General features: G+C 47.4%; 62 protein-coding genes and 4 pseudogenes (1 of these 66 cut by a window edge). 27 read left to right on the top strand and 39 right to left on the bottom strand.

Annotation, left to right across the window (positions count from 1 at the left end; translation table 11 throughout):
* The 4 genes from H6A12_RS00325 to H6A12_RS00310 all read right to left on the bottom strand — a co-directional run.
* Positions 1-1,200, bottom strand: partial view of a glutamine synthetase III gene (locus tag H6A12_RS00325; protein ID WP_204443527.1) — the 5' portion only. 885 nt of this gene lie to the left of the window's left edge; only the first 1,200 of its 2,085 coding nucleotides appear in the window; it begins with the start codon at positions 1,198-1,200; its stop codon lies off the left edge, out of view.
* A gap of 24 nt (positions 1,201-1,224) precedes the next feature.
* Positions 1,225-2,235 carry an aspartate--ammonia ligase gene (gene asnA / locus H6A12_RS00320; RefSeq protein WP_204443524.1) on the bottom strand — a complete coding sequence of 337 codons (1,011 nt, stop codon included), beginning with the start codon at positions 2,233-2,235 and terminating at the stop codon, positions 1,225-1,227.
* A gap of 90 nt (positions 2,236-2,325) precedes the next feature.
* A complete protein-coding gene (locus H6A12_RS00315; protein ID WP_204443522.1) occupies positions 2,326-3,099 on the bottom strand; it encodes a GNAT family N-acetyltransferase in 774 nt (257 codons plus the stop codon).
* A 27-nt stretch (positions 3,100-3,126) separates the two neighbouring features.
* Positions 3,127-4,677, bottom strand: a complete 1,551-nt coding sequence (locus H6A12_RS00310) for a Mur ligase family protein (RefSeq protein WP_204443520.1) — start codon at positions 4,675-4,677, stop codon at positions 3,127-3,129.
* Between the two features lie 133 nt (positions 4,678-4,810).
* On the opposite strand from H6A12_RS00310, the gene H6A12_RS00305 reads away from it, so the two are divergent.
* The 4 genes from H6A12_RS00305 to hslO all read left to right on the top strand — a co-directional run bounded on the left by H6A12_RS00305 (position 4,811) and on the right by hslO (position 7,095).
* Positions 4,811-5,008 carry a hypothetical protein gene (locus H6A12_RS00305; RefSeq protein ID WP_204443518.1) on the top strand — a complete coding sequence of 66 codons (198 nt, stop codon included), beginning with the start codon at positions 4,811-4,813 and terminating at the stop codon, positions 5,006-5,008.
* 109 nt (positions 5,009-5,117) lie between these two features.
* Positions 5,118-5,408: a YerC/YecD family TrpR-related protein gene (locus H6A12_RS00300; protein WP_204443516.1), complete on the top strand. Its 291-nt coding sequence runs from the start codon at positions 5,118-5,120 to the stop codon at positions 5,406-5,408.
* On the top strand, positions 5,405-6,157 hold the full coding sequence (locus H6A12_RS00295; protein ID WP_204443514.1) for a class I SAM-dependent DNA methyltransferase: 753 nt from the start codon (positions 5,405-5,407) through the stop codon (positions 6,155-6,157). Before H6A12_RS00300 ends, H6A12_RS00295 begins: the two co-directional genes overlap by 4 nt.
* A gap of 8 nt (positions 6,158-6,165) precedes the next feature.
* Positions 6,166-7,095 carry an Hsp33 family molecular chaperone HslO gene (hslO, locus tag H6A12_RS00290; protein ID WP_204443512.1) on the top strand — a complete coding sequence of 310 codons (930 nt, stop codon included), beginning with the start codon at positions 6,166-6,168 and terminating at the stop codon, positions 7,093-7,095.
* A 68-nt stretch (positions 7,096-7,163) separates the two neighbouring features.
* On the opposite strand, the gene H6A12_RS00285 is transcribed toward hslO, so the two are convergent.
* Entirely contained in the window at positions 7,164-8,609 is a 1,446-nt protein-coding gene (locus H6A12_RS00285; RefSeq protein ID WP_204443510.1) for an ADP-ribosylglycohydrolase family protein, read from the bottom strand.
* Positions 8,610-8,670: 61 nt separating this feature from the next.
* Positions 8,671-10,209, bottom strand: coding sequence for a DUF4368 domain-containing protein (locus H6A12_RS00280; RefSeq protein ID WP_241146444.1), 1,539 nt, complete (start codon positions 10,207-10,209; stop codon positions 8,671-8,673).
* 77 nt (positions 10,210-10,286) lie between these two features.
* Here H6A12_RS00280 and H6A12_RS00275 point away from each other — a divergent pair, with 77 nt between their 5' ends.
* From H6A12_RS00275 to H6A12_RS00215, 13 genes and pseudogenes are all read left to right on the top strand, one after another.
* Positions 10,287-10,505 carry a hypothetical protein gene (locus H6A12_RS00275; protein WP_002604486.1) on the top strand — a complete coding sequence of 73 codons (219 nt, stop codon included), beginning with the start codon at positions 10,287-10,289 and terminating at the stop codon, positions 10,503-10,505.
* Positions 10,506-10,633: 128 nt separating this feature from the next.
* Entirely contained in the window at positions 10,634-11,578 is a 945-nt protein-coding gene (locus H6A12_RS00270; RefSeq protein WP_002604485.1) for a DUF6017 domain-containing protein, read from the top strand.
* A gap of 36 nt (positions 11,579-11,614) precedes the next feature.
* Positions 11,615-12,088, top strand: coding sequence for a PcfB family protein (locus H6A12_RS00265; RefSeq protein ID WP_002604484.1), 474 nt, complete (start codon positions 11,615-11,617; stop codon positions 12,086-12,088).
* Positions 12,085-12,384: pseudogene (locus H6A12_RS00260) on the top strand (hypothetical protein); the annotation flags it as partial. The gene H6A12_RS00265 and the pseudogene H6A12_RS00260, both read left to right, overlap by 4 nt.
* 32 nt (positions 12,385-12,416) lie before the next feature.
* Positions 12,417-14,291: a recombinase family protein gene (locus H6A12_RS00255; RefSeq protein ID WP_087284487.1), complete on the top strand. Its 1,875-nt coding sequence runs from the start codon at positions 12,417-12,419 to the stop codon at positions 14,289-14,291.
* 78 nt (positions 14,292-14,369) lie between these two features.
* The gene (locus tag H6A12_RS00250; protein WP_022030172.1) at positions 14,370-14,564 is read left to right on the top strand and encodes a transposon-encoded TnpW family protein; all 195 of its coding nucleotides are present in this window, start codon (positions 14,370-14,372) and stop codon (positions 14,562-14,564) included.
* Positions 14,565-14,697: 133 nt separating this feature from the next.
* A complete protein-coding gene (locus tag H6A12_RS00245; protein ID WP_070087571.1) occupies positions 14,698-14,994 on the top strand; it encodes a hypothetical protein in 297 nt (98 codons plus the stop codon).
* A gap of 185 nt (positions 14,995-15,179) precedes the next feature.
* Positions 15,180-16,013, top strand: coding sequence for a methyltransferase domain-containing protein (locus H6A12_RS00240; protein WP_002584969.1), 834 nt, complete (start codon positions 15,180-15,182; stop codon positions 16,011-16,013).
* Positions 16,014-16,134: 121 nt separating this feature from the next.
* Positions 16,135-16,440: a DUF3847 domain-containing protein gene (locus H6A12_RS00235; protein ID WP_002584968.1), complete on the top strand. Its 306-nt coding sequence runs from the start codon at positions 16,135-16,137 to the stop codon at positions 16,438-16,440.
* 248 nt (positions 16,441-16,688) lie between these two features.
* Positions 16,689-16,913, top strand: a pseudogene (locus H6A12_RS00230) (MobA/MobL family protein); the annotation flags it as partial.
* A 7-nt stretch (positions 16,914-16,920) separates the two neighbouring features.
* Positions 16,921-17,565: pseudogene (locus tag H6A12_RS00225) on the top strand (VirB6/TrbL-like conjugal transfer protein, CD1112 family); the annotation flags it as partial.
* Between the two features lie 10 nt (positions 17,566-17,575).
* Positions 17,576-18,124: an MT-A70 family methyltransferase gene (locus tag H6A12_RS00220; RefSeq protein ID WP_002604480.1), complete on the top strand. Its 549-nt coding sequence runs from the start codon at positions 17,576-17,578 to the stop codon at positions 18,122-18,124.
* 1 nt (position 18,125) lies between these two features.
* Positions 18,126-18,416, top strand: a pseudogene (locus tag H6A12_RS00215) (PrgI family protein); the annotation flags it as partial.
* Here H6A12_RS00215 and H6A12_RS00210 read toward each other — a convergent pair.
* Complete coding sequence (locus tag H6A12_RS00210; protein WP_204443508.1) at positions 18,361-18,693, bottom strand: helix-turn-helix domain-containing protein; 333 nt, start codon at positions 18,691-18,693, stop codon at positions 18,361-18,363. The pseudogene H6A12_RS00215 and the gene H6A12_RS00210 sit on opposite strands and share 56 nt — an antisense overlap.
* A 398-nt stretch (positions 18,694-19,091) precedes the next feature.
* On the opposite strand from H6A12_RS00210, the gene H6A12_RS00205 reads away from it, so the two are divergent.
* The 6 genes from H6A12_RS00205 (at position 19,092) to H6A12_RS00180 (ending at position 23,795) form a co-directional block, all read left to right on the top strand.
* Positions 19,092-19,277: a cysteine-rich KTR domain-containing protein gene (locus H6A12_RS00205; RefSeq protein WP_003431289.1), complete on the top strand. Its 186-nt coding sequence runs from the start codon at positions 19,092-19,094 to the stop codon at positions 19,275-19,277.
* Positions 19,278-19,293: 16 nt separating this feature from the next.
* Positions 19,294-20,277, top strand: coding sequence for a 23S rRNA (adenine(2503)-C(2))-methyltransferase RlmN (rlmN, locus tag H6A12_RS00200; protein WP_002584956.1), 984 nt, complete (start codon positions 19,294-19,296; stop codon positions 20,275-20,277).
* Between the two features lie 473 nt (positions 20,278-20,750).
* Positions 20,751-21,188 (top strand): sigma-70 family RNA polymerase sigma factor, encoded by a 438-nt coding sequence (locus H6A12_RS00195; protein ID WP_003502131.1) that lies wholly within the window; start codon positions 20,751-20,753, stop codon positions 21,186-21,188.
* Entirely contained in the window at positions 21,172-21,414 is a 243-nt protein-coding gene (locus tag H6A12_RS00190) for a helix-turn-helix domain-containing protein (protein ID WP_002604473.1), read from the top strand. The genes H6A12_RS00195 and H6A12_RS00190 overlap by 17 nt, the downstream gene beginning before the upstream one ends.
* Positions 21,415-21,870: 456 nt before the next feature.
* Positions 21,871-22,044: a transposon-encoded TnpW family protein gene (locus H6A12_RS00185; RefSeq protein WP_002604472.1), complete on the top strand. Its 174-nt coding sequence runs from the start codon at positions 21,871-21,873 to the stop codon at positions 22,042-22,044.
* Between the two features lie 77 nt (positions 22,045-22,121).
* Positions 22,122-23,795, top strand: a complete 1,674-nt coding sequence (locus H6A12_RS00180; RefSeq protein WP_002604471.1) for a recombinase family protein — start codon at positions 22,122-22,124, stop codon at positions 23,793-23,795.
* Here the strand turns inward: H6A12_RS00180 and H6A12_RS00175 are convergent.
* The 5 genes from H6A12_RS00175 to H6A12_RS00155 all read right to left on the bottom strand — a co-directional run bounded on the left by H6A12_RS00175 (position 23,788) and on the right by H6A12_RS00155 (position 26,406).
* On the bottom strand, positions 23,788-23,991 hold the full coding sequence (locus H6A12_RS00175; protein ID WP_087251790.1) for a recombinase family protein: 204 nt from the start codon (positions 23,989-23,991) through the stop codon (positions 23,788-23,790). The genes H6A12_RS00180 and H6A12_RS00175 overlap by 8 nt on opposite strands.
* A 99-nt stretch (positions 23,992-24,090) precedes the next feature.
* A complete protein-coding gene (locus H6A12_RS00170) occupies positions 24,091-24,285 on the bottom strand; it encodes a hypothetical protein (protein WP_002334813.1) in 195 nt (64 codons plus the stop codon).
* 72 nt (positions 24,286-24,357) lie between these two features.
* On the bottom strand, positions 24,358-25,302 hold the full coding sequence (gene mobV, locus H6A12_RS00165; RefSeq protein WP_008395975.1) for a MobV family relaxase: 945 nt from the start codon (positions 25,300-25,302) through the stop codon (positions 24,358-24,360).
* 183 nt (positions 25,303-25,485) lie between these two features.
* Entirely contained in the window at positions 25,486-25,881 is a 396-nt protein-coding gene (locus H6A12_RS00160; protein ID WP_008395976.1) for a replication initiator protein A, read from the bottom strand.
* A 111-nt stretch (positions 25,882-25,992) separates the two neighbouring features.
* Positions 25,993-26,406 (bottom strand): cysteine-rich VLP domain-containing protein, encoded by a 414-nt coding sequence (locus tag H6A12_RS00155; RefSeq protein ID WP_044930679.1) that lies wholly within the window; start codon positions 26,404-26,406, stop codon positions 25,993-25,995.
* 335 nt (positions 26,407-26,741) lie between these two features.
* Between H6A12_RS00155 and H6A12_RS00150 the strand changes: the two genes are divergently transcribed.
* The 3 genes from H6A12_RS00150 to H6A12_RS00140 all read left to right on the top strand — a co-directional run bounded on the left by H6A12_RS00150 (position 26,742) and on the right by H6A12_RS00140 (position 29,161).
* Positions 26,742-27,545, top strand: a complete 804-nt coding sequence (locus H6A12_RS00150) for a helix-turn-helix domain-containing protein (RefSeq protein ID WP_204443505.1) — start codon at positions 26,742-26,744, stop codon at positions 27,543-27,545.
* A gap of 28 nt (positions 27,546-27,573) precedes the next feature.
* On the top strand, positions 27,574-28,119 hold the full coding sequence (locus H6A12_RS00145; protein ID WP_001071501.1) for an AAA family ATPase: 546 nt from the start codon (positions 27,574-27,576) through the stop codon (positions 28,117-28,119).
* 175 nt (positions 28,120-28,294) lie between these two features.
* Positions 28,295-29,161, top strand: a complete 867-nt coding sequence (locus H6A12_RS00140) for an aminoglycoside 6-adenylyltransferase AadE (RefSeq protein ID WP_001255868.1) — start codon at positions 28,295-28,297, stop codon at positions 29,159-29,161.
* Here H6A12_RS00140 and H6A12_RS00135 read toward each other — a convergent pair.
* The 4 genes from H6A12_RS00135 to H6A12_RS00120 form a co-directional block, all read right to left on the bottom strand.
* Entirely contained in the window at positions 29,110-29,520 is a 411-nt protein-coding gene (locus H6A12_RS00135; RefSeq protein ID WP_002334817.1) for a hypothetical protein, read from the bottom strand. The genes H6A12_RS00140 and H6A12_RS00135 overlap by 52 nt on opposite strands.
* 239 nt (positions 29,521-29,759) lie before the next feature.
* Positions 29,760-29,888, bottom strand: coding sequence for a helix-turn-helix domain-containing protein (locus H6A12_RS13740; RefSeq protein WP_204443503.1), 129 nt, complete (start codon positions 29,886-29,888; stop codon positions 29,760-29,762).
* Positions 29,889-29,982: 94 nt separating this feature from the next.
* Positions 29,983-30,837 (bottom strand): YitT family protein, encoded by an 855-nt coding sequence (locus H6A12_RS00125; protein WP_204443500.1) that lies wholly within the window; start codon positions 30,835-30,837, stop codon positions 29,983-29,985.
* A gap of 139 nt (positions 30,838-30,976) precedes the next feature.
* On the bottom strand, positions 30,977-32,332 hold the full coding sequence (locus tag H6A12_RS00120; protein WP_204443498.1) for a citrate synthase: 1,356 nt from the start codon (positions 32,330-32,332) through the stop codon (positions 30,977-30,979).
* 202 nt (positions 32,333-32,534) lie between these two features.
* On the opposite strand from H6A12_RS00120, the gene spoIID reads away from it, so the two are divergent.
* Entirely contained in the window at positions 32,535-33,485 is a 951-nt protein-coding gene (gene spoIID, locus H6A12_RS00115) for a stage II sporulation protein D (RefSeq protein ID WP_204443495.1), read from the top strand.
* Here spoIID and H6A12_RS00110 read toward each other — a convergent pair.
* The 23 genes from H6A12_RS00110 to H6A12_RS13540 form a co-directional block, all read right to left on the bottom strand.
* On the bottom strand, positions 33,477-36,059 hold the full coding sequence (locus H6A12_RS00110) for a transglutaminase-like domain-containing protein (RefSeq protein WP_204443493.1): 2,583 nt from the start codon (positions 36,057-36,059) through the stop codon (positions 33,477-33,479). The genes spoIID and H6A12_RS00110 overlap by 9 nt on opposite strands.
* Positions 36,056-37,213, bottom strand: a complete 1,158-nt coding sequence (locus H6A12_RS00105; RefSeq protein ID WP_204443491.1) for a DUF58 domain-containing protein — start codon at positions 37,211-37,213, stop codon at positions 36,056-36,058. Before H6A12_RS00105 ends, H6A12_RS00110 begins: the two co-directional genes overlap by 4 nt.
* Positions 37,210-38,178, bottom strand: coding sequence for an AAA family ATPase (locus H6A12_RS00100; RefSeq protein WP_204443489.1), 969 nt, complete (start codon positions 38,176-38,178; stop codon positions 37,210-37,212). Before H6A12_RS00100 ends, H6A12_RS00105 begins: the two co-directional genes overlap by 4 nt.
* An 89-nt stretch (positions 38,179-38,267) precedes the next feature.
* Entirely contained in the window at positions 38,268-39,404 is a 1,137-nt protein-coding gene (locus tag H6A12_RS00095; protein WP_204443487.1) for a D-alanyl-D-alanine carboxypeptidase family protein, read from the bottom strand.
* Between the two features lie 80 nt (positions 39,405-39,484).
* The gene (ytfJ, locus tag H6A12_RS00090; RefSeq protein WP_204443484.1) at positions 39,485-39,883 is read right to left on the bottom strand and encodes a GerW family sporulation protein; all 399 of its coding nucleotides are present in this window, start codon (positions 39,881-39,883) and stop codon (positions 39,485-39,487) included.
* Positions 39,798-40,553: a hypothetical protein gene (locus tag H6A12_RS00085; RefSeq protein WP_204443476.1), complete on the bottom strand. Its 756-nt coding sequence runs from the start codon at positions 40,551-40,553 to the stop codon at positions 39,798-39,800. The genes ytfJ and H6A12_RS00085 overlap by 86 nt, the downstream gene beginning before the upstream one ends.
* An 18-nt stretch (positions 40,554-40,571) precedes the next feature.
* Positions 40,572-41,138, bottom strand: coding sequence for an SMC-Scp complex subunit ScpB (gene scpB, locus H6A12_RS00080; protein WP_204443474.1), 567 nt, complete (start codon positions 41,136-41,138; stop codon positions 40,572-40,574).
* Positions 41,128-41,865 (bottom strand): segregation and condensation protein A, encoded by a 738-nt coding sequence (locus tag H6A12_RS00075; protein WP_204443471.1) that lies wholly within the window; start codon positions 41,863-41,865, stop codon positions 41,128-41,130. The genes scpB and H6A12_RS00075 overlap by 11 nt, the downstream gene beginning before the upstream one ends.
* The gene (locus tag H6A12_RS00070; protein ID WP_204443462.1) at positions 41,865-42,590 is read right to left on the bottom strand and encodes a site-2 protease family protein; all 726 of its coding nucleotides are present in this window, start codon (positions 42,588-42,590) and stop codon (positions 41,865-41,867) included. Before H6A12_RS00070 ends, H6A12_RS00075 begins: the two co-directional genes overlap by 1 nt.
* Positions 42,591-42,691: 101 nt before the next feature.
* A complete protein-coding gene (locus tag H6A12_RS00065) occupies positions 42,692-45,328 on the bottom strand; it encodes a translation factor GTPase family protein (protein WP_204443460.1) in 2,637 nt (878 codons plus the stop codon).
* Between the two features lie 153 nt (positions 45,329-45,481).
* Positions 45,482-46,300 carry a hypothetical protein gene (locus tag H6A12_RS00060; RefSeq protein ID WP_204443458.1) on the bottom strand — a complete coding sequence of 273 codons (819 nt, stop codon included), beginning with the start codon at positions 46,298-46,300 and terminating at the stop codon, positions 45,482-45,484.
* 135 nt (positions 46,301-46,435) lie between these two features.
* Positions 46,436-47,338, bottom strand: a complete 903-nt coding sequence (locus tag H6A12_RS00055; protein ID WP_204443456.1) for a bifunctional riboflavin kinase/FAD synthetase — start codon at positions 47,336-47,338, stop codon at positions 46,436-46,438.
* A 14-nt stretch (positions 47,339-47,352) separates the two neighbouring features.
* A complete protein-coding gene (gene truB / locus H6A12_RS00050) occupies positions 47,353-48,249 on the bottom strand; it encodes a tRNA pseudouridine(55) synthase TruB (protein WP_204443454.1) in 897 nt (298 codons plus the stop codon).
* Between the two features lie 22 nt (positions 48,250-48,271).
* Positions 48,272-49,213, bottom strand: coding sequence for a DHH family phosphoesterase (locus H6A12_RS00045; protein WP_204443451.1), 942 nt, complete (start codon positions 49,211-49,213; stop codon positions 48,272-48,274).
* A 12-nt stretch (positions 49,214-49,225) separates the two neighbouring features.
* Entirely contained in the window at positions 49,226-49,606 is a 381-nt protein-coding gene (rbfA, locus tag H6A12_RS00040; RefSeq protein ID WP_204443449.1) for a 30S ribosome-binding factor RbfA, read from the bottom strand.
* 29 nt (positions 49,607-49,635) lie between these two features.
* Complete coding sequence (gene infB, locus H6A12_RS00035; RefSeq protein ID WP_204443447.1) at positions 49,636-52,065, bottom strand: translation initiation factor IF-2; 2,430 nt, start codon at positions 52,063-52,065, stop codon at positions 49,636-49,638.
* A gap of 12 nt (positions 52,066-52,077) precedes the next feature.
* Positions 52,078-52,383 carry a L7Ae/L30e/S12e/Gadd45 family ribosomal protein gene (locus H6A12_RS00030; RefSeq protein WP_204443445.1) on the bottom strand — a complete coding sequence of 102 codons (306 nt, stop codon included), beginning with the start codon at positions 52,381-52,383 and terminating at the stop codon, positions 52,078-52,080.
* A complete protein-coding gene (rnpM, locus tag H6A12_RS00025; protein WP_204443442.1) occupies positions 52,376-52,645 on the bottom strand; it encodes an RNase P modulator RnpM in 270 nt (89 codons plus the stop codon). The genes H6A12_RS00030 and rnpM overlap by 8 nt, the downstream gene beginning before the upstream one ends.
* Before the next feature lie 76 nt (positions 52,646-52,721).
* Positions 52,722-53,846: a transcription termination factor NusA gene (gene nusA, locus H6A12_RS00020; RefSeq protein ID WP_243415239.1), complete on the bottom strand. Its 1,125-nt coding sequence runs from the start codon at positions 53,844-53,846 to the stop codon at positions 52,722-52,724.
* A gap of 54 nt (positions 53,847-53,900) precedes the next feature.
* The gene (locus tag H6A12_RS00015) at positions 53,901-54,368 is read right to left on the bottom strand and encodes a ribosome maturation factor RimP (protein ID WP_204443440.1); all 468 of its coding nucleotides are present in this window, start codon (positions 54,366-54,368) and stop codon (positions 53,901-53,903) included.
* Between the two features lie 118 nt (positions 54,369-54,486).
* Positions 54,487-55,413: a stage V sporulation T C-terminal domain-containing protein gene (locus H6A12_RS13315; protein WP_243415238.1), complete on the bottom strand. Its 927-nt coding sequence runs from the start codon at positions 55,411-55,413 to the stop codon at positions 54,487-54,489.
* Between the two features lie 189 nt (positions 55,414-55,602).
* Positions 55,603-55,953 carry a hypothetical protein gene (locus H6A12_RS00005; protein WP_204443438.1) on the bottom strand — a complete coding sequence of 117 codons (351 nt, stop codon included), beginning with the start codon at positions 55,951-55,953 and terminating at the stop codon, positions 55,603-55,605.
* Positions 55,954-55,996: 43 nt separating this feature from the next.
* Positions 55,997-56,131, bottom strand: coding sequence for a hypothetical protein (locus tag H6A12_RS13540; protein WP_275955269.1), 135 nt, complete (start codon positions 56,129-56,131; stop codon positions 55,997-55,999).
* Between the last annotated feature and the right edge of the window lie 612 nt (positions 56,132-56,743).

The raw sequence follows: 56,743 nt of genomic DNA, 5'->3' as shown, positions 1-56,743 counted from the left end.
CGTGAGCACGGACGTCAGCTGTTCACCAAGGAATATCGAAATAATCGCCGGAGGCGCCTCGTGCCCGCCCAAACGCTCATCGTTTCCTGCCACAGCAGCCGACATCCGAAGCAGCGCCGCATGACGGTCCACTGCGGTGATCACCGCACAAAGCATGACCAAAAACTGCATATTTTCATATGGGTTTTTGCCCGGATCGAGCAGGTTTGTTCCATCGTTTGCGGACAGCGACCAGTTATTGTGCTTGCCAGAACCGTTTACGCCTGCAAATGGTTTTTCATGCAGCAGGCAGGCAAGTCCGTTTCGTTTTGCGACAATGCGCATCATTTCCATGGTAAGCTGGTTATGGTCGCCTGCAATATTGACGGTATCAAAAATCGGTGCCAACTCATGCTGTGCAGGTGCCACCTCATTGTGTTTCGTTTTTGCAGAAACACCAAGCCGCCACAACTCTTCGTCCAGCTCTTTCATGAATGCTGCAACACGCAGACGGATTCTGCCAAGATAGTGATCCTCCATTTCCTGGCCTTTGGACGGACGCGCACCGAACAATGTACGGCCGCAGAGTTTTAAGTCCAAACGTTTTTCATACAGTGCACGGTCAATCAGGAAATACTCCTGTTCTGCACCGACAGTTGCAGAAACTCGTGTTGCTTTTTTGTTGCCGAACAAACGCAGAAAACGCAGCGCCTGCTCAGAGATGACAGACATCGAACGAAGCAGCGGCGTTTTGGTATCGAGTGCTTCGCCGGTATATGCACAAAATGCGGTCGGAATGTAGAGCGTACCATCACGGACAAATGCCGGAGAAGTGCAGTCCCACGCCGTATAGCCGCGCGCTTCAAATGTATTACGCAAACCGCCGTTTGGAAAACTCGATGCATCCGGTTCGCCTTTGATCAGTTCTTTTCCGGAAAAATGAAGCGCCATTTTTCCGTTTTTCTCTACCGAAAGAAAACTGTCGTGTTTGCCGGCAGTGATATTTGTCATCGGCTGGAACCAGTGCGTATAGTGCGTTGCACCATGTTCAATTGCCCAATGCATCATCGCATTCGCAACAACATCTGCAATTTTCGGATCAATCGACCGATTCTCTTCAATCGATGATTTGAGCGACTCATAGATATCTTTCGGCAGACGGGATTTCATCTCCTCATCGCCAAATACCATACATCCAAATGTATTAAAATCAAATGCCATTACGCAGACCTTTCCTTTCCCTTATCAAAGCAAACGAATTCCCTGTGCAGCACACTCTTTCCGAACCTCTGCAGGCCAAACAGACGCCTGCACTTCGCCGATATGTGCTTTTTGCAAAAGCAGCATACAAATACGCGACTGTCCGATACCGCCGCCCATCGTCTGCGGCAAAGCGCCGTTTAACAGCGCCTGATGGAACGGAAGCGCTTCTCTGTGCAGGCATCCCGCCTCCTCAAGCTGACGATGCATCGTTGGCGCATCCACGCGCACACCCATGGAGCTGACTTCAACCGCACGGTTAAGCACCGGATACCACAGCAAAAGGTCTCCGTTTTTCTCCCAGTCGTCATAGTCCGGTGCACGCAGATCATGAATCGTTCCGTCCGACAATTTGCCGCCGATTCCGGTTAAAAACACTGCTTTTTTCTCCTTGCAGATTGCATCTTCACGCTCTTTCGGCGAAAGATTCGGATACATACGGCGCAGTTCTTCGGTTGAAACAATTTCCAAAGAACTCGGCAAAAACGGACGAATTTCCGGGAAGCGACTGCAAAGCGACGATTCACTCTCGCACAGCGCGTATAAAATCCGTTCTGCAGCTGCCGCGATCGTTTCCACTTTGCGTTCATCTGTGTCAATGATTTTTTCCCAGTCCCACTGGTCTACATACACAGAATGCAGGCAGTCCGGCGCTTCGTCCCGGCGAATTGCATTCATATCCGTATATAATCCGGTATGCACCGGAAAACCGTATGCTGCAAGCGCTTGCCGTTTCCATTTAGCAAGCGAATGAACAATCTGAAATTCGCCGCCGCAGGAAGGAATATCAAATGAAACAGGACGCTCCACACCGGAAAGATCGTCGTTTAATCCGGAATCCGCATTGACAAACAAAGGCGCCGATACACGTGTCAGCGACAAATTTCGTGCAAGACACCGTTCAAATGTATCTTTTACAACTTTTAATGCAACCTGTGTGTCAATCAGTCCCAATAACGGCTGATAATCCGCCGCACTGTGCGTTTGCTGTTCCATAAAAAATACCCCATTTCCTCTTTCTGCAGTCGCAGAAACAATATTATCTTTTAATCATACCATCTAAAACGCGTTTTTTCAAGAAAAACCTTATTCACCGCTGTTTATTTCCTGCACAAATGCAATCGGTTTTGCGGTAAGCTGCACCCATGCCGGAAGAAATCCGCTTTTGACCGCATTGCGCACCGATGCAATATTCGACCATGCCGCACAATAAAACGGGACGATCCCGCGTGACAGGATCTCATATGCAAGTGTTTTCGTCAGCGCAGAGGCAATCCCCTGCCGACGATACGCGGGGCTTACATCAATTCCGATCTGCCACATCGATGAACAATCTTCCGATGCACCCGCCATGCCGACAAGTTTTCCGTTATCAAATGCACCAATCGCCAACCTGTCAAGATGGCGGCGTTTTTCGCACAACGCGTTCGACCATTCAGGAAGATAATAAGACGCAAAGCTATCCGGCGTCATCAGCCGCATTTCATAACCGCAGGAACACGGTGCAATCTGTTTTACATCAGGCAAAAAGTATTCCGCCATAAAGCAGACACGATATCCTTGTTTCTCCAGTGCATCGTTGAGCACATGAAGATTCGGTGTTTCAAAGCAGTGCTCCTGTGGATAACGCGAAAGATAATCGCGGACAGCTTCTTCACACAACGGATCTACTGACGCTACAATATTTGTTCCATATGACACAAGATCACAGAAAAACGGCAGAGACAGATATGCTCTTGCCTGTTTGGACGCAGCCGAATGCACAATCCGGTTTTCGGACGCACAAAAATCCTGCGGCGAACAACCGCTGTCGATCGCTGACTGCGCCATAGCAATCCGCAGAATATCTTCGTTTGTCATCGTGATCTCCCCTTTTGTCATATCAGTCTATATCGATCGTACAGACGGCACCTGCTCATCAATCTGACGCATCGGTTCCTTTTCATAAGCCGGATCAAACGCACGTTTTACAAAAAACGCATCGTTCTTGCAGGCAACCCGCCCGTTTCCGATCTTTTGGAAGCCTTCGTTTCCTTTGCCTGTAATCAAAATGACACTGTTTGCCGGCGCCTCCACGATTGCACGATGAATTGCCTCGCCGCGGTCATAGACAACATGACTTTTTTGCGGATGCACAAGATATGACTGAATTTGCGCGCAGATCTCTTCCTCTTTTTCCATTGCCGGATCATCCATCGTCAAATACAGCCGGTCACAATACTGTTCCGCCACAGTGCCAAGCTCTGCGCGGCGGTTATATGCTTTATTTCCCGGACAGCCAAACACTGCAATCAGCGTATATCCGGGATATTCTTCTTTCATCGACGAAAACAGCTTTTCAAAGCTTAATTTGTTGTGCGCATAGTCAACGACCGCCACTTTATCGCCGGAAGCGTTTGTATACGTTTCCATTCTGCCGTCCGTACGTGCTTTCCTTAGTCCTTTTTGAATTGCCGAAAGCGGAATGCCCCATTCGGTGCAGACACAGATTGCTGCAAGCGCATTTTCTACATTGAAAAGACCGGACATCGCAAGCGAAAACGGTGCATCAAATTTCTTGCAGCGCACAAAAAAGCGGATCTCATGTCCTGTTTTTTGAATATCATACACCTGATAATCGGCTTCGACATGCTTTCCGAATAAAACAACACGCTTTGCATGGCGTTGTGCTGTGCTTTGAATCCGGTCAAAATAATCGGACTCCGTGTTGATATACGCCTCTTCCGACTGTGCAAACAGCGCAAGCTTTGAGGAAAAATAATCCTCAAAATCGGTGTGCTCCATCGGAGAAATGTGATCCTCCGAGATGTTCAAAAACACACCTGCTTTAAAATGAACGCCCGTGACACGGTCATATTTGAGTGCCTGGCTCGAAACCTCCATCACAAAATCGGAAAGGCCGCTTTCGACCGCATTGTGAAAATGACGATGCAGTACGAGCGCTTCCGGCGTAGTCAAGCTTGATTTTTGCAGGCTTTTGCCGTCATAGGTATCGATTGTGGAAACAATACCGCACGGCTTTTTCGCGCACGATGCTGCATATTCGTCAAAAATATATTTAAAATAATATGCCGTTGTTGATTTTCCTTTTGTTCCCGTAATGCCGACCAAACGAAGCTTTTGATCTGCGTGATCATAAAAAAAACAAGCCGCAGCTGCCATGGCTTTGCGAATATCCGAAACGATAATGACACTGCCGCTGACCGCTTCATATTCCGTTTCACTGACATAGCCAACCGCACCGCGCACAACCGCTTCTTTCAAATATGCCTCTTTAAATGCAGCGCCTTTGCAGAAAAAAAGCGAACCGTCTTGTGCTTCTTTTGAATCATATGTGACAGAAGAAACAACTGCGTCTTCATCATAGATTGCTGCGCGGACAAGCAGCTGTTCTCTTGCGAACAGGTCAACAAAATCTTTCATTTGATAGTGCGTCATAATAAGATTCCTTTCTTTTATCGCAAACGGGAATTTTCCTTTTGCATTGTAACAGATTTTTCATGAAATTGCAAACAGAACGGATTGTGTTTTTCCTTTAAAACTGATATAGTAAATAGCCGAGGTGTTGCATATGGACAAGCAGTATGTCTGCGCGGACTGCAAATATTTTTATGAGGATACGCGCATCACATCCTATCGGCGCGATCCTATGTTTTTTTGCAGGCGCAAAGGTATATTTGCAAGCCGAAACTATGCGGTTCATGAGAAAAACCGCATTTTAAAAACCGATGCCGCCTGTTCTATGTTCTCCAAAAAACAGGAAAAATGATCTTCCGCATGTTTTTTTCTGTTTGATGTTTACTTTTACACTTTTATATGTTAAAATATAAAAGCAATCGATTCTGTTGAGTAAAAAACAGACCGGAGGAACGTGAATCATGAATAACAAACTAAAAGAAAAAAACTTTGACTTTTTGATGGAAGCCATTCTTGCTCTCAAAACAAAAGAAGAGTGCTATGACTTCTTTGAGGATTTGTGCACAATCCCTGAGTTAAAAGCCATGTCCCAGCGCCTTCAGGTTGCAAAGATGCTGAGCGAAAACCGCGTTTACAGCGATATTGTCAAAGAAACCGGTGCATCCACTGCAACCATCAGCCGTGTGAATCGTTCGCTGATCTACGGAAAAGAAGGATATGAAATTGTATTTAAACGTCTGGAGGAACAATGAGCTACGCTTATTTTTCAAAGTTTTATGATACGCTTACGTCCAATATTCCCTACCGCACGCGTGGGGAATATTTTCATGCGATTTTAAAACAAAATCCGCCGCCCGGCCCGATCCTTTTGGATCTTGCATGCGGTACAGGCTCTCTTTCCGAAGTGATGGCTTCGCTTTCCTATGATGTGATCGGTGTGGACAGTTCAGAGGAAATGCTCATGGAAGCCATGAACAAAAAATACGATTCGGGTCTTGATATCTTATATCTATGTCAGGATATGACGGCGCTTGACTTATATGGCACCGTCGACTGCTGTATTTGTGCACTCGACAGCTTGAATCATCTGCCAAACAGCGAAGCGGTTTTGAAAGCATTTCAAAATGTAAGCCTGTTTTTGGCGCCGGACGGCATTTTCATCTTCGACATGAACACCATCTATAAACACGAAAAGGTGCTTTCGGACAAAGTGTTTGTCTATGATACGGATGACGTGTTTTGTGTGTGGCAGAACAGTCCCTGTCACGACCGCACAATCGACATTACACTCGATTTTTTTGCCGAAGCCCACGCAGGACAATACACACGTGAAACGGAAACATTTTCGGAACGCGCTTATTCCCATGATGAAATCTGCGCGCTCATTGAACAGGCGGGATTATCGCTTTTGACCTGTTACAAAGGTGATACCTTCGATCCGCCTGACGAAACGACCGAACGTGTTGTCTATGTCACCAAAAGCAAAAAACAGAAAGGATGATTGATGATATGGGGACACTCGTCCGCATGATTTCAAATGACGGATCTGTGATGGCATGTGCACTTGACTCCACAGATATCGTCAGCCGCATTGAACAAATCCACAAACCGAGCGCTGTTGTAACTGCGGCGCTTGGCCGTCTCTCGACTGCCGCGTCGATGATTGGCTTTTCATTAAAAGGCGAAAACGACACGCTGACGCTCCGCTTAGACGGAAACGGCCCTGCGGGAAGGGTTTTGGCGGTTTCCGATGCAAACGGCAATGTGAAAGCCTGCGCCGACAATTATATTGTGGAAATCCCGTTAAACGAAGCCGGAAAGCTTGACGTACGCGGCGCTGTAGGCACTGACGGTTTTTTGAGTGTCATCAAAGATCTCGGTTTAAAAGAACCGTATATCGGACAAACACCGATTGTTTCCGGAGAAATTGCCGAAGACATCACCAATTACTATGCAGTGAGTGAGCAGATTCCGACCGTCTGCGGACTTGGCGTGCTCGTAAATCCCGATCTGACCGTTCGTGCGGCCGGCGGATTTTTGGTACAGCTGCTCCCCTTTGCAGACGAATCCTGCATCGACAAACTCGAAGCAAACTTAAAAACACTGCCGCCTGTTTCGACTATGATTGAGCAGGGACTTTCTCCAAAAGAGATTTGTGAACGGCTGCTCGATGGTCTTGCACCGGAACTGCTCGAAGAGGCTTCTCCTGTTTACCACTGCGGATGCAGTGCGGAACGTGCGCGCAAAACGATCAAAAGTCTGCCGGTGGAACAAATCGAGGAGATCTGCAACGAAGACCACGGCGCTGAAATCGTCTGCCATTTCTGCGAAAACCGGTATCAATTCAACGAAGAAGCACTGCGCGAAATGATCCGTGAAAAACAGCAAAAACAAAAAGAAGCAGCAGAAAATGCTGAACAGAAAGAACAAGATCAGTAATTTCTTCCGATACGCAAAAATGATACAACAAAAAAGCCTGCGGCAAAGCCGCAGGCTTTTTTCATTTCTTATGGATTCGAAAGGTTTATATGTTTCATTGTCTGATTGACAAGTTCGTCAATCGAGATACGTCCGACACCGAAAATCGATGTATCCAGCGCACCGTGCAGCGGTTTTGTCCACTCCGGTCCGATTGCCTGCTGTCCGTTTCGCATTCCGAGCACAGAACCCACAGTTGCACCGTTGCAGTCGGTATCAAATCCGGATTCTACCGCCAGACAAATCGATTTTCCGAAATCTCCCTGTCCGTAAAGCAGTGCCGCTGTCACAATCATCGCATTGGAAATGGTATGACACCAACCATGTGTCGTATATTCATCGAACCGCCGATGCACTTCCTTCAAACAGTCTGCCATTGTACGTCCCTCGTCGAACGCACGGATGACATACAAAACCGCTTCATACAGTCTGGATGTGGACGGAATTTCTCCCAAACCGGCATACAGAATCGTATGAATATCGCGGCTGACTGCGGCCTGTGCAATCATTGCGGCGGCAAACATCTCACCGTAAATGCCGTTTTTGATATGCGAGATTCTTGCATCCCGCCAAGCCATCCGCGCCGCTTCTGCCGGATCACCCGGATTGATATATCCAAAGTAATCACCGCGGATCTGCGCGCCGATCCATTCGCGGTATGGATTCTGATACACCGCAGAATCGGGCGGAAGATACCCTTTCACGAAGTTGCAGAATGCCACCCGTTCTGCCGTGCAGTACGCACCCTTCGGCTGAGAATCGAGCCACATCTGCGCCACATCCGCAGAGGTAAACTCACGGCCGTATTTTTCAATCAAAAAGCTTGCCATCACAGTATAGTTCGTGTCATCATCCGCCGGCGCACATGGCACAACATCCGCATAACACCGATTTCCGAATGAAAACGTAAACGTATCGAGCATCTGCGGCGTAATATCATCCGATCGAATATACCGCTGCATCGGCTGATTGCCGGATTCACGCAGAAGTTTTGAAAGCTCCTTGGTCCGAATGCCCTCAATCGGTTTTCCGAGCAAGCACCCGCAGATCCGACCGATCCATGCACCGGAAACCTTCTCGCGCAAGTCAGCTGACTGCACGCCTGTTTTTCTTGCACGATCTTTTAAAAGCGCTGTAATCGCTTCATAATCAGACGGTTCGTTATAGCAAAAATCCGCGGCAACCGGCGCATTTAATACCATTTCAAACAGAATCGCGGCCATCTTTTCTTTGTACTTGCCGTTCTCCATTTGAGACACCGCACAAAACAGCGGTTCATACCGTTTTACGTCCAGTCCTTCTTCCACGCACTGCTGATATTCAGTCAGCAGATCAGCAGAATAAAGCTCCCATTCATAAAGCTTTTGATAAGAAGGATGAATTTCCTTTTCATAAGGAAGTTCCTCCAAAATGCGGGTGTTGGAGTCAAGCAGTAGCGTATCCACCGAGATTCCAAAATATTTGGAGATCCGCATCAGGTTGGCGATATCCGGCTGTGAACCCCCGGTATCACATAGTTAAAAATATTGGTGTCATTTAATCAATTTTGCCGATAAAGCGGTAGAAGATTTCTACCTCCTGTTCCCGGCTTCCGTCCTCACCTTTGACCGCTTCATGGACAACGATTTTTTCAATCAGCGTATTCAAAAGTTCGGCGGTCAGTTCTGTTGGATTGACGCACTCTTTCATCAAGGCAATCCATTTTTCTGCGTCTGCGGCGTTCTGGCTTTCAGTGGCGATAGCGGATTGAAGCTGTTCAATCTTTGTGTCCAGTTCAGCCTGTTCGCTCTGGTACTTCCCGGACAGCATAGAGAAGTTGTATTCTGTGATACGCCCCGCCGCCCAGTCCTCATACATCCGGGCAAACAGGGTATCGACTTCGGCTTTCCGCTTCTCCGCTTTGTTCAACTCTGCGGCTTGCTTCTTTCTTGCGGCGGCCTGTCCCTTGTCATTGGCGTTTAACAGCCGCTTCAAAAGCCGTTCTTCATCATGCTGTACCAGCCCCGACCAGTATTGCAGACGGGAGAGGACATAGGCGTAAAGCACATCATAGCGGATATAATGCATGGAGCATTGGCGTGTGCCCTGTCCGTACTTGCTACAATGATAATGGCCGTAAGGCTTGCTGTTCTGCCTGTTCTCCCCATAGGACAACGACCAGCCGCAATCCGAACATTTTACCAATCCGGAAAAAATCTGTGTTGTACCGTCCTTGCATTTTCTGCGGCGGTTTGCTATCTGCTCCTGTACCTGCCGGAAAACCTGTTCGCTGATAATCGGCTCCTGCGTGTTCTCCACCCGCACCCATTCACTTTGGGGCTTGCGTATCCTCCGCTTGTTCTTAAAGGAAATGTTTGTTTCCCGGTAGTGGATGGTATGGCCGATATAGGTTTCGTCTTTCATAATGCTCTTGACCTGCGCTATCGTCCATGCGTAGCTTTTTTCCTCTGGCGCACCCGCATAGATGTTTGCGAAAGTCCCGTCACGCTGGAAGTTGATAAATCCCGGCGTGGGAACCTTTTCCGCAATCAGTATTCTTGTGATACTGGCCGCCCCTCTGCCATGAATGGCGAGGTCAAAAATCTTCTCCACTATCCAGCGGGTTTCCTCGTCGATTATCAGCTTGTTTTTGATTTCCGGGTGTTTCCTGTACCCGATGGGAGCATAAGCGCCGATACGCTGTCCTGTGGCAAACTTTGCTTTGAAAGCGGCCTTTACCTTGCGGCTTGTATCTTTCGCAAACCATTCATTGAACAGGTTTTTGAACGGGACAAAATCGGAAAGCCCTTTCTCTGTGTCCTCATTCTCCGCAACGGCGATGTAGCGCACCCGTTTTTCCGGGAACAGAAATTCCAGATAGTAGTCCATCATCACATGTTCCCGCCCGAAACGGGAAAGGTCTTTCGTGACAATGCAGTTTACTTTTCCGGCTTCCACATCGTCCATCATGCGCTGAAAATCCGGGCGTTCAAATAATGAGGTGTGATAGCGATAGCGGCAAAAAGCTAATAAAATCAATGGTTTTGCGGACAGCGGATAGACAGGGAATGTGTTAAAAACTGAATACGCACACAAACGGCGTTACCTTAACCCCTTTGGGGGAGAAAGTAACGCCGTTTTTTTATGCCCGCAGGAAAGGAGGTGCAGCCGGAATGTATTTCACAAAGGGCAAGCAGCGGGCGTTTGAATTGCTCATGCAGCAGAAGCCGGGATTTGACCGCTATCAATCCGGTTGTGCCGGAGATGATGAAGATTGCGGCACTTGCCGTTTCTACCGCCCCGGGTGGAAATATGAGTTTTGCGTTTTCAAAGAGTGTCCCTATTGCCCCGGCAAAAGGACGCGGAAAACGCACGCCAGCATGGACAAATAGACGGGCAAAAGCCCTTGTGCCATGCGGCTTTGCAGGCGCGAAAACGGCAAAGGGCATATTGCAATACCAAAACAGCCGAAAACGGCTTTCTAATTGTCCACGCATACCAAGAGAGGAAGTGAGGAAATATGGCAGTTTTCAGAGTGGAGCGAAATACGGGATATACCGTTATGAGCAACCACCACTTGCGAAACAAGGAATTGTCCTTAAAGGCAAAGGGCTTGTTGTCGCAAATGCTTTCGCTGCCCGAAGATTGGGATTATACCCTTGCGGGCTTATCCCATATCAACCGGGAGAAGATCGACGCAATCCGCGAAGCGGTAAAGGAACTCGAAAAAGCCGGATATATCGTGCGCAGCCGGGAGCGCGACGAAAAGGGACGCTTGCGGGGCGCAGATTACGTCATATACGAGCAGCCGCAGCCGCGAGAGCCGGAAGCAGCTACCAGCGGCGGACAGCCGCCTATATTGGATTTACCTACATTGGAAAATCCAACATTGGATAATCCAACGTTGGAAAAACCTACGCAGGAAAAACCTACGTTGGAAAATCCAACGCAATTAAATAAAGATATATTAAGTAAAGAACAATCAATTACTGATTTATCAAGTACCGATTCCATTCCTTTCCATTCCCTAAACCCCTTGCCCTTTGCGCATGGCGAAGCGGCTACGCCGCCGGAAAGGAAAAGAACGGAAGCGAAAAGCAATAGCGCAGTAGAGATTTACAGGGAGATTATCAAGGACAATATCGAATACGACCATCTCATTCAAAACTGCAAAATTGACAAAGACCGTTTGGACGAGATTGTTGACCTTATGCTGGAAACCGTCTGCACAGCCCGAAAGACAATCCGTATTGCCGGGGACGACTACCCCGCCGAATTGGTGAAATCCAAGTTTTTGAAGCTGAACAGCAGCCATATTGAGTTTGTTTTGGATTGCATGAGGGAGAACACAACCAAAGTGCGCAACATCAAGCAGTATCTAAAAGCGGTGCTGTTCAACGCGCCGAGTACCATTGACAGCTACTATACCGCCCTTGTCAATCACGACTTATACGGCGGCGAATGAGCATAGCCGCACTTTACCGGGAAAGGAGTTGATACCTTGCAGGAGGAAGTAACCCAAAAAACGATTGCCCTATACGTCAAAGTGGGAAAAGGCGCGGCGCGGCTTACCGAACAGGCGTTACAGAAAGCAATCCAAAAGTTTTTGGAGCAGAAAAGCAAACCCGCGCATGGGAAACAGACCATGCGGCAGCTTATGAAGCAGAACGCGGGTGTTTCCAACATCGAGATCACCGACAGCAATATTAAAGCCTTTGAGAGTACGGCGAAGAAATACAACATAGATTTTTCGCTAAAAAAGGTTAAGGGCGAGCAGACCCGTTACCTTGTGTTTTTCAAAGGCCGGGACGCGGACGTTATGACCGCAGCGTTTCAAGAGTTTTCCGCAAAGAAGCTGAACCGGGAGAAAAAGCCCTCTATCCGCAAAGCCCTTGCCGCTGCAAAGGACAAGGCGAAGCAGCTTAACGCCGCCCGCGACAAGGTAAAGAAAATGGACAGGGGGCGCGAGATATGAAGCAGATCAACTACAAAAAGCTGATACTTCCGAATATCCCCTATGTGTTCTTTGTCTATCTCTTTGATAAAGTCGGACAGGCGGTGCGGCTTGCCCCCGGCGCGGATATTTCTGCAAAGATACTGAATATCACACAAGGATTTTCCGCAGCCTTTGAAAACGCCTTGCCGAGCGTTTACCCGTTGGATTTGCTTGTCGGCATTGTCGGTGCGGTGATTATCCGCTTGATAGTCTATGTCAAAGGGAAAAACGCGAAGAAATACCGCAAGGGCGCGGAGTACGGCTCTGCCCGATGGAGTGCATAATCTTAAGTGTAAAGGAACTCTACATGGACGCACAGGAGGATATGCACATGAATGATTACAACAAAATCACAGCCCTTTACTCCCGTCTTTCCGTAGGGGACGAGGACAGGGACGGCGGCGAGAGCAACAGCATACAGAACCAGAAAATCTTTTTGGAGAACTACGCCAGAGGGCAGCGGCTGACGAATATCCGGCACTACATCGACGACGATGAAAGCGGCAGATTTTTTGACCGTTCTGCCTACTCCCGCATGATGGAGGACGTTGAAAACGGGAAAATCGGCGTTTGCATTATGAAAGACCTTACCCGCTGGGGGCGCGACTATCTCCAAGTCGGCAACGCTATGGAGATATTCAGACGGAACAACGTGCGTTTTATCGCGGTCAACAACGGCATTGACAGCGAGAAGCCCGACACATTGGAGTTTGCGCCCTTTATCAACATCATGTCGGAGTGGTACGCAAAGGACATCAGCAAGAAAGTGAAAACGGGCATTAAGACCAAAGGCATGAGCGGAAAGCCGATTGCCACCGAAGCCCCCTACGGCTATGTCAAAGACCCGGACAACAAGGATTTTTGGATAATCGACGAGGAAGCCGCCGAGGTTGTGCGCCTTATTTTCCGTTTGTTTATCGGCGGGAAGAACCGCAACCAAATCGCCGTATATCTGAAAAACGAGCAAATCCCTACCCCCACTTTCTACATGAAAGACCGGGGACGGGGAACGTGTAAAAACAAGGCGCTCAATGAGGATAACCGCTACAAGTGGAACAAAGCCACCTTGACCCATATCCTTACGCGGCAGGAGTATTGCGGCGATGTAGTCAACTTCAAGACTACAAAGCATTTCCGGGACAAGCGGAACCACTATGTAGACCGGAGCCAATGGCAGATAACCGAAAATGTGCATGAGCCGATTATTGACCGCGCCGACTTTGAAACCGCACAGCGGATTTTGGAAAACGCGCCCGTCAGACGCCCCAACGGGGACGGGGAAATCCACCCTTTGTCGGGCTTGCTTTTCTGTAAGGATTGCGGCGCAAAAATGCACATCCGCATAGATTACAGAAACGGCGGCAAGCGGCACGTTGCCTATTGCAGCGAGTACCACAAGGGGAAAGCCAAAAACCCCAAGTGCCATTCCCCACACATCATTGACGCGGATTTGCTCATGCAGACCGTCGCGGAAGTGCTGAAGAAAATCGAGGACTACTCTATCAGCAACCGGGCGGAGTTTGAAGCCTTAGTGAAAAAGAACCTTGCCATGCAGCAGACCGACAAGACCAAGAAACAGCAGAAGCGTATCCCGCAAATCACGACGCGCCTTGAACAGATTGACAAGGTGCTGAACAAGCTCTATGAGGACAACGCCCTCGGCACGATCCCGCAAGACCGCTATGAGCAAATGTCGCAGAAGTATTCAGAAGAATACTATGCGCTGAAAGCGGAGCTTGCCGAGCTGCAAGAGCAGCTATCCGCTTTTGAGAACGCGGGCGGACGGGCGCAGAAGTTTTTGAAGCTGACGGAACGCTACGCTGCCTTTACCGACCTGACCCCCGCCATTCTCAACGAGTTTATCAGCCGGATTGAAGTGCATGAGCGCGACAAGAAAAGGGCAAAACAAGCCATTCAGCACATCGGGATATATTTCAACTATATCGGCAAATTTGAGAACGAAGTGACACAGCTTACAGAGCCAACGGAGCAGGAAATCCGGCAAATGCGGGAGAAAATCGAGGAAGCCCAAAAGGAAAAGAGCCGCGCCTACCACCGGCAGTATTCAAGGGAGTACCGGGCGCGTAACCTTGAAAAGCGACGGGAGTATGACCGCATGAAAGCACGGGAATACCGGGCAAAGAAAAAGGCACAGGAAGCCGCCGCAGCACCCGCACAGTAAAACCGAATACTGACAACCAAGAGGGATTTTCCGGGCTACGGGAAATCCCTCTTTTGCACCCAGAGAAAGGAGCCGCCTATGGCAGAACAGAACGGGACACCTCAATCCCCCGACAGTGTTATCACGACACAGAGGGACGGACAGACCATCGTTGCGGAGTTGTTTTTCAACCACAGCGGCACAGAAACATTCCGCGACAAGCTGCTCAAAGTGATACTTGCCGACAGCTTGCAGGACGGTCAAGAGCCGGAAAAAACGAAAATCACGCGATAGGAACCGCCCGGACGAAGAATGGTTCGCCGGGGCGGTTTCTATTTGAAAATCCCCATTTTCCCCAAGTCAAGAGCCGGGAAAATTCCCTCAAAAATGCCCCTCTCTCCAAACGAGGGCGCAGAAAGGAGAGTTTATGCGAACAGGGCTTCCCAAGCAAAAAAAGGTCACAGACATCTGGTTTGATGAGAAAGACCCGTTGATCCATATCCGTACCCACAACACCGACTTGAAGAAGCGGCTTGCCGCCTATGCCGAGCAGCACCCCGATGTGTGCCGCCAGACCGACGCAGACCCGGAAACGGGCTGCATGGAGTTTGACATTGAGAAAGGCCGCTTCTCTTTCCGTCTGACCGCCCCATACAGCGAGGAACGGCGGGAAGCGGCGCGGCGGTATGCCAGAGAGAGCAACGTCGCCGACAGGCTGAAATAGAGTTGAAATGTTCATAGTTTTGTGCTATACTTTTTCTAAAAGCAGAGTAATACTGCGGAATTGATTGGAGGACAACACAATGGTTACATTTATGAGATTAAGATAAAACCGCGAGTTATGTTGCGGTTATCCGTATTGCATAACTCGCTTATTGAAGCAGAGATGTAATTACGGAGGAAAAACAAATGAATAATAATTTATCACGCTTTGCAGACAGCAAGGTTTATTTTCAATGCCCAATTTGCACAAAATCAATGGATATACAAGGCAATAGCCTAATTTGTAGACATGGACATTGCTTTGATATTTCAAGATATGGGTATGTAAATTTGTTGTTAAAATCATCGCCCAAAACCAACTACAGCAAGCGGTCTTTTGACAACCGGCACCAAATTTTGGAGTATGGCATGTATGATGTTGTGTTGGAGAAAATCATACAGTTTATTTCTGATACGCCATCTATAAGAAACATTTTAGATGTTGGTTGCGGCGAGGGTTTCTATGCAAGGCAGATACAGCAAAGAACAGAACGAAACATCTTTGCCTTTGACTTGTCAAGGGAGGCAATACAGATTGCATCAAAAAAAGACAAGCGCAAAGCAGTGAAGTGGTTTGTTACTGACTTATCAAAAATCCCTTTGAAAGACGGAAGTATGGATTGTATTTTAGACATATTTTCGCCTGCACACTACAAAGAATTTCAGCGATTGCTATCTCCTAACGGATATGTTGTGAAAGTAATTCCTACGAAAAATCATTTGAGGGAAATCAGGACTAAAGTGCAAGCACACTTGAAAAATCCAGATTATTCAAATGAGTCTGTCGTTGAATATTTTGAGAAATATCTTAAAACCATTTCAAGAGAAACGGTTTCAGCCACCGTACAGTTGTCATCAGAACAAAGAATGTCGTTTATTGAAATGACGCCGCTTCTCTTTTGCGTTGAAAAAGATTGCGTTGATTGGCGTACTCTCACACATTTGACAATCGAAGCTGATGTTTTAATAGGAATGTATTAAAGGGCGTATTGATATTTAATATTCCCATTTATTGAGCAGAACGGAGTAAACCAAACACCCTAATCAAAAGGACAGCCGAGGAAATCGACTGTCCTTTTTCTGTGCCGACAGGTAGAAAGGAGTGACCACCCATGACGAAACCGAGAGAAAAAAACGCGAGGAATTGCAAGCCGAGATTGAGGACGGGAAGAAGAAAATCCGGCAGCTTGAAAATCGGGAAAAGGTGTTGCGGCAAAAGTTATCCCAAGAGGAACGCAGGACGCGCAGCCATCGGCTGATCGTCCGGGGTGCGGTCTTTGAGAGCATTGTGCCAGAAGCAAAGACCATGACCGACGAAGAAGCCGCCGCCTTTCTCCGGCTTGCCCTGACGAGCGAGGAAGCGCGGGGCTATCTGAAAAAACGCACCGAGGGCGGGAAAAGCGAATAATCCCTTTGGTACAAAGGGCGCACTTATACACCCTTACGGGTGCGTGCGCTCTGCCGAGGGCTTGTCGGCACAGAGAGAAAGCCGCTTGCTTCCCTCTCTGACCGACATTGGCGGCTTTGCCGCAACAAGGGGCTGCACCCCTTGCGCCGCTTACGCGGCTATCCCTGCACACCCACAAAAACAGTATACCCGCCTTTGGCGTCTGTACCATTTTTGCGGGTTTTCATTTTATCCGGGAGGTGATACCCATAGCCATCTATCATTGTAATATCAGCATTGTCAGCCGGGGCAAGGGCAAATCAGCCGTTGCCGCAGCCGCCTACCGAAGCGGCGAAAAGCTGACAAATGAGTGGGACGGAATGACACACGACTACACCCGCAAAGGCGGTGTTGTCCATACGGAAATTATGCTGCCACCCCACGCCCCGCCCTCTTTCTCTGACCGTTCAACCTTGTGGAACAGCGTGGAGCTTTACCTTTGTCATGTGCTACGAACTAATCCAGCTTGTAATTGAGAAAAACAATCTGCACGATCTCGACACTTGGATTTTCTTCAAGTGGATTTTCAAAACCTTTGTTGCGGTGCTGCTGGTAACAAATACTTGGAACATCGTCATGGGCGTATTTGACATTACACAGAGCGTCGTCAACGACAGCGCGGGCGTTATCATATCCGACACAAGCATAGATATTGCAACCGTTATCACCGATATAGAAGCAAAGCTGGACGCTATGAGCGTCGGCGGGCTTTTGGGGCTATGGTTTCAATCACTCTTTGTGGGGCTTACCATGAAAGCGTTGTCTATCTGTATCATGCTGGTGGTGTACGGGCGCATGATTGAAATATACCTTGTAACGAGTATCGCCCCTATCCCCGTTGCGACAATGGTAAATCGTGAATGGGGCGGCATGGGACAGAACTACTTAAAATCCTTGCTTGCCCTCGGTTTTCAGGCTTTTCTAATTCTTGTGTGCGTCGGTATTTATGCGGTTTTGATACAGACAATCGCAGCAACCGATGACATATCCGGCGCGATCTGGTCTTGCATGGGCTATACCGTCCTCTTGTGTTTTACGCTTTTCAAAACGGGAAGCCTTGCAAAATCCGTATTCAGCGCGCATTAAGGGGGTGCAGATGAAGAAATACAAAATCATTTACGCCGATCCCCCTTGGAGATACGCGAGAAGCAAGGTACAGGGCGCAGCGGAAAAGCACTATCCCACTATGAGTATTGAGGAACTTTGCGCTTTACCCGTCAAAGAAATTGCGGATAAGGACTGTATTTTATTCCTATGGGCGACGTTCCCGCAGCTTAAAGAAGCGTTGCAGTTAATCAAGGCTTGGGGATTTACCTATAAATCCGTTGCCTTTGTATGGTTAAAGCAAAATCGGAAATCGCCCACTTGGTTTTATGGCTTGGGCTTTTGGACGCGAGGAAATGCGGAAATCTGCTTGCTTGCTACCAAAGGACACCCGAAGCGACAATCAAACAAGGTACATCAATTTATTATTTCCCCTGTTGAGCAGCACAGCAAAAAGCCGGATATAACGCGGGAAAAGATACTTGCCCTTATGGGCGACCTACCGCGTATTGAACTGTTTGCAAGGCAGCATACCCCTGGTTGGGACGTATGGGGAAATGAAATCAAAAGCGACATACGGTTTGCCGGAAAGGAGGTTTGAAATGGCGTATGTAACCGTCCCAAAGGATTTAACCAAAATCAAGAGCAAGGTAATGTTCAACCTTACCAAAAGACAATTACTCTGTTTCGGCGCGGCGGTGGCTATCGGGCTACCGCTATTCTTTTTGACAAAGGACAGCGCGGGAACGACAACGGCGGCTTTGTGCATGGTGCTTGCCATGCTGCCCATGTTCCTACTCGCTATGTACGAGAAGAACGGGCAACCGCTGGAAGTGATTATACGGCAATTTGTGGAAGTGAAGTTTCTTCGCCCCAAAGAGCGACCTTACCGTCCAGCAGCGCGTCAAGCTGCCGCCGCCCGGTGGATTTCTCCGCATTGCTGTTCGGGAAGAAAAATTGATCTACCGAAATATGATACCGGGTTACAAGGTCATAGAATACCTGTAAACTCGGCTGTTGTCCCTTGTTCTCGATATTCGCAAGGTAGCGCGGGGAAATATATAACTCGTCGCTTACCTTTTTGCGGCTCTCGCCGTATTCATTTCTCGCGGCTTTTATAGCTGCCCCGAAAGCCTTAAAGTCGTACAATGGTACGGGTCTTTTTGCCATTTTCATTCACCCTGTTACATTTTACAGTTCACCTTTCTTTTTGGATATGTCCACACAATTCATATCATTAGGTTAAATACTTCCTGTTGTGTATTGACAGTAGACTGATTTTCTGATAAAATAAAATTTATGTAAAAGGAGGCGGCGTTTATGTTGCATAGCATGCGTATTAGATAAGCATTGAAAAAAAGGATTTTCCCATTTTCAACATGGGCTTTTTTGTCATGCTTATTTTGCGGATGCTATACAAAAAACTAACGACGTATAGATATAGTATAGACATAGTGCAAGCTATGCCTTAGTTTTGTTGTACTGCTCTGTGCATTATAAATGCAGGTCAATGCTCATGTTGAGGATTGACCTGCATTTTTTTGTGTAAAAAGGACGAGTGAAATATAATGCTTAAAAAATATTGGATAAAATGTCCGATTTGTAACGGAAAGACGAGAGTTCAAGTATTTCATAATACTGTATTAAAAGATTTTCCTCTTTTCTGCCCTAAATGCAAATTGACGCATATCATTGATGTAGAAAAATTAGAGATTGTAATCAAAAATACAGAAAAACAAACTTTTATTATTTAGAAGAAAGGATATAAAAATGAAACGTTTACCTAAATATACGCCTGCGGAAGTACGGAATGATCCATACGGATTTACTTACAAAGAAATGTCGGAAGTTATTGGCGAGAATGAAGCAAAAGCCTTATATGAAGAATTATATAAGCAATTACCACGCAAAAAAAATCTATCAATGTTGGTAAAAAATATTTGCAAAAGCAGTGATACTGAAAAGTATGTTTACGAACTGAAAGACAACAAATACATTGAAACGGTTTTTATCAAGCGGCGAGATGGTGGAACTGTTTGCGTGAGCACACAAGTCGGTTGTCCTGTTGGTTGTATTTTTTGTGAGTCCGGGCGAAATGGCTTTGTTCGTAATCTAACATCGTCAGAAATCGTACAACAGATTATATTGTTGCGTCGAAAAGTAAACCGTATCGTTTTTATGGGTATGGGAGAGCCTTTATTCAATTATGACAACTTGATAAAAGCAATCCATATTCTCCGAGATAGATATGGGCTCAACTTTCCAACCGACGGCATTACCATATCAACAGTTGGTCCGGTCGATCAATTAAAAAAATTGCGCGAGGAACATCTTAAAATTCAGTTGACAATATCTTTACACGCAGCAACACAATCTGCAAGAAATCGTATTATTCCTCACATGCGCATATATGCTATTGAAGATGTTGTTAAGCAAGCCTTATCCTATTCTGAAAGGCATAATCGCAAAATTGTCTTTGCGTATTTGCTTTTACCGGGTATAAATGACCGGCCCTCAGATGTAAGACAACTTGCAAAATGGTTTCGGGGCAAAAAAGTTATGATTAACGTGTTACAATACAACCCAACAAGCAATTCAAGAATTAAAGCACCACAGAAACGGGAAATAGTTGCATTCAAACATCAATTAGAGCAAGCAGGACTTGAAGTTACTATGAGAGTTTCTCATGGCAGAGAGATTAACGCGGCTTGTGGACAGTTAGCTAACACATATAATAAATTCAAAAAAAAATGATTAAAAGTGCCAGACGCATAGACGCAGAGCCGATAACGCATTAGGTCAAAAAACCTATGTGTTATCGGCTTTTTTATTTAATATTGCGCAAAAGCCGCTGTTCCCTATTATAGAATGGATTGCGGGTAGTGTATTAAAGTCGCCCTTTTTTAAGGATACGGCGGTATCGGGGAGGTATCGCCGTGTCCATTTTTATTTACTGTAACCCGCCTAATGCTTTGCGGTCAAAAAAAGCTATGCTCCGCAAGCGGGATATTCCGGCTATGAGTATGAACTGTCAATACATCTAAATACTTCTTACATTTCCTTTGCGCTCGTCCGCGTCTTGCGGACGGGCGCATTTTGCTTTTTTCAACTTTTTTCTGAAAAACGCACTCAAGAGCCATCTCCCGAACGGGTACGGAGCGAAAGGGGCAGAGAGGACAAGCCCTTAACTCCCGTCCTCTACTCCACGCGGGAAGGAGGTGAACTCTATGGAGCTATCTTCTTCCGACAAGGAAAGAATACAACATCAGTACGACGCATTAGCAAAGAAAACTTTGGTTGGCGAAGCGAAAAGCCACCGCCGCACTCTTGCGAAACGCGCAGCACGCGAAGTACCTTTTTCGGATTTGAGCGAAAGCGAACTCGCGCAGCTTTTCACAACGGACGAATACAAAAGCGATTATTTCCGTTTTCAAGTGTCCGGCTTTGATGTACTCGTCAAAAATGAACTGCTTGCCGAAGCCCTTAACGCTTTGCCCGAAAGGAAACGCGACATTATCCTTTTGTCCTACTTCTTGGACATGAGCGACGCGGAAATTGCTGAACTGCTGAATGTTGTACGCACGACGGTTTTCCGGCACAGGAAATCCGCGCTTGCGAAAATCAAACAGTATTTGGAGGGAAAAGCAGATGATGAATACCGTTAGGAAATCTGAAAATCTGTTGCCGTTCCCTGTCATTTCCGCAGCGGCAAACGGCGACACAACCGCCATGTGCGCGATCTTGAAGCATTACGAGGGTTACATAGCGAAACTTTGTACCCGCACGCTGAAAGACGACGCGGGCAATACCTATTCCTATGTGGACGAGGAAATGCGTAACAGGCTGCAAGTGCGCCTTATTACCCGCACCCTTGCTTTTCATGTAGGATAATCTTTTAGCCCATGCGGGGAGCGTGTCCCCTTTCCACGCTTCCCGTTATGGGCTATTTGTCGTTCCGTAACAGCACATCGGAAACGGTGTACTGTTACAGGCCGACAAAGCCTATTGTTCCTTGACAAAGAAAGCGGCCTTTGGTGCGCAGCATAACAGGCAACGGGTACATTCCGTCTGTACCGAGCCGGGCGGCGGGTACGCCATGACCGCTTTTCCCCGTTGGGGAAAAGTCGAGCGAGAACTACCGCGCCGTAAAACAGGTTTAGCAGCTTGTGGGCGACGACATACAAGGCGGCACAATGATACTCCCGCGTTGAACACCCTCAAAGTATTGCGCGGCGCACCCATAAGCATGGGCCGGGGTGAAACTCCCGTGAGGTTGCAGCTAACAACCGCCCGTTTTTGCCTTTTGACGAATATAGTTTATCCATACAGGAAAAGGAGGTTTTTCTAATGGATAAAAAACAGACAATTACAACCGAACGCAAAATAGGGAAAATCACCTATCTTGTTCAAGCGTTGCCGAGTGAAAAGGCAACCGATACAATCCATAAAAAGATTGAGAAACTCATTGTAAAGGATTTGCAGAAAAAGCCCGGAAATCCGGGATTTTTAGCGTCCGAGTAGTGCATTAGGCGGCGGGATATGGTATAATGATAGCAACACATTATACCTGTTTATTCGGCTGTCGGAAAGGAGGACTAATGTTACAGTCGAATAAAATCACCGCCCTTTACTGCCGTTTAAGTCAAGAGGATATGCAAGCCGGAGAAAGCGGAAGCATACAGCACCAAAAAATGATACTTCAACGCTATGCGGACGAACACCATTTTTTGAACACAAAGTTTTTTGTGGACGACGGATTTTCCGGCGTGAGTTTTGAGCGCGAGGGGCTGCAAGCGATGTTGCAGGAAGTGGAAGCCGGACGAGTGGCGACGGTCATTACCAAAGACCTTTCCCGTCTTGGCAGAAACTATCTGAAAACGGGCGAACTCATAGAGATTGTATTTCCCGAAAACGGAGTACGCTATATCGCGATCAACGACGGAGTTGACACAGCGCGGGAGGATAACGAGTTTACCCCCTTGCGGAACTGGTTTAACGAGTTTTACGCCCGCGACACAAGCAAGAAAATCCGCGCAGTTAAACAGGCACAGGCGCAAAAAGGCGAGCGCGTCAACGGGGAATATCCATACGGCTATATCCCAGACCCGAACAACCGCCACCACCTTATACCCGACCCGGAAACCGCGCCGATTGTCAAACAGGTTTTCGCTATGTTTGTTAGCGGCGTGCGTATGTGCGAAATCCAAAAATGGCTTGCGGAAAACAAAGTCTTGACGATTGGAGCGTTGCGCTATCAGCGTACAGGACAGGCGCGGTATCAGCGGGCAATGATCGCCCCCTATACTTGGCCGGACAAAACGCTCTATGACATATTAGCAAGGCAGGAATATTTAGGGCATACCATAACCGCGAAAACTCACAAGGTATCCTACAAGTCGAAAAAGACCCGGAAGAACGAAGAAGAACAACGCTATTTCTTCCCAAACACCCATGAGCCGCTTGTTGACGAGGAAACCTTTGAACTTGCGCAAAAGCGGATTGCTACCCGCCACCGCCCGACAAAAGCAGCGGAGATTGATATTTTTTCCGGCTTGCTGTTTTGCGCTGGTTGCAGACATAAGATGTATTACCAACAGGGCGTAAATATCGAGCCGCGCAAGTTTTCCTATTCTTGCGGCGCATGGCGCAACAGGGCAAGGACAGGCAGCGAGTGTACCTCTCATTATATCCGCAAAAACGTACTTCTTGATTTAGTGCTGGAAGATATGCGGCGGGTTTTGCGGTATGTTAAGGAACACGAACAGGACTTTATCTGTAAAGCTACCGAGTACGGCGACATGGAAGCGAGAAAGGCATTAGCGCAGCAGCAAAAGGAACTTTTCAAAGCACAGGCGCGTATGACCGAACTTGACACGCTTTTCCGCAAGCTGTATGAGGACAACGCATTAGGCAGACTGACAGATGAACGGTTTGTGTTTCTAACTTCCGGCTATGAGGACGAAAAGAAATCCCTTGCCGCAAGGATAGACGAGTTACAACAGCAGATCGCAACCGTTACCGAGCGAAAAAGGGATATATCAAGGTTTATTCAGATTGTCGGGAAATACAGCGACATACAGGAATTGACCTATGAAAACGTCCATGAGTTTATCGACCGTATTTTGATACATGAATTAGACCGGGAAACCAACACCCGGAAAATCGAAATCCATTATAGCTTTGTCGGACAGGTTGATACCGAGCAGGAGCCGACGCAAGTTGTCAACCATGACCGCCGCAACATGGTAGATGTAAAAAGTATCGCTATCTAACCCCAGCAAAGTTCGTTCCAGACCATCCATCGTCGATATATTCATCTATGACATTCAGGCCATGCTCGGCGGCATATTGCCGGAGCATCATGCGTTGTGTCTGAATACTCCCGCTTTCTCCTTGCAGTTCATCGTCCCGGCTCAATCTCATATAAAGCGCCGTGTTGTAAATCGTAGTATTGTAAGGTTGTTTCACCGTAAAAATCCTCCTTCTAAAGAAACAACCCACGCTTACAATACTTTTGCTCTATGGCAATTATATCATAAGCGTGGGCGTGTTATCAATGATGGGCTATCAGGTTGAAGCGGCTTTTTCTGCGGTATGCCGCACCACATCTACAATCAGATCACCGAGGGGCTTCCCGCCTGCGGCGAAGTGTTCGGAGATTTTTATACGGTTGTTCCCACATACAAAATACTGCGTGCCGTTCTCTGCTTGTATGACCTGCCCTGTCCGGGGCGTAAAAATATCGCTTTCGCTTTTTGCCATCCAGTGTCCTCCATATTCAGTTTTCAAGGTACAATGCCGCACAGGGGCGGCGAAAATTTCTGCTTATATCTATCACCTTTCCTTTACTGTGTGCCGCTGTTGCCGTTTCACCTGCGCCAGCACTTCCGGCGGGATACGGTCAACGAAATTGCGGAGATTGTGTAATTCGCTTTCCAGCGTTGCCCGTTCCATGCGGTCTTTCATCTTGCCTTGCTCACTGGCCTTTGCCCTTGCTTCCAGCTTTTTGTTTTCTTCCAGCAGGTCATTGATTGTGACCTTGTACTTTTTCAACTGCCCGGAGAAGTTCTCCATCTGCGGGAACCACTTTTTCAGCATGAAGAGGGCTTCCTCTTTTTTCTTTCCGGCGTTCAGCGGGTTAATGCCGTCAAGGGCGGCTTCAATGGCTCTGGCCTGTTTGGAGAGGGAAACCGCCTGTTTGAAAAGCCGGGTGGGGATATGCTTCCGGCCTGTCTTGCTGGCACTCTCCCCACGCTCCAAGTCGGGATATTTCACCACCATATAGGCGTGAAAATCGTCCTGCCACTTCGTCAGGTTTGCCCGGTTGCCGATAATCTCCTTTGCACACAGGCGGTTGTCCTTTGTCAGCGGAACAAAGGTCAAATGCAGGTGGGGCGTTTTCTCGTCCATGTGTACCACCGCCGACACGATATTTTCCCGTCCTACCCGGCCAATGAGGAAATCTGCCGCCCTTTGGAAGAACGCCTGTATCTCCTTTGGAGATTTCCCCTTGAAAAACTCCGGGCTGGCGGTTATCAGCGTATCGACAAACCGTGTGCTGTCCTTGCGGGTTCGGCATCCGGCCTGCTCGATACGGCTCTGAATGAAGTGGTAATAGCGTCCCTCCGGCTTGACGATATGGAAATTGTATTTGCTCCGGCTTGTGTCAATGTCGGGGTTACTGGCGTATTGTTCTTTCTGCCTTTCGTGATGGGCTTCCAGCGGCCTTGCCGGGTTGCCCTTGTGCTTCTCAAACCGCAAAATTGCGTGTTGTGCCATTCTGCTCCTTTCCCCATTCCTTTCCTATCCTGGGTTTTCCACAGGGAAAATCCTGCCAGAATTATCTCTGATACGATAGGAATGGAATGGATATAAATAAATCATTTTAATCTTTGTATTTCTATATACCGTCCGGTTTTCGTACTTTAGGGGGGCGGTTTCCGTACTTCAAGGGTACGGTTTTCAGTCCTCCGGCGTACCAGAACGGGATTTCTTGAAGTCGGTGTTTGGAACCGCTTCATAGGATTTTGGAAAAATGCGGTTGGGTTTTCCACAGCCCTGCTTCTGGATCTCCACCAGTCCGGCGTATTGCAGTTCCCGCAGGGTGTTCACCGCTTTCTGCCGCCCACAGTGGAGCAGGTCAACCACTTCGCAGATAGGGTAATACAGGAAAATCCGTCCGCAGTCATCCGCCCACCCATTCTTGCGGGATAACTCTGTCCGGCGCAGGATAAAGGTGTACAGAACCTTTGCCTCGTTAGACAGGGGCTTGAATGTGGGGGCTTCAAAGAGAAAATTCGGGAGCCGGGTGAAGCTGAACGCCTTTTCCGGCTGATGAATGTAAATCGTGTTTGTCATATCGTGTTTTGTGGACGGTTAGAAGCCCGTTTTCCGGGGCGGGCGATACTTTATACCACCTGCCCCGGTTTGGGGCTTGCGGAGCCTAATAAATCAAGGCTTTTTTCGCTCCTAACTGTCCACAGCAGACCTCCTTTTCCGTTCACTTTCTGTTTTCTGCCGCCTGTGAACTCTGGCGGCACAGCCGGGGCAGTATTTTGCCCGGTTGGATTTGGGGACGAACACACCGCCGCAGACCACACAGCGTTTCAAGTCCTTATCCCGGAAAATCTCCGCTTCCAGCGTCCCGTCCAGCGGCAAGACCGCCCAGCGGAACCACTTACAGCAGACCGAGAAAGAAACTGTCTGCGGGCAGGTGCAGGTGTCCCCATCATCAAGGACAATGCAGTTGCCGTCCTCACAGCAACAGCACTCCTGGCGTATCAGGCTGGCCGCCTGTTTCCTTTGCGCCGGTGTCATGCGGTAAAGGGAACCGTCCGGCCTGCGTTCCAGCGGCGGCAAGTCTTTATAGGGGTTATCTCTCATGCGTTCCCTCCATTTTTCGCTTTGCCGTTCTCCCCGAAAAGGCTTCCTGCCCCATTCCTGCGGCGTGTTCCGGCGTTGGCACGCTCCCCGCAGCTTCGGGACATTTTGTCCCGAAGTCCGGCTCCTTGCGGTGCTTCCCCAGCCGGGGTATTCCTTTTCGGACGGTCATTCGGTTTTCAAGGTGCTGTCCATCGATGAACTACCCTAAGTCTACACGAAAAAAATGCAATTCCCGGAATATTGCGAGAATTGCATTTTGATGAAGTTTACACTTTGGAAATTGCATTTTTGCAATCATTCTGTATAATGGAAGTATGCGGAGGAGGTGCGTGTTTATGGCTTTACCCGGAACACCCGGACAGCGGATTTCCGATTTATGCAACGGGAACCACATCACACAAAAGGAACTTGCGGAGAAGATAGGCGTTTCCGCTTCCCAGTTGAGCCGCATTGTCAGCGGCGAAACAAGAACGGTAAGCAGTGATATTCTCATAGGTGTGGCAAAGGAATTTAAGGTATCGACAGACTACATACTGGGCTTGTCCACCGTGAGCGTTCGTAAAAGCTACGATATTTCTGAATTAGGCTTGTCAGAGGGAGCCGTAAGAGGGCTTGTGACGGGTGCTGTTGATGTGCAAATCCTCAATCGCCTGTTGGAACACAGGAATTTTCCCAAGCTGATAGATTTGATACGGATTTATTTTCAGGACACGGCGGCAAAGGGGATAATGGCACGAAACCAGCTTATCGAGATGGCAACGGCTTCCCTGTCCGACCTGATGAAAGAACACCCGGAACACCGGGCGGAAGCAAAGCAGGATTTACAGCTTTTGAACGCCCAAAAGATGGGGGAACATGAAGCAGAGATTGAAAAAATCAAAAATGTGTTCCTGGCTATCCTGCGGGATATTAAGAAAGATATTGACAACGGGGAACAGCCGGGGGAAGCTGTGACCGCCGCTATGTTCCAAGCCATGCGGGACGCACTGGCGGAACAGAAACAAAAACCGCTTTCCATTGACGATGTAACGGCGATGATAGCCGGACAGATCGGACAGCTTGCACCGATGGACGAGGAAACCGCCGACCTGTTTCAGCGGTTAGTAAAGAAAATGATTGAACAGGCAGGAACAAAGTGATAAATTTGAATTGTGAGGGAAAATACAGATGAATCAAGGAAGAATTATTGTGATTACAGGCTCACCGGGGACAGGAAAAACAACAACTGCGTCAATTGTCGCAAAGGAATCAGATATGGATAAATCAGTGCATATGCACACCGATGACTTTTTTCATTACTTAAGCAAAGGCGCAATACCACCACATTTGCCAGAATCCAACGAGCAAAATCTGGTTGTCATTGAAGCCTTTTTAGAAGCTGCAAAGCGATATGCTCGTGGCGGATATGATGTAATTGTAGATGGGATTGTCGGGCCATGGTTTTTGGAGCCATGGAAAGCTCTTGCCCAAGAAGATTACGAGGTACACTATATTGTATTAAGAGCGAGTAAAAAAGAAACTATGAAGCGAGCTGTGGAACGCTCAAAATTAGATAGAAAAACAAATATTGAATTAGTGGAAACAATGTGGGAGCAATTTTCCGGTTTGGGAGTATATGAATCAAATGTCATAGACACAACTACATTCACAATTAAAGATACGGTTTCCGCAATAAAAGAAAGAGTTGCATGTGGGACGTCTTTACTATCTTAGACATTCCCATTTGTCAGGAAGATAGCAAAGCCAGCCGAGCCAGTCAACGGTCAAGATGAACGGCGCATTTCATGCGCCGCCGTTGACAGTCCCGCCCGTCTTTGCTAAAGGGTAATCAAGGCGGGAAAGCCCTAAAATGGCTTCACACCTATTTCAATAATTGGAGGAGATAAAAATGAGATCAGAAAAGGAAGTTTATGATATTGTTTTGAATTTTGCAAAAACAGACAAACGCATTCGCATGGTTACTTTGGAAGGATCTAGAACAAATACAAATATTCCGCCTGATGATTTTCAGGATTTTGATATTACTTTTTTTGTTACGGATATGGACAGCTTCACAAGTGATGATAAATGGCTAGATATATTTGGTGAAAGGTTGATTCTGCAAAAGCCGGAAGATATGGAATTATTTCCAGCTGTAGAAAAGGGATTTTCATATTTAATGCTGTTTACTGATGATGTTAAGATAGATTTAACTTTGCTGCCGCTGGAACTGATAGACGAGTATTTTACATGGGATAAACTGGTAAAGTTACTGTTGGATAAAGACAACCGTATCGTAAAGCCGCCAATACCAACGGATATAGACTACCACTTGCAGAAGCCTACTCAAAGAATGTTTGACGATTGCTGTAATGAATTTTGGAATACTACAACATATGTAGTAAAGGGCTTATGCCGCAAAGAAATTCTTTTTGCTATTGACCATATGAATGATATAGTACGAAAAGAATTGCTTCGCATGATTTCCTGGCTGATTGGTATCAAACAGGGATTTCATTTCAGTTTGGGAAAAAACTATAAATTTATGAAGCAATATGTCCCAGAGGAATTGTGGGAACGACTTATGTCCACTTATAATATGGATTCCTATCCCCATATGTGGGAATCCTTTGAACAATGTATGGCATTGTTCCGGGAGGTTTCGTCAGAAGTGGCATGCCAGTTGGATTACCAGTATCCACTATATGATGAAAAAATCAGTAATTATGTGATTCGGCAAAAGAAAAAATATGGCATTGAAGATGATAACAAATAAAATTTTTTCAATCGAAAAAATTTATTTTGATTATTCAATTTTGAAAAACTGAATACCTCAAAATCAGAAAGAGAGCGGCCAAGCACTTTGAGGGATTGGCCGCCTTGTCCACCCATCCAGCGGGACAGCGGGCGGAGGTCAAGGCCGGGTGTAAACCCGTTCATTTCAGCCTTGACGGTTGCCCGTTGTCCTGCTACTTTTCCGGGAGTGTGGCCACAACTTCGGGACACTTTGTCCACAAGTTGGAGCGTAGGACGAGGAACTGGGGCTTTCATATACGCCCTGTCTGCTGATGAGTCCAGACCTGCGCTTGCGGCTCCACGCCACGCAAGCACAGCCCTGTTTTCCTGCCGCTTCAAATGCCCTTGCCCTCCCCGGCGGCAACGGCATTTTCACGGCAACGCCGGCAGAGCGTATAACACACTACACTTTGCTTCGCAAAGTCGTGTGCCAAATGGGGGCGTTGCCCCCTTTGGAAACCCCCACAAGAAAAGGCGGTACGCTACCCCTCCACGGGGCGCATACCGCCTTTTCTTGTTATCCAGCCCTCCGGCTGTATCGGTTGAGCAAAAGTCCGCGTGGGATTGATGTGGTATCTTTAACTTTGGGAAACTCCGGTTTCCCATTTTTGAACAGCTTGTCTTGACACCTGCATTGCGTCTGCAAATGCTTGCTGTGACAGATGAAAGCGTATGCGCAGTTTATAAATATTCTCCGGCAGTCCCATGGGAATACCCCCTCTCGTTTTCTTTCATCTTATCAAAACAAATGTGCCGATACAAGCACGTTTCCTATTCATTTTTGGCAACTGCTCGTTGCGTTTAATCATTCGGACGGATATAAAACCGGCCGGTGATCTGCTCTGTTTTTAAACAGTTGATAAACGCTTTTGGATCTACCTTCCGGATGCCATCAATCGTACGGCGTGCCTCGTCGGCAGAAATCACCGAATACAACAGATGTTTTTCCTGTCCTTCATAGCATCCGACACCGTGGAAACGCGTTGCATCATGGTGCGTGTGATCACGAATCGTCACATACACCTCCTGTGGATGATCGGTGATAATCAGCAGTGTCTGTTTCTGATACCGTTTATAGAGCATATGCAGAATCTGCGTGCTTGCAAACTGGAAAATGATCGAATAGAGCGATTTTTCCCAGCCAAACAGCAAACCGGCAACGACCAGCATCACGACATTTCCGATGAAAATATAGTTCCAGGTATCGATACCTTTGCGCTCCGAAAAGAAAATCGCAATAAAATCGGTTCCGCCGCTGGTGGCACTCGCAAACAGACAAAGACTGATTGCACATCCGTTAATAATTCCGCCGAACACGCTGATCAGCAGCGGATCGGATGTGATTTCAAAGCTTGGAAGCAAGTCGGTCAGCACGCTGGTTAATGCAATCATCAAACACGAATAGAGCGTAAACCGTTTTCCGATAAACCGAAAGCTCACAACTGCCGGAACTGCATTCAAAAGCAGGTTGACAACTGTAAACGGCAGCGCAATATGAAAATATTGTGAGGCTGTGCGCTGGATGAGCAGAGTGAGTCCGTTGAATCCACCGGGAAACATATCGCCTGCTCTTACAAATATTTTAATGTTCAGTGCCATCACAACAGCGCCCAATATCACCAAAATCAAACGCTGAAAATCATTTTTCTGTTTCATAGATATACGCTCCTTTCTTTTCTTTCATTATTGCATAATTTTTACCGAAATACAAGCAATCAAAATAAGCGGCACAAAAAAAGCATGAAAACTGCCAAAGGCAGTTTTCATGCTTTTTCATCATTTTCGATCTGTTTGATTATCGTTGATCGATCGGCACATAGGCACGCGGTTTCGCAATCGCTTTATATGCCGGACGGATAATCCGGTTGCCTGTAAACAGCTCTTCGATGCGGTGTGCACTCCATCCCGCAATACGTGCCGTTGCAAACAACGGCGTAAACAAATCCTCCGGAATATCGAGCATCCGATATACCGTTCCGGTATACAAGTCAAAGTTTGCACAAATCGGCTTCGTAATGCCTTTTTTCGCCATCAGCTCCGGTGTGAGCGATTCAATCAGATTGAGTGCTTCAAAGTCTTTTTCAAATTCAGTACCCTTTGCATGACCGACCGCATATTTTTTGAGAATTTCCGCACGCGGGTCAGAGAGTGTGTACACTGCATGACCCATGCCGTAAATTTTGCCCGAACGGTCAAATCCCTCTTTATTCAAAAGCTTCTGCAGATAATCTGCCACTTCGCCTTCGTTTGTAATATCGGATACATGCTCTTTCATATCAGAGAGCATCCGCATGACCTGCAAGTTCGCGCCGCCGTGCAGCGGGCCTTTCAGCGCGCCGACTGCACTTGCATATGCAGAATATGCATCAGTATGCGACGAGGTCAAAACACGGCAAGCAAATGTCGAGTTATTGCCGCCGCCATGCTCCGCATGAATCATCAAGCACAAATCAAGCAGGAGTGCTTCATCTTCTGTATAAATCCGGTCACCGCGCAAAAGCGAAAGCATTTCCTCGGAAAAGGAAAGGCCCGGTTGCTCCGGATGCAAAAACATTGTCTTTCCATCGAAAAAGCGGCGTTTGACCTGATATGCTTTGACGGCAATATTGCCAAGCCGTGCAATGATCTGAAGCGCGCGGCCAATTTCCGACTCAAGCGACAAGTTATCCGGATCAGAATCGTATGAATACAGTGCCAAAATGCTTCTTGCAAGCTTGTTCATAATATTCGCCGACGGCGCTTTGAGCATCATATCCTCAAAAAAGTCCTCCGGCAAATAGCAAAAATGCGAAAGAATCTGTTTTAAGCCGGCAAGCTGTTCCTCTGTCGGCAAAACACCGAAAATCAGAAGATAGACAACCTCCTCAAAGCCAAAACGGCGCGCCTCCACACAATGGCCGACAAGTTCTTTTACATCGTATCCGCGATAATACAGCGCACCTTCCACCGGCTCACGTTCACCTTCGTTGATGACATAACCGTGCACATTACAAATCTGCGTCAGTCCTGCCATTACACCGGTGCCGTCCTGATTGCGCAGACCGCGTTTGACATCGAATTTCTCATATAATTTTGCGTCGATCTGGTTATATCTGCGAAACTCCTCACATAAATCTTGAATACCACGAATGACACTGTTTTGCCGATGCATACGCTTCCCCCTCTTTCTTTTTCTCAAGTAGCCCTATTATAGCAAAGTGCACTCACTGTGTCAATGCAACTCGCTAAAATAATTGAAATTTTTATATTATCATTATTCATAAAACGCTTTTATTCCGCAAAAGCTCAAATTCATTCTTCTGTTTTTGCAGGATAAAAAATATTTTCATTCATCGAAAGAGAGGATGTTTTAAATGAAACGGTTTTTCAGCGTATTTTTTTTCATCTTTTTAACATTGCTTTTGATTCCGGCGATTGTTTTGCTGCGTATCCCCAAAGATCAAAGCGGAATTTATTTGGTCGAAAACACCCAAACGAAGCAAACACTCTCGCTGACACCGCTCGAATATATAAAAGGGGTTGTCGCCGCGGAAATCCCGATGTCCTATCATGAAGAAGCGGTCAAGGCACAAGCTGTTGCGGCACATTCCTATGCATTGTACCGTATTCAGCAGTGCTTAAATGATCCGGAATATATTCCCGGAACCCCGTATCTGACAACCGATCCTGCCACTTGCCAGGCATATCTTGACGAAGCAGGTCGCAAAGAGCTATGGGGGGATGCATTTGCCGCTTACGAAGAAAAACTGACCAATGCGGTCAATGCCGTAATCAACGACGTTCTTTTGTACGAGGACAAACCGGCACTCGCCATGTTTCATGCAGTCTCCTCCGGAAAAACAGAAAATGCAGCAGACGTTTTTTCAACATCTACTGCATATCTGGTCAGCGTAACGAGCGAAGGCGATTCGCTCTCACCTGCTTATTCTGAAACAAAGACAGTGACAACCGACGAAATGAAAAATGCGCTTTTATCCATTGATTCTTCCATCGCACTCTCCGAAGATCCTGCATCCTGGTTTCAGGACGTTGTGCGCAGTGAAGCCGGATCGGTTTTGACGATCACAGTTGGCGACAAAAGTATCAAAGGAACAGACCTTCGCACAAAACTGTCATTGGCATCTGCCAATTTCACCATTTCGTTTGCATCCGATGTGTTTACAATCGAAACCAAAGGCAAAGGACACGGTGTTGGAATGAGTCAATACGGCGCTGACTTTTTCGCCCGTCAAGGAAAATCCTACAAGGAAATTCTTGCGCACTATTATCCGGGAACCACACTTTCTGCGATCCGTTCATCTTAACGGATATCGCAGAACATACATCGGTTTTTTATAAAACGGAAGATGGACTTTCACATATTGCTGCAGCGTTTTTAAAAACACAAGCAGCTGTGCGCGCTCCTCTTCGCTGATTGGAACATCGGAAAAACGCGCACGTTCTGCAATCCGTGTCACATCCTTAAAGGTCATTCCTATAAATATTGCTGCATCAACACGTGCTGCAAACCGATCACTATCTTCCAATGATTCTTTTGACAATCCGATCAACGCCAGCAGCTGCAGACATTCTGCATAAATAACACATGCTGCACGGCTGCGATCCGGTGAAACAATTCGTTTTCTCCTGCTGCGAATATTGACATTTCTCGCCACCAATACTGCTCCAATCAGCCCAAACACCGCCAAGATACTAAGCACGACAATCATCCAAGGTGCGAAGCCATAGGAATTTATGTGGCCGGGAGAATCGATTGCGGAAGCCCCATCCGGCACCAATGAAAAAATACTCGATTCCATCTCAGATGATTCCGCCGCACTCGATTCTAAAACGCTCGATTCCGGCTCGGATTCGGATGTGTCCGGTTCTGAAGATGGTTCCGAGGAAGATGTGATACTGCTTTCCGGCCGGCTGCTGGAATCAGACGCTTCTTCGTCCTCAGACGGACGAGGTGCAACAGACGATGCTGAAAATCCCGGTGTCACCTCTACAGGTACCCAGCCAATCGGTTCCACATAGATTTCCGCCCACGCATGTGCATTCTGATCTTTAATTGATGCAACACCGTCTTTTGCATTCTTTACGTCGGTTTCCGTTACCACATATCCTTCGGCATATCTTGCAGGAACACCGGCCGCACGGAACAGCATTACAGCCGATGCTGCATAATGTGTGCAAAATCCTTTTTTATTCGTTTTTAAAAAATAATTGACAAAGTCCTGATCTGTCGGCGTGATACCCGGTTTTAAACTATAAGTCGTTCCATCCTGCACGGTTGACTTTACAATCTGAATGACATCGCTTAAAGATACATTTTCCCAAAACAGCTCTTTCATCCAGTCAAATCGTCCGTCTTCCGGCAGCTGTGTGTACATCTGATCTGCAAATGATTTATAAAACGTTACATAGGACAAATATTCTTCCGGCATGGAGTTTCGCAAGTCCAAACGCATCTGAATCAAGCTTCGCTCATTTTTGAGACTGAGCCCGCGAATAATATTTCCAAACTGGTCATCCGGGTATGCATACATAGAATATGTCCATGTATCGCTTCGGTTCGGCACCAATCCTGTATCATAATAAACCTGATCGGTTAAAAAGTTATTTTGACCGTCAAACGCGTAGGCATAATACGGAAGATAGGTGTATCGGCTGTCTGCTCCCACCCGTTTCACGGTAACCGTTCGATGGTTCGTTTCCTCCGATCCGCCCATCAAATCCGGCAAAGCCACTGCCCAAAACTGAGAAAACAAATCAAGCGGGGTAAGTTCATATGACTCCCAGAGCGCATTTTTCGCGTCCCGCATTCCTTTTGAATATCCGCTCAAATTTTGCGTATAATTCTGCTCGGGAAGCACATCAAACGAACGACCGGTATAAACGCTGCCGGTATACCCTTTTAAATAGATTGCATCCTCTGATTTCAAGCCCGAAACTTCCAAATGCACCTGTCCGTTTTGCGTAAGCTCTCCGATATTGCCAAGCTTTCCGCCGCTCATTCCTCTGTTTGATTCTGTAAACAGCTGAAAAAATCCTTCTATGGGATTTGCATATCCCGTAGAAAACAAGTCTGTATGAACATACTGACTCCGTGGAACGGCAATCGAAAACACGATGATTGCAGCAAGGCCTGCAGATACAAACGCAAGACTTGCACCTGCAGGACGCATTCGATTCGTTGTCGACAGTCCGTTTTTAGATGCTCGGATGCGAGATACGGAAAACGGAATCATCGCCAATAACGCAAGAAGAATCACATCAACAATCAAGTCGTTTGGCTGCGCATCATAGTTTGCTGCCAGCCAAAAAAACGGCAAAAGCGCCAAAATGAACAGCCACATTCGGCGCAAACGGATGACAAGCACCGAAAACAACACCGACAGTGCAAATGCACCGACAATAAATGTGATCAAAATGGATGTCCGCAAATCAGAAAACGAAATTCGGCTGAAAATCCCAATCACAGGAAGATCAATCGAAAACCATTTATGGGTGCTTGCGGCAATGCATTCACTGAGCACTTGCGCAGTTTGCGCCACCCAATAAAAACACAAAACCATCAGCACCAGCACAGATATCCCATAAATCAGCCGAACATTGCGCGTACACTTATTAAATATATACACGCCTATTCCGCAGAAAATCAAATTGAACAGCACCGTAAATACAAAAAGCGGAATCGTTACGATTGCTCTGTAATACGCGCCGACACCGGACTGCAATACATATTCAACTGTCGATAAAGCAGCAAAAACAGACAAAAAAACGATCAAATATTCCATCAGATATTCGCTCATCGGTGTCGATGGCGATGTTTGCGAAATATTTAGTGTAAAGGCTTCTAACTTGTCATGTTTTGACACATTTTGTTTCTTCATCGATTTCCCTCCTGCATCAAAAGTGCAGCAAATGCACGTTTGACCTCTTCAGGATCTGTTGTTTGAATTGAAAGGACACGCTGTCCTTCCGCGTATTTCGTATGCGGAAGCGTACCAATCAAGAGAATATCAGTATTGTTTTTTCCAATCCAATGCCCTAATTGCTCAGAATCCGCAAGCACTGCAATCGAATATGTACCAGTAAAGTCATTATCCTTTACAGGCGTATCGTCAACTTTTTCGCGATGCATCGGTACAGATAATATCTCATGCATTGCCTGTCCCCAGTCGCTTGCCGAATCAATTCGCTGATATTTTTGTAAACCGGCAGCATCAAGATACATCACGGTAAAAGAAACGCGGTGCACAATCAGCAAAGATGCCAATGTATGCAGAACAGACGCCCAGCGCTCGATTTCTTCCGCTGTTCCACCCACCAGATCGTTGACCGCAATCAAACACAGATTTGCAATACGCGGTGCCGCATATTCACGTACAAACAAATTATTTGTCCGTACCGATAATTTCCAATGAATATCGCGCATAGAATCTCCCGGCAGATACTCATGTACACCTATCATATCGGTTCGCAGCGTACTCACGCCGTTTGCCGGCGCTTCAAGTTCTTCATACATCGGCAGAGAAACCCGCTCAATATCGACCGGTAAAAGCGCTGGCAATCTTGTTGTTCTTCCATTTGAAGGTTTTCGGCATGGAATCGGAATAAGACCGAAAAAGCCGTACATCACTGCTGATCGCATGCGAATTTCACAAACACCGCATCGCGCATACAATTTCGAAAAATCCACAGTGGCATCTGCACGAACATTTAACGGAATCACAACGCGCTGCGTTTCCCATTCCTCTGTGAACAGGTTTTTGACTTCGACACAAATACGAAGCCATCCGCCCGGAAACACAGATCGATTCTTCACGTCTACACGAAATGAAATCGGCTGATCGGCTTCTTCAATTTGTACGGTATGCAAAAAAAGCTTTATGCCAAATCTGCCCAGAACCGAACACAAAAACGAGATCCCTAACACAGATGCGCCGCAAACCGCAACAACAGCACCAACATAATCGGTGATGAAAAGAAACATTCCGATGCAAACCAGTATCAGCACAATGCCGATCCATCTTGCCCGTTTCATCGCAGAGCCTCCGGTACTTCAATCTGCGGCGGTGCTACATTGCGATAAATATCAGCCAAAATTGCATCATACGTTTCTTTTGACGGAGAAACACCTGCTTTTAACACAAGACGATGATGCATTGCACATGGAAGCACCTGCATCACATCCTGCGGCACGACATACATGCGATCATGTAAAAATGCATGCGCCTTTGCCGCACGCATGATCGCAATCGAGCCGCGCGGACTGAGTCCTAATGCGATCGACGGATGATTTCTGGTCTGTGCGGAAATTCTGGTGATATACATCAAAATATGATCATGCACATACACACGGTCCGTTTCAGCCTGCATCGCCAAAACATCTTCTTGTGTTGCAACCGGCAAAACCTGCACTTCCTCTGCCGTGCGCTTTGCACGCAGCATGGAAACTTCGTTTGCCTCATCCGGATATCCCATCGAAAGCCGGAACAAGAATCGGTCAAGCTGCGATTCCGGCAGTTTTTGCGTGCCTGCATAACCAAATGGATTTTGTGTTGCCATTACAATAAACGGATCAGGACAGCGATACGTTTTTTGTTCCACTGTTACGGTTCCCTCTTCCATCACCTGCAAAAGGGCCGACTGTGTTCTCGAAGAGGTACGGTTGATTTCATCCGCCAGCAAAAAATTGCACATGACTGCACCGGGAACAAACACAAATCGATCGTCGCTTTTTTGGTACATGGTATATCCTGTAACATCGCCCGGCACCACATCGGGTGTAAACTGAATTCGATTATATTTTAACTGTGTGGCTTTGGAAAACGCAATGGCAAGCGTTGTCTTTCCCACACCGGGAATATCTTCAAGCAAAATATGTCCTCGCGCAAGAACAGCGATCATCACCTGCTCAATCACAGCGTCTTTTCCGTGAATCACCTTTCGTATTTCATTGATGATACGGTGCGCTGGCTGAGCACCTGTTCCTTGATTTGCAGTCATATAGATCCCTCCGTTGTCACATCCGTATATTGTTTGTCTTTGTTTAATATATCATAATTTTATCAAAAAAGCAAACAAAAAGAGCAAAATTAACCGATTGGAATACGAATATGCGCTTTTAGGAACTGAAGAATTTTGTCGAAGAATGACGGAGATTCTTCGTGATATGCTGTGTTTGACGCCGCAATCAGCGGAATGCGCCCAATAACATTTCCGCGATAGGTATATACGGCATCTCCGATATAATCTCCTTTCTGAACCGGTGCATATAAAAACGGCGGACATTCGATTTCACGTACAATTTCCTGCCACTCTGTTTCGCTGAGGCAAGCTGTAAGTGTAGATGCCGCACGCACTGTAATCGTCTGCTGTGTTCCACCCACGACCGGAATCTGCACATCGGAGACGTCTACCTCCTTTGTCACCGGCTCTGACGCACGGAATCCACGGTCAAGCAGTGTTTTGTGATCTTCCCAGTCGTTCGGTGCGGAAAGTGTCACGCAGATCAATGTGACACCATCCCGCTCCGCCGCAGAAACAAGACATCGTCCTGCTGTTTTGGTATATCCCGTTTTCACACCGATACAGCCTTCATAGGAGGAAAGAAGCCGATTGTGATTCATTAGCGTGCGGTAATACGGCGGATTTCCGTAATAAAGTGTTACATGCGACTGGCTGCAAAGCGAACGAAACATTGGATTTTGAAGTGCTTCACGGGCAAGCAGCGCAAGATCCTTTACTGTGGAATAATGTTCGTCGTCATGCAGTCCCGACGGTGTCACAAAATGGGTATCCTCCATGGAAAGCGATGCGGCTCGGTCATTCATCATCTGTGCAAACGAAGAAAGATCTCCGCCAATCCGTACAGCCGCAGCGTTTGCAGCATCATTTCCGGATGCACTCAGCATCCCGCCGGCCAAATCATAAAGACTCACCTCGTCGCCTGGCAAAAGTCCCATGGACGAACCTTCCACGCGTATGGCGTCTGCATCTACGCAAAACCGTTCTTTCACATTGGGCTGTTCCAATGCAAGCAGCGCCGTCATAATTTTCGTGGTACTCGCGATCGGAAGCCGTTGTGTCTCATTTTTGGCAGCCAACACTTTTCCGGTCGCCGCATCCATCAAAAGATATGCCTTTGCAGAAATCGAATCGCCCGCAGACACCCGAACTCCCGCAACAAACAATGAAAAACAAATGACAAAGCTGATGAGCCGCTGCCGCATAACAATCCTCCTAATAAAACAAAAATGTCCGCATACAAATCGCACAGTGCCATTGTATGCAGACATAAGCTGTCCTATTTTTATTCTTCTTTGGAGGGTTCTTTTTCTTTTTTCTCTTTTTTGCCGACCATGGACGTAAATGTCGAAATCACCGACGGAATCGCTTCAATCACATCGCTGATTGCGCTTGCATCCGCTTCCATTTTCAAAAGCCGGACTTCTCCGTTTGAAATAACCAAAAATGCAATCGGCTGAATCGATATGCCGGCGCCGGTTCCGCCGCCGAACAGCTCTTTGGGTGTTTTGGACGGCCAGTCCGAGCCGCCTGCGGCAAAGCCGAATCCCACTTTTGAAACCGGAATAATGATCGTTCCGTCCGGACAGGAAATCGGATCACCGATGATTGTGTTTACATCCACCATTTTGCGGATTTTTTCCATTGTTGTGTCCATCATGCCGTTGATCGGATGTTCGCTCATATTGTTTCAATCCTTTCTGTTTTTGCATTGCCTGCAAGGCTTCTTCTTGCTGTGCATTTCGTCTAAACATCATGCGAACAATCGAAATAAGAATCCCGATTGCCGCTTTTAAAATCGAACCGATGCGCAGTTTCGCCAAAAAGGAAATGTCATACCGCATTTCGCCTGTGACAAAATCGGAAACCACATCAACCGATTTTACCCGCAGCGTCATCACAGAATCGATCGCCGCCAACGTGTTATACACTGCGCCGCATACCATTCCATAGCGAATCGCTGTTTCATCGGCGCTGTCCGCGCCGACCGAAACAAACACACGCATATTTACAAATCGAATTTTTTTTAGGAGTGCCGCTGCACCCGGCACCGTGGAACGCAGCAAATCGACTGCAAACGAAACGGTTTCACCAAATGACTGCTCATGCGGCTTTTCCTTTGGTTTTTTTCTGCTTTTTTCTGCCGGCTTTTTCTTCCGGGCGGACGGCACTTTTTTCTTTTGCTTGCGTTTTCGCTGTTTCTTTTGTTTTGCCGGCAGAATCAAAAACCGAATGCCGAATGCGCCGACCCAGATCCGCACGGTATCCGAAATCATCACCTTGACCGTGACACTCGCCAACAAAAATGCGGTCAAAAGCGCCGCGACCGCCAAAGCAATCCACCATGCGGTCATTTTTTCACCTCCGTGCGGTCACACCGTTTCGTTATGCGTTTTCTCGCGCTCCTCATCTTCCTGTCCGCCGTTTTCTTCATTCGGCAATGACGGAAGTTCAGACAGCGAGGAGATGCCAAACGTACGCAAAAACGCCGGTGTTGTTTGATAGGCGATAGGCCGGCCGGGGATTTCCAGCCTTCCCGCCTCTTCCACCAGCCCTTTCTCCACAAGCGAAGAAACCACCTGCGCGCTGTCTACGCCGCGTACCTGCTCGACAAACGCACGCGTCACCGGCTGATTATACGCAATGACTGCCAGCACCTCCATCGCAGCATTGGAAAGCGGAACGTTTTTGCGGATCAAAAGCGCCTGCTGAATCAGCTTTGCATGTACGGGTTTTGTGCACAGCTGATAGCTTTTTCCAAGCTGTATGATCTGCAAACCGGAAGATGGGCTGTCATATTTATCCTGCATCGTTTTCATGACTTTATGCAAAAAATCTTCTTCCACGCCTAAAACCTGTGCGATTTTATTCGCCTCCACCGGTTCGCCTGAAGCAAACAAAATCGCTTCCAGCGATGCACAAAGCGCCTCAATCGTCATATATTTGCGCCTCCTTTTCCTGCGGCGGCTGTCCGGGAGCAAAATAAACTGTTTTATTATCATCGCTTACACAGATGCGTCCCGTTTTAATGAGCTCGAGCATCGCCAAAAAGGTAGCGACGCGCTCGCTTCGGTCACCGCTTTCAAAAAATGTTTCATAGGGAATAAAATCTTCCCGATACAGCCTGTCCAGCACATATAAAATCCGGCTTTCCACCGGTACAATCCGTCTGGACACAATCCCGGAAAATGCCGCACGCGGCGGCGGAAGTCTGCGTTTGCCGCGTCCTGCTGCGGCCAGATACGCCGCTGCCAGCAGTGTACTGTCGTGTGTTAACGAATACGTCTGATCGGCTTTTATTTCCATCGGTAAACGAACGTAAATGCCGTCCTGATACCTTTGCTGCATTTTTTGCACAACTTCTTTTAACAGCTGGTATTCAATCAGCTGCCCGGACAATTCGCGCTTTAACTGCTCGCTTTCCTCTTCGTATTTCGGCAGAAGCGAAGCCGTTTTGATATACACAAGCCGTGCTGCCATCGCCAAAAACGATGCGGCAATCTCCATATTCGCGCGCTTCATCTGCCCGATATAGTCAAGATATTGCGTGAGCAGAATTGTAATTTCGATGTTTTGAATATCCAGCTTGTGCTTTGCAATCAAATGCAGCAGCAAATCGAGCGGGCCTTCAAATCCTTCCAGTTTAAACTGAAGTGGCTCTTCCATCAGGCAATCACCTGCGCAATCAAATCGACAAAACCGGTCAGATGATCCGCCAGCCAATAAAGTCCGTTCCAAAACGCGTTGAACGGAATATTGATGATATTCGAAAACACGGAGAACGGTCCGCCGATATTCGGAAGCACGAACAGCAAAAAAACCATCGCATAGAAAATGATCTGCTGATACCGTGCAAAGAACATTTCAAACCGCGCATAGATATTCTGCGGCAGGAAAAAGCCGATAATTTTCGAACCATCAAGCGGCGGCAGCGGAATCAAGTTGAATGCAGCAAGCGAAATATTCACCTGTGCAATCAGCTGCATGACGGTACCCAAAAGCGAGAAGAAGATCAGATTCGGTGCAAAATAAACAATACATTTTAAGATCAGCAAACTGACAGTTGCCAGCAGAAAGTTTGCAAGCGGACCGCCCAATGCAGTGAGCGCCATTCCGTTTTTCCGGTTTTTAAAATAAAACGGATTCACCGGCACCGGTTTTGCCCAGCCAAATCCAAACAGCACAAGTGCAGTCGTACCGATCGGATCAAAATGCGCGATCGGATTGAGTGTCAGCCGTCCCAAATTCGTTGCGGTCGGATCGCCGAGTTTTTTTGCAATCCATCCGTGCATAAATTCATGAATCGGCAAAGCTGTGAAAATAATCACTGCATATGCCAGGAGAGAACTCATAATAGCAACCGGATTACCGGAAAGAAGTGTTCGTAACATAAAAGGTGGTATCCTTTCTCTTTTGTCGGTTCATTGTGTTACTCTGATTGTTATTATACTAAAGCAGGATGAAAATTACAAGAACTGTCCAGACACTCTGCCTATTTCTTTGCGGAAAGTGTGATTTTTGCGGTGTATCGGAGCTGTTTTTTCTCGTTTGCATGCCGGTTATTCTCCTCAATCCACTCCGAAAGCCGACGGGTGGCATGCTCTAACTCCTGCTTAAACATCTGTGCCGACACACGCGAAGCGCCATGTCCTAAAATAATCAGCTGTTCAAGTCCGTCCGACGTGACTACCCGCACACGATGATGCTTTCCGATCTCATACGTCGTTTGCTCAATGTAAGAATCAGCTGTCTGCGCTTCTTTCGTAAACACAACATACAGATTCGGATAACGATAGATCTCCGCATTTGCTCTTGGGACTTTGTACGCATCGAATACAATGATGATCTGTTCGCCGCGCAGCGGCTGATAATTGCTCAAGATATCAATAAGCAGGTTTCTTGCCGCCTCCGCACTCTGTTTTGCCGCTTCACGCAGCTCGTCCCACGCGAAGATGACGTTATAGCCGTCCACGAGCAGATATGATTGCTGCGGCTCCTCAAACAATCGTCCGTATTCCTCCGTACGAAGCGGTGTATTGCGTGTCTGCACAAATCCGCCGCGCTGTTTGATCGGACCGTAAGTCTGCTCGTAAATCGACCGCAGCGCTTTGTCCTCCTCTTTTGTCGACGCGTATTCACGCCGCACCGGCTTTGACGGAACCGACAGCGGAAGCGATGCGGCTGACGTCTGCTTTAATCCCCATTCCGGTGAGAGATGCATATGGCGATCCGCCTCGTCCCATTTCACCACAACGCCCGCTCCATGAGAGCAGAACACCGAATCGGCGGGATTTTCCGTATCGCGGTCGCTGTCATAGCCGCTTTGTTCGATCACTTCTTCTGCATTATGACATTCCCGATAGCCGTCCACCCATGTGGAAAGCCGTCCCTGCCCTTTTGTATATGCCGCAAATTCCGTCTGATACGAACGCATCGTCTTGACCGGAACCGTACCCGTTAAAACTGCGAGCTCCCCTTCTGTTTCCGGCGGCGAAAAGGTGCCGTTCATCCGCTGCAAATCGGAGATCGCACGGCCGACCTGTGCGGCAGGCACCTCGATACGAAAGGCGTAATACGGCTCAAGCAGTACATTCTCCGCTTTTTTAAGTGCCTGCCGCACCGCACGGTACGTCGCCTGACGGAAATCGCCGCCCTCTGTATGCTTTAAATGTGCGCGTCCGGCAATCAGCGTGATTTTCACGTCCGTGAGCGGTGCGCCGATTAAAACGCCAGGATGTGTCCGTTCGGCAAGATGCGTAAGAATCAAACGCTGCCAGTTTCTCTCAAGGTCATCTTCACTGCACACCGTATCAAACGATACGCCGCTGCCGCGTTCTGTCGGTTCAATCAGCACGTGTACCTCCGCATAATGCCGCAGCGGTTCGAAGTGACCTGCACCGCAGACCGGCGCTTTGACCGTTTCTTTATAGACGATGTTGCCCTCGTCAAACGTTACCGAAAGCGAGAACCGCTCAAAAATCACACGCGTCAGCACCTCAAGCTGTACTTCACCCATCGGCTGCACATAGATTTCTTTTAAGCGTTCATTCCATGTAATATGAAGCTGCGGGTCCTCCTCTTGCAGCTGTCTAAGTTTTTGCAGCGCCGTAAAGGGATCGGTGCTGTCCTCGATTTTCACACGATACGAGAGCACCGGTTCGATCTGTGCGGCGTCAAACGACGGCTCGAAGCCAAGCCCGTCACCCGCCTGCGTTTTCGAAAGTCCCGTCACGGCACAGACAACACCCGCGGGGACTTCCTCCGCCGTTTGATACTTGATTCCCGAATAAATCCGAATCTGATCGACCTTTTCTTTCCAGTCTCCTGTACGGTTTGACCCGCGCAGCAAGTCTTTCACTTTAAGAAAACCGCCGGTCACCTTTAAATAGGTAAGTCTTGTGCCCTGTGTGTCGCGTGCAATTTTATAGATACGCGCGCCGAATTCCTGCGGATATACAGGCGAACACATATACCGTGCCATTGCATCCAAAAATTCGGACACGCCCTCGTTTTTAAGCGCCGCACCGAAATAACACGGAAACAGCTTTTCGGATTGAATCAATGTAGCAATCTGTGTATCGGAAACCGTTCCGTCAGAAAGATAATCCGCCATCACCTGCTCGTCGCACAGCGCGATTTCTTCAAACAGACTGTCCTCTTCGGCACAAAAATCAACGCATCCGCCATCCAAGGTACGGAGTTCTTTCATGATGGCATCGCGCGGACGCACGGACAAATCCATTTTATTCACAAACAGAAACGTCGGCACATGATACTCTCGAAGTAACCGCCATAATGTTTTCGTATGTCCCTGCACACCGTCTGTTCCGCTGATGACAAGCACCGCATAGTCGAGTACGCGGAGTGTGCGCTCTGTTTCCGTCGAAAAATCAACGTGCCCCGGCGTATCCAGCAGAAAAAAGCGTGTGTCGGCAAAATCGAGCACTGCCTGCTTTGAAAAAATCGTGATGCCGCGTTCTTTTTCGATGGCATCGGTATCTAAAAACGCATTCTGGTGATCAACACGCCCAAGCTTGCGGATCATGCCGCTTGTATAAAGCATTGCCTCCGAAAGTGTTGTCTTGCCCGCGTCAACATGCGCCAAAACGCCTACAACCAACTGTTTCATGCTTCCATTCCTTTAATATTACTGATTTGTGGAGCTTGATTGTCTGCACAATCTTTAAGATTTTATTATAACATAACCCTGCATCGTTTCCTATCGATTTTTTGTAAATAAAAAAGCAGGACACCTGTGATATTATCCTGCTTATTCCTGTTGTTAAGCCAACAGCTGTTTTAACTCTCTTTGAATGACTTCGATTTGCTTGATTGCTTTTCCGATTCGTTTGTGCATCCGATTGATATTCAAATGAACGAACCAGTCCGTAACACCGCTGTTAAACCACAAATCAATCTCAGAATACAGCCGCACAGCGTGCAGCTTCACATATTTGTTTTGCAGAATCACATGCAAATCTTCGTTAAAAGCTGTCAGCGCATCCTGTGCGTCTTCCATATATTGCTCTGCCTCTATAAGCGATGCGGATTTTGCAAGGGATGACAGAAAGCGATTCGAAATCATGTCAAGAATACTCATATTCCCGCTGCGGCAAAGCGCTTCCTGCGCCGCAGCACAGCATTCCAGTGCATAACTTGCCGATTCGAGAGCCGTGAGAATCTCTTCCTGATACGTTTCTTGATCTTCCGTTTCTTCATCATCAATATCTTCCATATCTTTTGGCAGACGGAGATGATGCTGTTTTGCCGCTTCTGCAATCCACTTCTCGTCGACACACCCGTACAGCGTTTCTAAATCCTGCGCAGTAAAACGGTCTGCCGATTGTTTCACCGCACGGCGCAGACTCTCGTCACTGCAAATACCAATCAGTTCTGTTAACGCTTCCCCTGAAAAACGGATGCCAAGCTGCAGCGCCTTGTTCAGCAATCGTGTTGCACCGCTCTCACTTTCTAATGCAATGAGACCGATCGCATCAATTACTTCATCGGGCGAACCGATATTCTCGAGCGATGAAATTCTGTTGATCGCCGTGCTCACAGCCCAATCATTGATTTTTTCATAATAGGTGTCCCACGTCATTTCCGTCCGCCTCCCTGCACCGCTGCACACTGCCGTGCATCTTACTTGGTTTGAGTATATCACAACGCGGCTTAAAACGCAATTTCCCGAAAAAAAGCAGGACACATGTGACTGTATCCTGCTTTCGTTATTCTTTTAAAACGGCTGTGCCTGACGGCACGCAATATCTCGGTGAACCGTTTCTTTCAGTTCCGTTACATCGGCAAATTTCTGTTCTGCGCGTGTAAGCTTAAAAAGCTCCACACGGGCAATCATGCCGTAAAAATCGCCGCTTGCATCCAAGAGATACGTTTCAGCAAGCGGTGCACGCACGCCCTCAATCGTTGGTTTTACCCCGATGTTTGTAATGCTCCGGTACCAATTCCCGTCGATCTTCGTCCGGCTTTGATACACGCCGAATTTCGGCAGCACAAGCTTTTCGGAAAGCGGCTGATTGAGTGTCGGAAACCCGAGCGTTCTCCCAAGACTTCTGCCGTGTACAACGCGCTCTTTGATATAATACGGATATCCTAAAAATGCATTCACAAGCGCCATATCACCGTTTACAAGTGCCTGGCGAATCGCGGTGGAACTGACTGTCACGCCATGCGATGTATACTGCGGCACAACACGAAGATCAATGCCTTTTTCCGCACAGATCGCCGATAAAAGCGATGCATCGCCGGACGCATTCGCGCCGAATCGATAGTCATAGCCGCAGGCAATCCGTTTTGCATTCATTGCCTGACAGACGACCGTTTCGATAAACTGTCTGGGTTCCATGGACGCAATCTCGACAAACGGCAGCAGATACACACGCTTTACGCCCAGTTTTTGAAAGCATTCGAGTTTCTGTTCATCCGTCTGCAAAAGACCTGCTTCCCGCTTTTTCTGCGGCAGTAAATGTGCGGATGAAAACGTCATCACCGTCGGACACAGAGAAGGATCACCGCACACCTCTTTAATCACACGGGCATGTGCGGAATGAACGCCGTCAAAAAAGCCAAGCGCAACGGCTGTCGGCTCGTTTGATAAAACGACCGATTCATAAATTTCCACACCGGTTCCTCCTTTTATCTGGGCGCAAACATCTTTTCGATCCGAAGCGATTCGTCGCTGTGGTCGAGTGAAGCAAGTCCCAAAAACAATCCTGTATGTCCGTACACGCGATGCAGCGTGTCCACCTTTTTATGCCGCACACGGTTTAAATCGAGCCGCACGCCATTTTGGAATTTTTCGGTCTGCACTTCATTCAGCCGAATTTTTGGCAGATGCGAAAACAGCGTGTCCACCGGACGCAGCTGCTGCTCGAGTGTGCCGTCTGCTGTGAACTGCTGTGCCTGCTCAAGCGTGATACAATCGTGGAGCGTAAACCCGCTCGCCTGTGTGCGGACAAGTCCTGTCATGATCGCACCGCATCCGAGCGCTTCGCCGATATCGCTGATGATCGTACGGACATACGTTCCCTTCGAGCACCGAATCGTCAGCGTTCCGCAGCCTGTTTCCTCATCAAACGAAGAAAGTGTGAGCTCCATCACGGTCACTGCCCGCGGCTCGCGTTCCACCTCACGACCCTGCCGTGCGATGTCATAAAGCCGCTGTCCATTGATGCGCACTGCCGAATACATCGGCGGAATCTGCGTGATATCCCCGCGGAACTGCGGCAAAACAGCTTCCACTTCCGCTGCCGTCACCCGCCGTTTTTCACCGCTCGTCACCGTTCCCCAGCAATCGAGCGTATCCGAGCGAAGTCCCAACTCAAACGATGCTTCATACGCTTTGTCGTCATCCGGGAGCATATCGCACGCCTTTGTTGCCTGCCCTAAAAAGATGAGCAGCACACCGGTCGCCATCGGGTCAAGTGTTCCCGAATGGCCCACCCGTTTTGTCTTTGACATGCCGCGAATCCGCGCAATCACGTCAAATGAAGTATATTCCTGCGGTTTATTGATACATAAAACGCCATTCATTCTGTCTGTTGATTCCCTTCTGTTATAAAAACCGAGCCGCTTCTTCTAACAGCATCGTTTTTGCCTGTTCATACGGTGCGTTAATTACACAGCCGGCCGCACGGATATGTCCGCCGCCGCCGAATGCTGCGCACAATTTCGATGCATCGGCATACGCCGCCGTCCGCACCGAAATTTTATAGCCGCCTGCTTCTTTCTCGCGCATGGTGATGCCGATTTCAACGCCCTCGATCGTGCGCGGAATGCCGGAGATTCCGCCGAGCTCCGATTCATCAGCGCCGCTTTCTTTGACCATTTCCTGAGAAATGCAGATGAGCGCAATTTTCCCGTCCGCGGCATACGAGATCGTATCAAGCACCATTCGTTCAACGGCGATTCGCTCTTTTGATTTTGTTTCAAACAACAGGCGATTGAGTTCTGCATAGCGTGCGCCCTGTTCCATCAGATCGGCTGCCAGACGCATCGTTTTCGGCGTCGTGTTCGAAAAGCGGAAGCATCCGGTGTCGGTTGCCATGCCGGTATACAGGCAGTCTGCAAGATCGGGTGTGATCGACACACCCATTTCGCAGATCACCTCATACACTGCCTCACACGCCGAAGCGCCGTCGTACAAGTATGTTTTCTGTGCATACAGCTCGTTTGTGTGATGATGGTCGATGCACAGATCCACATTCGGATACGCTTCTGTGACCGCATCACCGAGCAGCGAAACAGATGCCACATCGACTGCCACGACAAATTCAGGTGTAAAGTCTTCTTGCTGTACACCGTCTGCAAGATAAGAAAACATCTGCGGCAGGCGATCGGTACACTGCGTGCGCACCGTTTTACCAAGCGAACGAAGCGCGCGCAGCAGTCCGTATGCACTGCCGAGCGTGTCGCCGTCTGGATTTTTGTGCGAAAGAATCAGAATGCGGTCATGCGCACAAAGAAGCATTGCCGCTTCCTTTGCGGAAATCTTCATGCTGCCGCCTCCTTATTCTTCGTCCGGTTCGTCGTTGTTCCACTCCGGATGTGCTTTGCTCTCTTCCACCAAAATCCGATTGATGTTTGCGCTGTACGCAATCGAATCATCGGGAATAAAGTGAAATTCCGGTGTTTTACGCAGATGCAGCCGCGCAGAAATCTCCCGGCGGATATAGCCTTTTGCACTGCGCAGTCCCTCTGCGGAACGAATCGTCTGTTCCTCGCCTTCCACTGCGCTCACATACACTTTGCAGTGAGAAAGATCGTTTGACAGATCAACTTTAATGATACTGAGCATGGAGGAAACCCGCGGGTCTTTGACCTCACGAAAAATTTCCACCAGCTCTTTTTTGATATCTTCCGAAATTCGGCTGATTTTAATCGAAGCCATAGCTGCTCCTTTCTATTCATCAAACGAAATCAGTCGCGGTACTCCTCAATGATGAACGATTCAAAAATATCGCCCTCTTTGATGTCGTTGAATTTCTCAAGACCGATTCCGCATTCATAACCCTGTGCCACTTCTTTGGCATCGTCTTTAAAGCGTTTGAGCGAGTCGATTTTGTCCTCTGCGAGCACGATGCCGTCGCGAACCACGCGGATGAGTGCGTTTCTTGCAACCTTACCCTCGATGACATATGCGCCTGCAACGGTACCGACGTTCGAAATTTTATAGACGGCACGAACTTCTGCACGGCCAAGCTCCACTTCGCGTGTTTTCGGTGCGAGCATACCTTTCATTGCCTGTTTTACATCGTCGATTGCGTCATAGATGATGCGGTACAGACGGATTTCGACGTCATCCTGTTCGATCGAATCGCGGACTGCCTGATCCATACGGACATTGAAGCCGATGATGATTGCACCCGATGCCTGTGCGAGCATGACGTCCGATTTGTTGACAGCGCCGACACCGTTATGAATGACACGGACACGCACTTCGTCGTTTGTGAGTTTCTCAAGCGACTGTTTGACCGCCTCAGCAGAACCCTGTACGTCCGCTTTGACGATGAGCGGCAGTTCTTTGACTTCACCCTCTGCAATCTGGCTGAACAGGTTGTCGAGTGTGACTTTCTGATACTGTTTAAACTGCTCTTCCTTCTGATCGAATTTACGCTGCTCGACCAGCTCTCTTGCCAGACGTTCATCCTCAACGGCGTTAAAGATATCGCCTGCTGCCGGAACTTCTGCAAGACCGGTGATCTCAACCGGTGTGGACGGACCTGCTTCATTGACCACAGCACCTTTGTCGTTTGTCATGACGCGGACGTGACCAACAGTCATGCCTGCGATGATGACATCGCCGCTGTGGAGCGTGCCGTTTTGGACAAGCAGTGTTGCCACCGGGCCGCGGCCTTTGTCCAGACGTGCTTCGACGACAGTACCTTTTGCCAGACGGTTCGGGTTTGCTTTCAAGTCTGCGACCTCTGCAACAAGGTTGACCATCTCAAGTAAGTTATCGATACCCTCGCCGGTCACAGCAGATACCGGACAGCAGATCGTATCGCCGCCCCACTGCTCCGGAACGAGGTTATACTCGGTGAGTTCCTGCATGACTTTATCCGGATTTGCGTGCGGTTTATCAATTTTGTTGATTGCAACAATAATCTGAACATTTGCAGCTTTTGCGTGGTTGATTGCCTCGACTGTCTGCGGCATGATACCGTCGTCGGCAGCGACTACGAGAATAACAATATCGGTGACAGCGGCGCCGCGTGCACGCATTGCAGTGAACGCTTCGTGACCCGGGGTGTCGAGGAAGGTGATCTGTTTGCCGTCTGCTTCCACGGTATATGCACCGATGTGCTGAGTGATGCCGCCGGCCTCAGTTGCGGTGACGGAAGCATGACGAATGCGGTCAAGAAGCGATGTTTTGCCGTGGTCAACGTGGCCCATGACAACAACGACCGGGCTTCTGCTGACGAGCTCATCTGCGTTGTCCTCGCTGTCGTCGATCAAGCGCTCTTCGATTGTCACGACAACCTCTTTTTCAACTTTTGCGCCCATTTCTTCTGCGACGATCGACGCAGTATCAAAGTCGATGACCTGATTCTGTGCTGCCATGACGCCTAAACCCATCAATTTTTTGATGACATCGGTAACGGTTGCTTTCAGGCGGCTTGCGAGCTCGGAAACAACGATTTCATCCGGAATGAGCACTTTAAGCTGCTGTTTTCTTGCACGCTCGAGTGCCAGACGCTGCAGTTTCTGCGCTTCCGTTTCGCGTTTGGTCGAATATTTCTGTTTTGCACGCTGCTGCGATTTCTGATTGATCTTCTGTTTGCGCTGGAAGCTGTCGCTTCTCTTATTCTGCTGCGGTGCCAGCTGATCGTAATGCTCGTTGTATTTATCGAGGTTTACCTCAACCGTACGGGTATCTACACGGCGAACCACTTGCTCAGCCGGTTTCTTTTCTGCCGGTTTTTCCTTTTTCTCGACCGGTTTTGCCGGCTGTTTTGCAGGCTGTGCCGGTTTTGTCTGTGCTGCCGGTTTTTCAGGCTGTTTTTTCTCCTGTTTTGCAGCCGCAGGTTTCTGTGCCGGTTTTTTCTCTTCCTGTTTCGGCGCCGGTTTTGCGGGAGCTTTCTTTTCTGCCGGTTTCTTCTCTTCTTTTTTTGCTTCTGCTGCTTTCTCAGCCGGTTTTTCATCCGGCTCATCTGCCGAAGCAAAATAGTCATTGAAGCTCTCCACAGCGTTTGCCTGTGTGAAATGTTCAAACACCAGATTCAGTTCCTCTTCTGTGAGTACGGTATTCGGTTTGCGTACAACGTCGCCGCCCAAAACTGCATTGATGTCTGCAACGGTCACATTCAGATTTTTTGCCAAATCGTTGAGTTTATATTTTGATACCATTCTTTCTCCTCCTTAAACTGTCTGCTGTGTATCTGTAAGAAACTTTTCTGCGAGTGATGCGTTGGTGATGCAAAGCACACCAACCGGCTTTCCCACAATCGCGCCGATCTCTTCGAATGAATGCGAAAGCATATAAAGCGCGGTACCGTATTTTTCGGAGAGAAAACGCATTTCTTTTTTTGATTTTTCGGAAAGAAACGTCGAACAAACGATCAATACGCCTTTTTTATTCATTACCGCTTCCTTGGTTGCATCCGTGCCGAAACACAATGCACCGGCTCTGCGGCAAAGACCCAAATCCTGCAGCAATTTATGCATCCGTATCAATCTCCTGTTCCATTCGGTCATAGACCTCTTCGGGAATTTTGCAGGAAAGCGCACGTTCAAACCCGCGTGTTTTCCGCGCTTTTTGCAGACATGCAAGCGCTTTGCAAACATATGCGCCGCGGCCCGCCTTTTTCCCGGTTAAATCAAGCGAAACTTCGCCTTCTTTATTTTTTACAACGCGTACCAGTTCCTTTTTGTTTTTCATTTCACCGCATCCGGTGCATTTACGCATGGGAACTTTTCGGTTTTGCATGGAAACTCCTCCTGTTTTATTCCTTTTTGTTTTCCGGTAATCAAGTCAGATACACCAAAAACAAATTCCCCGTTTTTTATTCTGCGACTGTTTCTGTCGATTCTGTTTCCGGCTGCTGTGCCTCGGTATCACTGCTTGCCTCTGTTTCCTCAAGGTCGCTGCTTTCCGGGCGAATGTCGATTTTATATCCTGTCAGTTTTGCAGCCAATTTTGCGTTTTGACCTTTGTTGCCGATTGCAAGCGAAAGCTGCATATCCGGTACAATAACACGGCAAGTACGCTCTTCGGTGCTTAAAATGTCAACGCGGACAACCGAAGACGGCGCCAATGCAGCCGCAATAAACTCTGCCGGATCTTCACTGTATTTAATGATATCAATTTTCTCGCCGTTTAATTCTTTTACAATGTTGGACACACGCGAATTTCTCTGACCGATGCATGCGCCGACCGGATCAATGTTCGGGTCTTTGCTGAACACAGCGATTTTTGTGCGGGAGCCAGCCTCACGGGAAATGGATTTCACTTCAACCGTTCCGTCGAAAATTTCCGGAACTTCTTTTTCAAACAAACGTTTGACCAGATCTTTGTGTGTACGGGTCACTTTGATCGTGCAGCGGCGTTCACTGCTCACGACATCGTTGACGTACACTTTGATGAAATCGCCCTCATGGAAGGTTTCACCCGGGATCTGCTCGCTTGCAAACAAAATCGCTTCGTTTTTATCGATCGAAACGGTTACATTGCCGGTACGCGGTTCGATTTTCTGTACGCGTGCATTTACGATTTCATGCAGCTTGCTCTGGTACTGCTCCATCAGCTGTGCTTTGACTGCATCGTTGATTCCCTGGTGAATCAAGTTTTTGCCGGAAAGTGCTGCGATTCGGCCGATCTGTTTTGTATCCAGACGCATGCTCAGACGTGCACCCACGCGAACGCGTTTATTTTTCTCGTAAGCGTCTTCAAAGCTTATTTGTGTAGTCGGATCGGTGACTTCTTCAACGATGTCTTTTACAATCGAAACCTGGAATTTACGTGTTTCCTGATTGAGTTCAACCTCGACGTTGTTCTCACCTACATTATAATACTTCCGCACTGCGACTGCGATTGCATTTTTGATGCTGTCAAGCACCGCTTCTGCTTTGATTCCTTTTTCCCGTTCCAGCGCCTCCAGCGCCTCAAACAGCTCGTGGTTATTCATCATTTTGTAACCCATCCCTTTCTATGCATTCACTGTTGGTATGTAAACGTTATCTATTTAGAACTCGACATACAGCCGAACAAACGCAATATCATTCATCCGGAATTCGTATTCGTTTTCTTCTGTTTCAATAATTACGGCGTCATTTTCGGCATTTTTAAGCACACCTACAAACTCCCGCTCACCGTTATACGGACGAATCAGGCGAACAACAACCGTTTCGCCGCGGCAAGCATCAAAATGCCAGTCTTTTGAAAGTTCGCGCTCAATGCCAGCGGAAGAAACTTCCAGACAATAGCTCTGTTCAATCGGGTCCACCTCATCCAGTTTTGCATCCAGCGGACGCGACATTGCCTCACAATCATTGAGGGAAACACCGCCCTCTTTATCGATGATGACAGACAAAATCCACATGGAACCTTCTTTTTCAAAACGAATATCCCAAATGGTGAGTCCCAGTTCGTCTGCGATCGGCTTCGCCAAATCGTAGACAATTTCTGCTGTTTTGTTTGTTTTTCGTTTCACACATCTGCCTCCCGTTAAAACAAATGAAAGACTGGGATGCTTCCCAGTCTTTCAACCTTTCCTTATTACTGTCAACAAGTATAGCACATTTCTTTAGAAATTGCAACTGTTTTTTTCATTATTCTTCAAGCTGGCGTGCCAAAAGCTGTGCAGTCACACGGATTGTCTGCGCAAATGATTCGTTTACCCGTTTGTTTTCAGGAAGCGCTGCGATATATCCAACCACATCTCCTGCAACAATCACCGGTGCACCGGCTGTAGCAGTTCGGGAAAATCCCTCGATCGGAAACACCTGATGTTTTTCTCCTTCTTCTGCGTTAATCGGTTGGCGCAGTTCCATCAATTCTTCAAGCTCATGTGAAACGCGGCGATCGAGCACTTCTTTTTTGGAAATTCCCGCTGCAGCAACCACATGATCTTTATCGCAGACAATCACCGGCATGTCTCCTGCCTTTGCTAACACATCTGCATATGCAGATGCGCAAGTGCTGATTTCTCCGATCGGCGAGTATTTTTTAAACATGATTTCGCCCGCGCCCGCAATAAAAATTTCGAGCGGATCTCCTTCACGAATGCGAAATGTTCTTCGGATTTCTTTTGGAATCACCACCCTGCCAAGATCATCGATTCTACGAACAATACCTGTTGCTTTCATATATAAAAACTCCTTTTCGCTATTTATTGGTGTGGAGTTAGTATGTGTAGTATTTCCATTATTATACTGATTCGACATGATTTTGGAGCTTCCTTTGAAGATTGGCATACATGCTTCTTCAATCTCCAATTGGTTTAAAGTATTCATGAGTTGTGTGATCCCAAAATCATCTCGCCGCTTTTTAATTTGCTGTTGAGGAATATCATACATTTTCGCTATAAACGCATCAGAAGCATACTCGAAAAATTTTTCTAATTGCCTTTTGCTCATTCTGAAGAAATCTGCCGGTAAATTAGAAATTGTTACATGATTCAGACCCAAATTTTCCAAATCTTCCTTTATTCTTTTTCCCTCTTCCCCTGAAAAATCATAATACTCTGGTTGATACATAATCTGCCCTGCCTTTAATTATTCTCTTATCATCTAAACACAATGAAAAAATGCAAAATATCATCACTTATTAAAATTTTTCAAATTATATTTTTCCATCATAACCGTTATATATTACCTTAAAAATATTCTTCTACACAAAAAAGCACCGCCGATGCGATGCTTTTCAAAATTTCCAAATTGTCTATCTTATCCTAGTACTTCTATATAGGTTCTAATCTGATCCTCAATCCCAAACACTTTTCCGTATTTCAAAAGCTTTCGGCAATTCGGCTTTGCATTAAAATATTCTTTGATCGCCTGTGAATACATCTGAAAATCCACTTTTTCTTTATGGCGAATCAAATCACAGATACAGCGTTCTTTATCATAAAGTTTTATTATTGCACCTAAAGGAGATACCGTTTCGCTAATTCCCATTTCATAAATTTCTTTCTCTACATAATGACAGCGCAAATGAGGGTTGTCTTTCTTCAATCGGCTGACATTGGTGCCACGCGGAAAAGTGAGATCTAAAATATGCGGTGTTCTATCAGACATGCCCCATAGATACAATGCAGTCGCATAGTCATTTTAATATCACTCATTTCTTATCTACTCCTAATTTCTTATCAAGCATTTCCAGCTTTTTGCGGCATTTCTCAATCTCATCGCTGAAGCTTTCAGCCTTTTTAAGTTCCTCTTTCAGCTGATATTCTCTTTCCTGCAACTTAGCCAATCCTTCTTTTAACTCATCAAGGTGCGATTGTAAGTCATCAAGGAAATTATCGATTCGTTCTTTTTGCTCATTATTAGCCGCCTCCGCACACCTCGTTATTATATTTGATCTTAGTATACTCGACGATATGTCCCATATTTAATGCATAGTCATGACCATCTCTAAAAATGGCGACATAAGAAGCGGCCTATAAGGCCTTAACAAAAGCCAGCGCCTAAAAGACGCTGGCTTTCACTTCGTTCAGGCCATGGTGGTATGATTACTTGCTATCCTTAAAAGGGTTTTCGTAATCCTTCTTGCTTAAATTCTCCTCTATTTGATCTTGTTTTCCTTGTTCCCGAATGTATTTTTGTATCATCGCTGTATTTATGCCTACTGTACTTATATAATACCTCTATATCTCCTTTGCTTAAGCTCTAATCCCACCCCGGGCGGTTGTTGAACGTCCTCGCTTTGCTCTGCCGTTCTATCGCTAAAGCACTAATAAAAAGAATCCCCTGCACTTTGCTATGTGTTCTTAGCGAAGTTTTTAGGGTGGTATGTAACCGGAAGGCAATTTTGCCTTCCGGTTATTACTTTTATGCAGAGATATCTTCCTCTGCATCTTCGTCA

This window comes from Merdimmobilis hominis, from assembly GCF_016901855.1.
Classification (GTDB): Bacteria; Bacillota; Clostridia; order Oscillospirales; family Ruminococcaceae; genus Paludihabitans.
This window is presented reverse-complemented; position numbering and strand designations above follow the sequence as displayed.

Coding starts and splice junctions, on each gene's coding strand:
- H6A12_RS00100 (WP_204443489.1), bottom strand. CDS start 38,178: ATGACTGCAAATCAAGGAACAGGTGCTCAGCCAGCGCACCGTATCATC.
- hslO (WP_204443512.1), top strand. CDS start 6,166: ATGGGGACACTCGTCCGCATGATTTCAAATGACGGATCTGTGATGGCA.
- H6A12_RS00070 (WP_204443462.1), bottom strand. CDS start 42,590: ATGTTACGAACACTTCTTTCCGGTAATCCGGTTGCTATTATGAGTTCT.
- rlmN (WP_002584956.1), top strand. CDS start 19,294: ATGAAACGTTTACCTAAATATACGCCTGCGGAAGTACGGAATGATCCA.
- H6A12_RS00295 (WP_204443514.1), top strand. CDS start 5,405: ATGAGCTACGCTTATTTTTCAAAGTTTTATGATACGCTTACGTCCAAT.
- truB (WP_204443454.1), bottom strand. CDS start 48,249: ATGAATGGCGTTTTATGTATCAATAAACCGCAGGAATATACTTCATTT.
- H6A12_RS00285 (WP_204443510.1), bottom strand. CDS start 8,609: ATGCGGATCTCCAAATATTTTGGAATCTCGGTGGATACGCTACTGCTT.
- H6A12_RS00275 (WP_002604486.1), top strand. CDS start 10,287: ATGTATTTCACAAAGGGCAAGCAGCGGGCGTTTGAATTGCTCATGCAG.
- H6A12_RS00155 (WP_044930679.1), bottom strand. CDS start 26,406: ATGAGAGATAACCCCTATAAAGACTTGCCGCCGCTGGAACGCAGGCCG.
- H6A12_RS00005 (WP_204443438.1), bottom strand. CDS start 55,953: ATGTCTGATAGAACACCGCATATTTTAGATCTCACTTTTCCGCGTGGC.
- rnpM (WP_204443442.1), bottom strand. CDS start 52,645: ATGCAAAACCGAAAAGTTCCCATGCGTAAATGCACCGGATGCGGTGAA.
- H6A12_RS00185 (WP_002604472.1), top strand. CDS start 21,871: ATGGATAAAAAACAGACAATTACAACCGAACGCAAAATAGGGAAAATC.
- H6A12_RS00150 (WP_204443505.1), top strand. CDS start 26,742: ATGGCTTTACCCGGAACACCCGGACAGCGGATTTCCGATTTATGCAAC.
- H6A12_RS00085 (WP_204443476.1), bottom strand. CDS start 40,553: ATGACCGCATGGTGGATTGCTTTGGCGGTCGCGGCGCTTTTGACCGCA.
- H6A12_RS00190 (WP_002604473.1), top strand. CDS start 21,172: ATGATGAATACCGTTAGGAAATCTGAAAATCTGTTGCCGTTCCCTGTC.
- nusA (WP_243415239.1), bottom strand. CDS start 53,846: ATGATGAATAACCACGAGCTGTTTGAGGCGCTGGAGGCGCTGGAACGG.
- H6A12_RS00270 (WP_002604485.1), top strand. CDS start 10,634: ATGGCAGTTTTCAGAGTGGAGCGAAATACGGGATATACCGTTATGAGC.
- H6A12_RS00255 (WP_087284487.1), top strand. CDS start 12,417: ATGGACGCACAGGAGGATATGCACATGAATGATTACAACAAAATCACA.
- H6A12_RS00300 (WP_204443516.1), top strand. CDS start 5,118: ATGAATAACAAACTAAAAGAAAAAAACTTTGACTTTTTGATGGAAGCC.
- H6A12_RS00220 (WP_002604480.1), top strand. CDS start 17,576: ATGAAGAAATACAAAATCATTTACGCCGATCCCCCTTGGAGATACGCG.
- spoIID (WP_204443495.1), top strand. CDS start 32,535: ATGAAACGGTTTTTCAGCGTATTTTTTTTCATCTTTTTAACATTGCTT.
- H6A12_RS00205 (WP_003431289.1), top strand. CDS start 19,092: ATGCTTAAAAAATATTGGATAAAATGTCCGATTTGTAACGGAAAGACG.
- H6A12_RS13315 (WP_243415238.1), bottom strand. CDS start 55,413: ATGTATCAACCAGAGTATTATGATTTTTCAGGGGAAGAGGGAAAAAGA.
- H6A12_RS00310 (WP_204443520.1), bottom strand. CDS start 4,677: ATGACGCACTATCAAATGAAAGATTTTGTTGACCTGTTCGCAAGAGAA.
- H6A12_RS00145 (WP_001071501.1), top strand. CDS start 27,574: ATGAATCAAGGAAGAATTATTGTGATTACAGGCTCACCGGGGACAGGA.
- H6A12_RS00060 (WP_204443458.1), bottom strand. CDS start 46,300: ATGACGTGGGACACCTATTATGAAAAAATCAATGATTGGGCTGTGAGC.
- asnA (WP_204443524.1), bottom strand. CDS start 2,235: ATGGAACAGCAAACGCACAGTGCGGCGGATTATCAGCCGTTATTGGGA.
- H6A12_RS00195 (WP_003502131.1), top strand. CDS start 20,751: ATGGAGCTATCTTCTTCCGACAAGGAAAGAATACAACATCAGTACGAC.
- mobV (WP_008395975.1), bottom strand. CDS start 25,302: ATGGCACAACACGCAATTTTGCGGTTTGAGAAGCACAAGGGCAACCCG.
- H6A12_RS00120 (WP_204443498.1), bottom strand. CDS start 32,332: ATGCATCGGCAAAACAGTGTCATTCGTGGTATTCAAGATTTATGTGAG.
- rbfA (WP_204443449.1), bottom strand. CDS start 49,606: ATGGCTTCGATTAAAATCAGCCGAATTTCGGAAGATATCAAAAAAGAG.
- H6A12_RS00170 (WP_002334813.1), bottom strand. CDS start 24,285: ATGGCAAAAAGCGAAAGCGATATTTTTACGCCCCGGACAGGGCAGGTC.
- infB (WP_204443447.1), bottom strand. CDS start 52,065: ATGGTATCAAAATATAAACTCAACGATTTGGCAAAAAATCTGAATGTG.
- H6A12_RS00245 (WP_070087571.1), top strand. CDS start 14,698: ATGCGAACAGGGCTTCCCAAGCAAAAAAAGGTCACAGACATCTGGTTT.
- H6A12_RS00105 (WP_204443491.1), bottom strand. CDS start 37,213: ATGAAACGGGCAAGATGGATCGGCATTGTGCTGATACTGGTTTGCATC.
- H6A12_RS00315 (WP_204443522.1), bottom strand. CDS start 3,099: ATGACAAACGAAGATATTCTGCGGATTGCTATGGCGCAGTCAGCGATC.
- scpB (WP_204443474.1), bottom strand. CDS start 41,138: ATGACGATTGAGGCGCTTTGTGCATCGCTGGAAGCGATTTTGTTTGCT.
- H6A12_RS00240 (WP_002584969.1), top strand. CDS start 15,180: ATGAATAATAATTTATCACGCTTTGCAGACAGCAAGGTTTATTTTCAA.
- H6A12_RS00125 (WP_204443500.1), bottom strand. CDS start 30,837: ATGAAACAGAAAAATGATTTTCAGCGTTTGATTTTGGTGATATTGGGC.
- H6A12_RS00110 (WP_204443493.1), bottom strand. CDS start 36,059: ATGAAGAAACAAAATGTGTCAAAACATGACAAGTTAGAAGCCTTTACA.
- H6A12_RS00030 (WP_204443445.1), bottom strand. CDS start 52,383: ATGCATAAATTGCTGCAGGATTTGGGTCTTTGCCGCAGAGCCGGTGCA.
- H6A12_RS00140 (WP_001255868.1), top strand. CDS start 28,295: ATGAGATCAGAAAAGGAAGTTTATGATATTGTTTTGAATTTTGCAAAA.
- ytfJ (WP_204443484.1), bottom strand. CDS start 39,883: ATGAGCGAACATCCGATCAACGGCATGATGGACACAACAATGGAAAAA.
- H6A12_RS00095 (WP_204443487.1), bottom strand. CDS start 39,404: ATGCGGCAGCGGCTCATCAGCTTTGTCATTTGTTTTTCATTGTTTGTT.
- H6A12_RS13740 (WP_204443503.1), bottom strand. CDS start 29,888: ATGGGACTGCCGGAGAATATTTATAAACTGCGCATACGCTTTCATCTG.
- H6A12_RS00210 (WP_204443508.1), bottom strand. CDS start 18,693: ATGGCAAAAAGACCCGTACCATTGTACGACTTTAAGGCTTTCGGGGCA.
- H6A12_RS00065 (WP_204443460.1), bottom strand. CDS start 45,328: ATGAAACAGTTGGTTGTAGGCGTTTTGGCGCATGTTGACGCGGGCAAG.
- H6A12_RS00305 (WP_204443518.1), top strand. CDS start 4,811: ATGGACAAGCAGTATGTCTGCGCGGACTGCAAATATTTTTATGAGGAT.
- H6A12_RS00075 (WP_204443471.1), bottom strand. CDS start 41,865: ATGGAAGAGCCACTTCAGTTTAAACTGGAAGGATTTGAAGGCCCGCTC.
- H6A12_RS00045 (WP_204443451.1), bottom strand. CDS start 49,213: ATGAAGATTTCCGCAAAGGAAGCGGCAATGCTTCTTTGTGCGCATGAC.
- H6A12_RS00180 (WP_002604471.1), top strand. CDS start 22,122: ATGTTACAGTCGAATAAAATCACCGCCCTTTACTGCCGTTTAAGTCAA.
- H6A12_RS00160 (WP_008395976.1), bottom strand. CDS start 25,881: ATGACAAACACGATTTACATTCATCAGCCGGAAAAGGCGTTCAGCTTC.
- H6A12_RS00250 (WP_022030172.1), top strand. CDS start 14,370: ATGGCAGAACAGAACGGGACACCTCAATCCCCCGACAGTGTTATCACG.